The sequence below is a fragment of the Candidatus Nitrosotenuis chungbukensis genome (assembly GCF_000685395.1).
Lineage (GTDB): Archaea > Thermoproteota > Nitrososphaeria > Nitrososphaerales > Nitrosopumilaceae > Nitrosotenuis > Nitrosotenuis chungbukensis.
On sequence record NZ_AVSQ01000003.1, the window covers coordinates 56,856 to 114,526 of the forward strand.

The 57,671-nt window shown below is 38.9% G+C and carries 57 protein-coding genes, 2 tRNA genes, 1 other RNA gene and 1 pseudogene (2 of these 61 cut by a window edge); 31 read left to right on the forward strand and 30 right to left on the reverse strand.

The window, feature by feature from the left end; translation table 11 throughout:
- From NKMY2_RS01290 to NKMY2_RS10145, 4 genes are all read left to right on the forward strand, one after another.
- A protein-coding gene (locus tag NKMY2_RS01290; RefSeq protein WP_052347441.1) for a DegT/DnrJ/EryC1/StrS family aminotransferase crosses the window boundary here: on the forward strand, positions 1 to 155 show its end. Its footprint begins 1,012 nt before the window's first position; only the last 155 of its 1,167 coding nucleotides appear in the window; its start codon lies off the left edge, out of view; its stop codon occupies positions 153 to 155.
- 97 nt (positions 156 to 252) lie between these two features.
- The gene (locus NKMY2_RS01295; protein WP_042683780.1) at positions 253 to 1,137 is read left to right on the forward strand and encodes a glycosyltransferase family 2 protein; all 885 of its coding nucleotides are present in this window, start codon (positions 253 to 255) and stop codon (positions 1,135 to 1,137) included.
- Positions 1,138 to 1,203: 66 nt separating this feature from the next.
- Positions 1,204 to 2,328, forward strand: a complete 1,125-nt coding sequence (locus NKMY2_RS01300; RefSeq protein ID WP_052347442.1) for an oligosaccharide flippase family protein — start codon at positions 1,204 to 1,206, stop codon at positions 2,326 to 2,328.
- 318 nt (positions 2,329 to 2,646) lie between these two features.
- Complete coding sequence (locus tag NKMY2_RS10145; protein ID WP_157832409.1) at positions 2,647 to 3,903, forward strand: ArnT family glycosyltransferase; 1,257 nt, start codon at positions 2,647 to 2,649, stop codon at positions 3,901 to 3,903.
- Between the two features lie 143 nt (positions 3,904 to 4,046).
- On the opposite strand, the gene NKMY2_RS01310 is transcribed toward NKMY2_RS10145, so the two are convergent.
- From NKMY2_RS01310 to NKMY2_RS01340, 7 genes are all read right to left on the reverse strand, one after another.
- Positions 4,047 to 4,814: a hypothetical protein gene (locus NKMY2_RS01310; protein ID WP_238549731.1), complete on the reverse strand. Its 768-nt coding sequence runs from the start codon at positions 4,812 to 4,814 to the stop codon at positions 4,047 to 4,049.
- A gap of 340 nt (positions 4,815 to 5,154) precedes the next feature.
- The gene (locus NKMY2_RS01315) at positions 5,155 to 6,285 is read right to left on the reverse strand and encodes a hypothetical protein (RefSeq protein ID WP_042683783.1); all 1,131 of its coding nucleotides are present in this window, start codon (positions 6,283 to 6,285) and stop codon (positions 5,155 to 5,157) included.
- Positions 6,286 to 6,318: 33 nt separating this feature from the next.
- Positions 6,319 to 6,744: a GNAT family N-acetyltransferase gene (locus NKMY2_RS01320; protein ID WP_042683784.1), complete on the reverse strand. Its 426-nt coding sequence runs from the start codon at positions 6,742 to 6,744 to the stop codon at positions 6,319 to 6,321.
- A gap of 48 nt (positions 6,745 to 6,792) precedes the next feature.
- Positions 6,793 to 7,692, reverse strand: a complete 900-nt coding sequence (locus NKMY2_RS01325; RefSeq protein ID WP_157832411.1) for a hypothetical protein — start codon at positions 7,690 to 7,692, stop codon at positions 6,793 to 6,795.
- A gap of 121 nt (positions 7,693 to 7,813) precedes the next feature.
- Positions 7,814 to 8,272: a hypothetical protein gene (locus tag NKMY2_RS01330; protein ID WP_042683787.1), complete on the reverse strand. Its 459-nt coding sequence runs from the start codon at positions 8,270 to 8,272 to the stop codon at positions 7,814 to 7,816.
- Between the two features lie 74 nt (positions 8,273 to 8,346).
- Positions 8,347 to 9,333 (reverse strand): dTDP-glucose 4,6-dehydratase, encoded by a 987-nt coding sequence (rfbB, locus tag NKMY2_RS01335; RefSeq protein ID WP_042683788.1) that lies wholly within the window; start codon positions 9,331 to 9,333, stop codon positions 8,347 to 8,349.
- 82 nt (positions 9,334 to 9,415) lie between these two features.
- The gene (locus NKMY2_RS01340) at positions 9,416 to 10,072 is read right to left on the reverse strand and encodes a class I SAM-dependent methyltransferase (RefSeq protein WP_157832412.1); all 657 of its coding nucleotides are present in this window, start codon (positions 10,070 to 10,072) and stop codon (positions 9,416 to 9,418) included.
- 164 nt (positions 10,073 to 10,236) lie between these two features.
- On the opposite strand from NKMY2_RS01340, the gene NKMY2_RS01345 reads away from it, so the two are divergent.
- Positions 10,237 to 11,100, forward strand: a complete 864-nt coding sequence (locus NKMY2_RS01345) for a sugar phosphate nucleotidyltransferase (protein WP_042683790.1) — start codon at positions 10,237 to 10,239, stop codon at positions 11,098 to 11,100.
- A gap of 57 nt (positions 11,101 to 11,157) precedes the next feature.
- Here NKMY2_RS01345 and NKMY2_RS01350 read toward each other — a convergent pair whose 3' ends face one another.
- Positions 11,158 to 12,198 (reverse strand): class I SAM-dependent methyltransferase, encoded by a 1,041-nt coding sequence (locus NKMY2_RS01350; protein WP_042683791.1) that lies wholly within the window; start codon positions 12,196 to 12,198, stop codon positions 11,158 to 11,160.
- 79 nt (positions 12,199 to 12,277) lie between these two features.
- Positions 12,278 to 13,048, reverse strand: a complete 771-nt coding sequence (locus tag NKMY2_RS10150; protein WP_177316492.1) for an FkbM family methyltransferase — start codon at positions 13,046 to 13,048, stop codon at positions 12,278 to 12,280.
- 343 nt (positions 13,049 to 13,391) lie between these two features.
- Between NKMY2_RS10150 and NKMY2_RS10155 the strand changes: the two genes are divergently transcribed.
- A complete protein-coding gene (locus NKMY2_RS10155; protein ID WP_052347446.1) occupies positions 13,392 to 15,029 on the forward strand; it encodes a glucosamine inositolphosphorylceramide transferase family protein in 1,638 nt (545 codons plus the stop codon).
- Positions 15,030 to 15,064: 35 nt separating this feature from the next.
- Here NKMY2_RS10155 and NKMY2_RS01365 read toward each other — a convergent pair whose 3' ends face one another.
- Positions 15,065 to 15,796, reverse strand: a complete 732-nt coding sequence (locus tag NKMY2_RS01365; RefSeq protein WP_157832413.1) for a class I SAM-dependent methyltransferase — start codon at positions 15,794 to 15,796, stop codon at positions 15,065 to 15,067.
- Between the two features lie 268 nt (positions 15,797 to 16,064).
- On the opposite strand from NKMY2_RS01365, the gene NKMY2_RS01370 reads away from it, so the two are divergent.
- On the forward strand, positions 16,065 to 17,126 hold the full coding sequence (locus NKMY2_RS01370) for a glycosyltransferase family 4 protein (protein ID WP_042683793.1): 1,062 nt from the start codon (positions 16,065 to 16,067) through the stop codon (positions 17,124 to 17,126).
- A gap of 10 nt (positions 17,127 to 17,136) precedes the next feature.
- Here the strand turns inward: NKMY2_RS01370 and NKMY2_RS01375 are convergent, their stop codons facing one another.
- Positions 17,137 to 18,351, reverse strand: coding sequence for an asparagine synthase-related protein (locus tag NKMY2_RS01375; protein WP_042683885.1), 1,215 nt, complete (start codon positions 18,349 to 18,351; stop codon positions 17,137 to 17,139).
- Positions 18,338 to 19,729 (reverse strand): nucleotide sugar dehydrogenase, encoded by a 1,392-nt coding sequence (locus NKMY2_RS01380; RefSeq protein WP_238549732.1) that lies wholly within the window; start codon positions 19,727 to 19,729, stop codon positions 18,338 to 18,340. Before NKMY2_RS01380 ends, NKMY2_RS01375 begins: the two co-directional genes overlap by 14 nt.
- A 108-nt stretch (positions 19,730 to 19,837) precedes the next feature.
- Here NKMY2_RS01380 and NKMY2_RS01385 point away from each other — a divergent pair, with 108 nt between their 5' ends.
- Positions 19,838 to 20,740, forward strand: coding sequence for an NAD-dependent epimerase/dehydratase family protein (locus tag NKMY2_RS01385; RefSeq protein WP_042683794.1), 903 nt, complete (start codon positions 19,838 to 19,840; stop codon positions 20,738 to 20,740).
- On the opposite strand, the gene NKMY2_RS01390 is transcribed toward NKMY2_RS01385, so the two are convergent.
- Together NKMY2_RS01390 and tes are read right to left on the reverse strand one after the other, a co-directional pair.
- The gene (locus NKMY2_RS01390) at positions 20,741 to 21,685 is read right to left on the reverse strand and encodes a glycosyltransferase family 4 protein (protein WP_042683796.1); all 945 of its coding nucleotides are present in this window, start codon (positions 21,683 to 21,685) and stop codon (positions 20,741 to 20,743) included. It abuts the gene before it with no gap.
- A 47-nt stretch (positions 21,686 to 21,732) separates the two neighbouring features.
- Complete coding sequence (gene tes / locus NKMY2_RS01395) at positions 21,733 to 23,397, reverse strand: tetraether lipid synthase Tes (protein WP_177316493.1); 1,665 nt, start codon at positions 23,395 to 23,397, stop codon at positions 21,733 to 21,735.
- Between the two features lie 112 nt (positions 23,398 to 23,509).
- Here tes and NKMY2_RS01400 point away from each other — a divergent pair, with 112 nt between their 5' ends.
- The 4 genes from NKMY2_RS01400 to NKMY2_RS01415 all read left to right on the forward strand — a co-directional run bounded on the left by NKMY2_RS01400 (position 23,510) and on the right by NKMY2_RS01415 (position 25,485).
- The gene (locus tag NKMY2_RS01400) at positions 23,510 to 24,280 is read left to right on the forward strand and encodes a TrmB family transcriptional regulator (RefSeq protein ID WP_042683797.1); all 771 of its coding nucleotides are present in this window, start codon (positions 23,510 to 23,512) and stop codon (positions 24,278 to 24,280) included.
- Positions 24,280 to 24,726 carry a metal-dependent transcriptional regulator gene (locus NKMY2_RS01405; protein ID WP_042683798.1) on the forward strand — a complete coding sequence of 149 codons (447 nt, stop codon included), beginning with the start codon at positions 24,280 to 24,282 and terminating at the stop codon, positions 24,724 to 24,726. The genes NKMY2_RS01400 and NKMY2_RS01405 overlap by 1 nt, the downstream gene beginning before the upstream one ends.
- Positions 24,727 to 24,805: 79 nt before the next feature.
- Complete coding sequence (locus tag NKMY2_RS01410; RefSeq protein WP_052347447.1) at positions 24,806 to 25,042, forward strand: AbrB/MazE/SpoVT family DNA-binding domain-containing protein; 237 nt, start codon at positions 24,806 to 24,808, stop codon at positions 25,040 to 25,042.
- Complete coding sequence (locus tag NKMY2_RS01415; RefSeq protein ID WP_042683800.1) at positions 25,033 to 25,485, forward strand: type II toxin-antitoxin system VapC family toxin; 453 nt, start codon at positions 25,033 to 25,035, stop codon at positions 25,483 to 25,485. Before NKMY2_RS01410 ends, NKMY2_RS01415 begins: the two co-directional genes overlap by 10 nt.
- Before the next feature lie 115 nt (positions 25,486 to 25,600).
- On the opposite strand, the gene NKMY2_RS01420 is transcribed toward NKMY2_RS01415, so the two are convergent.
- On the reverse strand, positions 25,601 to 25,870 hold the full coding sequence (locus tag NKMY2_RS01420) for an AbrB/MazE/SpoVT family DNA-binding domain-containing protein (RefSeq protein WP_042683801.1): 270 nt from the start codon (positions 25,868 to 25,870) through the stop codon (positions 25,601 to 25,603).
- Positions 25,871 to 26,237: 367 nt separating this feature from the next.
- Positions 26,238 to 26,657 carry a secondary thiamine-phosphate synthase enzyme YjbQ gene (locus tag NKMY2_RS01425; RefSeq protein WP_042683802.1) on the reverse strand — a complete coding sequence of 140 codons (420 nt, stop codon included), beginning with the start codon at positions 26,655 to 26,657 and terminating at the stop codon, positions 26,238 to 26,240.
- Positions 26,658 to 26,854: 197 nt separating this feature from the next.
- Between NKMY2_RS01425 and NKMY2_RS01430 the strand changes: the two genes are divergently transcribed.
- Together NKMY2_RS01430 and NKMY2_RS01435 are read left to right on the forward strand one after the other, a co-directional pair.
- A complete protein-coding gene (locus NKMY2_RS01430) occupies positions 26,855 to 27,259 on the forward strand; it encodes a hypothetical protein (protein ID WP_042683803.1) in 405 nt (134 codons plus the stop codon).
- A gap of 23 nt (positions 27,260 to 27,282) precedes the next feature.
- Entirely contained in the window at positions 27,283 to 28,335 is a 1,053-nt protein-coding gene (locus tag NKMY2_RS01435; RefSeq protein ID WP_042683804.1) for a pelota family protein, read from the forward strand.
- On the opposite strand, the gene cutA is transcribed toward NKMY2_RS01435, so the two are convergent.
- A complete protein-coding gene (cutA, locus tag NKMY2_RS01440) occupies positions 28,332 to 28,646 on the reverse strand; it encodes a divalent-cation tolerance protein CutA (RefSeq protein ID WP_042683805.1) in 315 nt (104 codons plus the stop codon). The two genes, NKMY2_RS01435 and cutA, sit on opposite strands and share 4 nt — an antisense overlap.
- A gap of 88 nt (positions 28,647 to 28,734) precedes the next feature.
- On the opposite strand from cutA, the gene NKMY2_RS01445 reads away from it, so the two are divergent.
- The 4 genes from NKMY2_RS01445 to NKMY2_RS01455 all read left to right on the forward strand — a co-directional run bounded on the left by NKMY2_RS01445 (position 28,735) and on the right by NKMY2_RS01455 (position 31,560).
- Complete coding sequence (locus NKMY2_RS01445; RefSeq protein WP_042683889.1) at positions 28,735 to 29,892, forward strand: site-2 protease family protein; 1,158 nt, start codon at positions 28,735 to 28,737, stop codon at positions 29,890 to 29,892.
- Between the two features lie 41 nt (positions 29,893 to 29,933).
- Positions 29,934 to 30,839: a TIGR00269 family protein gene (locus NKMY2_RS01450; protein WP_042683807.1), complete on the forward strand. Its 906-nt coding sequence runs from the start codon at positions 29,934 to 29,936 to the stop codon at positions 30,837 to 30,839.
- A gap of 38 nt (positions 30,840 to 30,877) precedes the next feature.
- Positions 30,878 to 31,189: signal recognition particle sRNA (gene ffs / locus NKMY2_RS10450), an RNA gene on the forward strand.
- Between the two features lie 41 nt (positions 31,190 to 31,230).
- On the forward strand, positions 31,231 to 31,560 hold the full coding sequence (locus NKMY2_RS01455) for a hypothetical protein (RefSeq protein WP_042683808.1): 330 nt from the start codon (positions 31,231 to 31,233) through the stop codon (positions 31,558 to 31,560).
- Here the strand turns inward: NKMY2_RS01455 and NKMY2_RS01460 are convergent.
- The gene (locus NKMY2_RS01460; protein ID WP_042683809.1) at positions 31,557 to 31,835 is read right to left on the reverse strand and encodes an acylphosphatase; all 279 of its coding nucleotides are present in this window, start codon (positions 31,833 to 31,835) and stop codon (positions 31,557 to 31,559) included. The two genes, NKMY2_RS01455 and NKMY2_RS01460, sit on opposite strands and share 4 nt — an antisense overlap.
- Positions 31,836 to 31,894: 59 nt before the next feature.
- On the reverse strand, positions 31,895 to 32,644 hold the full coding sequence (locus NKMY2_RS01465) for a 50S ribosomal protein L2 (RefSeq protein WP_042683810.1): 750 nt from the start codon (positions 32,642 to 32,644) through the stop codon (positions 31,895 to 31,897).
- Positions 32,645 to 32,737: 93 nt separating this feature from the next.
- Between NKMY2_RS01465 and NKMY2_RS01470 the strand changes: the two genes are divergently transcribed.
- The 3 genes from NKMY2_RS01470 (at position 32,738) to gatE (ending at position 38,480) form a co-directional block, all read left to right on the forward strand.
- Positions 32,738 to 34,942 carry a CDC48 family AAA ATPase gene (locus NKMY2_RS01470; RefSeq protein WP_042683811.1) on the forward strand — a complete coding sequence of 735 codons (2,205 nt, stop codon included), beginning with the start codon at positions 32,738 to 32,740 and terminating at the stop codon, positions 34,940 to 34,942.
- Between the two features lie 322 nt (positions 34,943 to 35,264).
- Positions 35,265 to 36,554 (forward strand): Glu-tRNA(Gln) amidotransferase subunit GatD, encoded by a 1,290-nt coding sequence (gatD, locus tag NKMY2_RS01480; protein WP_042683814.1) that lies wholly within the window; start codon positions 35,265 to 35,267, stop codon positions 36,552 to 36,554.
- A gap of 30 nt (positions 36,555 to 36,584) precedes the next feature.
- Positions 36,585 to 38,480 (forward strand): Glu-tRNA(Gln) amidotransferase subunit GatE, encoded by a 1,896-nt coding sequence (gene gatE, locus NKMY2_RS01485; RefSeq protein WP_042683815.1) that lies wholly within the window; start codon positions 36,585 to 36,587, stop codon positions 38,478 to 38,480.
- A gap of 17 nt (positions 38,481 to 38,497) precedes the next feature.
- On the opposite strand, the gene NKMY2_RS01490 is transcribed toward gatE, so the two are convergent.
- The gene (locus NKMY2_RS01490; RefSeq protein ID WP_042683816.1) at positions 38,498 to 38,752 is read right to left on the reverse strand and encodes a hypothetical protein; all 255 of its coding nucleotides are present in this window, start codon (positions 38,750 to 38,752) and stop codon (positions 38,498 to 38,500) included.
- Positions 38,753 to 39,120: 368 nt separating this feature from the next.
- A tRNA-Leu gene (locus NKMY2_RS01500) sits at positions 39,121 to 39,205 on the reverse strand.
- A 38-nt stretch (positions 39,206 to 39,243) separates the two neighbouring features.
- Between NKMY2_RS01500 and NKMY2_RS01505 the strand changes: the two genes are divergently transcribed.
- Positions 39,244 to 39,450 carry a hypothetical protein gene (locus tag NKMY2_RS01505; protein ID WP_042683820.1) on the forward strand — a complete coding sequence of 69 codons (207 nt, stop codon included), beginning with the start codon at positions 39,244 to 39,246 and terminating at the stop codon, positions 39,448 to 39,450.
- Position 39,451: 1 nt separating this feature from the next.
- Here NKMY2_RS01505 and dnaJ read toward each other — a convergent pair whose 3' ends face one another.
- Genes dnaJ through NKMY2_RS01525 form a run of 4 tightly spaced genes read right to left on the reverse strand, consistent with a single transcriptional unit; the run spans position 39,452 to position 44,138 of the window.
- Positions 39,452 to 40,540, reverse strand: coding sequence for a molecular chaperone DnaJ (gene dnaJ / locus NKMY2_RS01510; protein ID WP_042683821.1), 1,089 nt, complete (start codon positions 40,538 to 40,540; stop codon positions 39,452 to 39,454).
- A gap of 31 nt (positions 40,541 to 40,571) precedes the next feature.
- Positions 40,572 to 42,404 carry a molecular chaperone DnaK gene (gene dnaK / locus NKMY2_RS01515; RefSeq protein WP_076613360.1) on the reverse strand — a complete coding sequence of 611 codons (1,833 nt, stop codon included), beginning with the start codon at positions 42,402 to 42,404 and terminating at the stop codon, positions 40,572 to 40,574.
- A 16-nt stretch (positions 42,405 to 42,420) separates the two neighbouring features.
- Positions 42,421 to 42,969, reverse strand: a complete 549-nt coding sequence (locus NKMY2_RS01520) for a nucleotide exchange factor GrpE (protein WP_042683822.1) — start codon at positions 42,967 to 42,969, stop codon at positions 42,421 to 42,423.
- A 26-nt stretch (positions 42,970 to 42,995) separates the two neighbouring features.
- A complete protein-coding gene (locus NKMY2_RS01525) occupies positions 42,996 to 44,138 on the reverse strand; it encodes a hypothetical protein (RefSeq protein ID WP_042683824.1) in 1,143 nt (380 codons plus the stop codon).
- A 64-nt stretch (positions 44,139 to 44,202) separates the two neighbouring features.
- On the opposite strand from NKMY2_RS01525, the gene NKMY2_RS01530 reads away from it, so the two are divergent.
- Together NKMY2_RS01530 and NKMY2_RS01535 are read left to right on the forward strand one after the other, a co-directional pair.
- Positions 44,203 to 45,228 (forward strand): DUF354 domain-containing protein, encoded by a 1,026-nt coding sequence (locus tag NKMY2_RS01530; protein ID WP_042683825.1) that lies wholly within the window; start codon positions 44,203 to 44,205, stop codon positions 45,226 to 45,228.
- Positions 45,229 to 45,295: 67 nt separating this feature from the next.
- Positions 45,296 to 45,368 (forward strand) — tRNA-Gln (locus NKMY2_RS01535).
- A gap of 7 nt (positions 45,369 to 45,375) precedes the next feature.
- Here NKMY2_RS01535 and NKMY2_RS01540 read toward each other — a convergent pair.
- Both NKMY2_RS01540 and NKMY2_RS01545 read right to left on the reverse strand, forming a co-directional pair.
- A complete protein-coding gene (locus tag NKMY2_RS01540) occupies positions 45,376 to 46,137 on the reverse strand; it encodes an ABC transporter permease (RefSeq protein ID WP_042683826.1) in 762 nt (253 codons plus the stop codon).
- On the reverse strand, positions 46,121 to 47,062 hold the full coding sequence (locus tag NKMY2_RS01545; RefSeq protein ID WP_042683827.1) for an ABC transporter ATP-binding protein: 942 nt from the start codon (positions 47,060 to 47,062) through the stop codon (positions 46,121 to 46,123). Before NKMY2_RS01545 ends, NKMY2_RS01540 begins: the two co-directional genes overlap by 17 nt.
- Before the next feature lie 74 nt (positions 47,063 to 47,136).
- Between NKMY2_RS01545 and NKMY2_RS01550 the strand changes: the two genes are divergently transcribed.
- Positions 47,137 to 48,531 carry a single-stranded DNA-binding protein gene (locus NKMY2_RS01550; protein ID WP_042683829.1) on the forward strand — a complete coding sequence of 465 codons (1,395 nt, stop codon included), beginning with the start codon at positions 47,137 to 47,139 and terminating at the stop codon, positions 48,529 to 48,531.
- On the opposite strand, the gene NKMY2_RS01555 is transcribed toward NKMY2_RS01550, so the two are convergent.
- A complete protein-coding gene (locus tag NKMY2_RS01555) occupies positions 48,528 to 51,275 on the reverse strand; it encodes a DEAD/DEAH box helicase (RefSeq protein WP_042683830.1) in 2,748 nt (915 codons plus the stop codon). The genes NKMY2_RS01550 and NKMY2_RS01555 overlap by 4 nt on opposite strands.
- Positions 51,276 to 51,383: 108 nt before the next feature.
- The gene (locus NKMY2_RS01560) at positions 51,384 to 52,034 is read right to left on the reverse strand and encodes a RecA family protein (RefSeq protein ID WP_042683831.1); all 651 of its coding nucleotides are present in this window, start codon (positions 52,032 to 52,034) and stop codon (positions 51,384 to 51,386) included.
- Positions 52,035 to 52,143: 109 nt separating this feature from the next.
- On the opposite strand from NKMY2_RS01560, the gene NKMY2_RS01565 reads away from it, so the two are divergent.
- Positions 52,144 to 52,386 (forward strand): U6 snRNA-associated Sm-like protein LSm6, encoded by a 243-nt coding sequence (locus NKMY2_RS01565; RefSeq protein WP_042683832.1) that lies wholly within the window; start codon positions 52,144 to 52,146, stop codon positions 52,384 to 52,386.
- A 12-nt stretch (positions 52,387 to 52,398) separates the two neighbouring features.
- Complete coding sequence (gene metK, locus NKMY2_RS01570; RefSeq protein WP_042683834.1) at positions 52,399 to 53,556, forward strand: methionine adenosyltransferase; 1,158 nt, start codon at positions 52,399 to 52,401, stop codon at positions 53,554 to 53,556.
- Here metK and NKMY2_RS01575 read toward each other — a convergent pair.
- A complete protein-coding gene (locus tag NKMY2_RS01575; protein WP_042683836.1) occupies positions 53,551 to 54,405 on the reverse strand; it encodes an SDR family oxidoreductase in 855 nt (284 codons plus the stop codon). The genes metK and NKMY2_RS01575 overlap by 6 nt on opposite strands.
- 51 nt (positions 54,406 to 54,456) lie before the next feature.
- Between NKMY2_RS01575 and NKMY2_RS11060 the strand changes: the two are divergent.
- The 4 genes and pseudogenes from NKMY2_RS11060 to NKMY2_RS01595 form a co-directional block, all read left to right on the forward strand.
- A pseudogene (locus tag NKMY2_RS11060) lies at positions 54,457 to 54,648 on the forward strand (DnaJ domain-containing protein); the annotation flags it as partial.
- A gap of 291 nt (positions 54,649 to 54,939) precedes the next feature.
- Positions 54,940 to 56,037: a cobalt-precorrin-5B (C(1))-methyltransferase gene (locus NKMY2_RS01585; protein ID WP_042683838.1), complete on the forward strand. Its 1,098-nt coding sequence runs from the start codon at positions 54,940 to 54,942 to the stop codon at positions 56,035 to 56,037.
- Positions 56,038 to 56,069: 32 nt separating this feature from the next.
- Entirely contained in the window at positions 56,070 to 57,122 is a 1,053-nt protein-coding gene (locus NKMY2_RS01590) for a cobalt-precorrin 5A hydrolase (RefSeq protein WP_042683839.1), read from the forward strand.
- Positions 57,119 to 57,671, forward strand: partial view of a sirohydrochlorin chelatase gene (locus tag NKMY2_RS01595; RefSeq protein WP_042683841.1) — the 5' portion only. It continues 200 nt past the right edge of the window; 553 of the gene's 753 nt are visible here — the first part of the coding sequence; it begins with the start codon at positions 57,119 to 57,121; the stop codon falls past the right edge of the window. Before NKMY2_RS01590 ends, NKMY2_RS01595 begins: the two co-directional genes overlap by 4 nt.

Genomic DNA, 57,671 nt, shown 5'->3' on the forward strand with positions numbered 1-57,671 from the left:
TTACTGCCTTCAATAAATTTAAGAGCAGTAAAGATGAAATGAAAAATTCAAAACAGTTGTACGAGGAGATAATCTCTCTGCCATTCTATCCAAACATGCCAAAAAAGCAGCAGGATTTTGTCATTGATTGCATAATAAAAATAATGAATTCTTGACAGATTGCAATATAATGCATAAAAATTACAAATTTGACATGTAAATTAGTCTATAACTTTAATATTCGTTGTTTTTTGAAAACAGTGCAGAAAAAATTTGAAGATAGTAATAGGCTTACCGGCATATAATGAAGAAAAAAACATAGCTTCGATCATCACTCAGTTAAAGGAAGTAAGCACACAGATTATTGTTTGTAATGATGGCTCCTCTGATCAGACTGGAGCTATTGCTGAGGCCATGGGAGTAATAGTTGTAAATCATGCAAAAAACATTGGCTATGGTGCTGCCATCAAGAGTTTATTTACAAAATTTATGGATCTTGATGCAGATATTCTAGTAACTTTTGATGCAGATGGTCAGCATAGAATTGAAGATATCAAAATAGTAACTGAGCCGCTAATAAAAGACGAAGCAGATGTGGTTATTGGTTCAAGATTTCTTGATGCAGATGATCAAGACATGCCAGCATATAGGAAAATAGGCATAAAGACGATAACAAATCTCACAAATGTTTCTACAGACATCAAGCTAACTGATTCTCAAAGTGGATTCAGAGCATATGCAAGAAAGGTGTTATCGGATATAATGCCATCAGAACACGGCATGGGAGTATCTACAGAGATTCTAATTAAAGCAAGCAAAAAGGGATTTAGAATAAAGGAAGTTCCAATCAAAATTTTGTATCAGGGAGACACATCCACTCATCACCCAGTTTCTCATGGAGTATCAGTGATCCTAAGTACAATGAAGTTTGTATCAATAGAACATCCCTTAAAGTTCTATGGTGTACCTGGATTGTGTTTTCTGGTAATTGGACTTTTTTTCGTGGTGTGGACCATACAATACTTTACAGAGTTTGGCGTATTTCCACCTGTCTTAGCACTAATCGCAATAGGCTCAACGCTGTTTGGCTTGATGTTTCTAATGACTGCAGTAATGCTTTATTCGCTAGTCAACGTTGTAAGAGAGAAAAATAGCTAGTTATCTCACATGGAACAATATCTGTAAATTATGAATTCTTGGGATAATATTAGAAATTTTTCAGGATTGAGGGGTTTAACAATAATTGGTACCACGGATGTCATAGGCAACGCCATTTCAGCAGTTTTTTGGCTTTACTTGGCTTCATTATTGGGGACAGAAAACTATGGACAGTTAAGCTATTTTTTGGCAATTGCCGGAATAGCATCAACACTGTCGCTCACCGGGGCTGGAAACACCCTGATAGTGTACACCGCAAAAAATGTAAGATTGGAATCCTCCGTTTATTTTATTTCGTTAGTTTTGGCAGCCGTGGCAATGCTGATTCTTTTTGCCATTTTTTCTAATTATGGAATTAGTGCATATGTGTTAGGTGCGATTGTTTTTGGATTGGCGGGTGCTGAGATATTAGGGAAAAAACTCTACAAAAGCTACTCAAAGTATCTCATCGCCCAGCGCATACTGATGATAGGTCTATCAGTTGGATTTTACCATTTGATTGGTTTGAACGGAATAATTCTTGGTCTTGGGCTCGCATTTCTTGTTTATCTTCCTCGAATTTACGTGGGATTTAAAGAAACAAAGATTGATTTCTCATTGCTAAAAGAACGAGCCGGATTCATCACTCACAATTACATACTGAATTTGTCAGGCGCCTTTAGTGGCCAGCTTGACAAGTTGATTATAGCTCCACTACTAGGTTTTGCAATACTTGGAAACTATCAGTTGGGAATACAGCTGCTTTCCATTCTGGAGATGCTGCCGGGCATAATTTTCAAATTTATCCTACCACAAGATGCAGCAGGCAATTCCAACAAAAAGCTCAAAAAAATTACAATTTTACTATCGGTAGGAATGGCAGTACTCGGAATAACCCTATCGCCAATAGTAATCCCAACGTTCTTTCCTAAATTTATAGACGCCATACAGGTATTTCAAATAGTTAGCCTATCCATAATCCCCTCTACCATAAACATGACTTTTGTTTCAAAGTTTCTAGGGATGGAAAAAAGTAAGTTTGTGCTAATATCCTCAGGAACGTATCTTGTTACACAAGTCACACTAATTCTGATTTTAGGAGACATTTATGGAATAAATGGAATAGCCACAGCGTTTGTTATTTCAGTTTGTATTCAAACCATTTCATTTTTCATCATTGATAGAATCACTCAAAGAAAAAATTCGCCGTAGACAATAATAAGCAGATTTAATGTTCGGAAAGTGGATGGAACTAAATTGAGCACGGTAAAAATGGAAAGATTGGAGGACTCGCGTAAGAGCATCATACTATACCTCACCATAATAGGTGCAGCCGGGCTATCTCTAAGGTTAGTTTATTTTCCATACGATGTACCCATCACACTTGACGCAGTATCATACTTCTGGTATGCAATAGATACGAATGTTCTAGGCCACTTTCCAGACAACTACAATTTTCCCAATACCGGTTGGCCTACTCTTTTGTCGTTTTTCTTTACGGTTTTTCATTCTGATAATTTTATGGACTACATGACATTACAGAGACTGATTAGCGTTTCAGTATCAGTATCAACCATAATACCCGTCTATTTGATTTGTAGAAAATTTTTTAATAAACAAATTGCATTACTGGGAGCCGCAGTTTTTGTGTTAGAGCCACACACGGTACAAAATTCTCTAATTGGCATATCTGATCCGCTATACATTTTCTTAATTGCCCTCTCTTTTGCATTTCTACATAGTAATAATCAGAAAATCGTTTATCTTTCATTTGCCATGGGTGCGCTAGCCAGTCTTACAAGATACGAGGGGTTGTTGTTCTTTGGTGTACTGACAGTTGTTTTTTTTACAAGATACAGAAAAGAGAGAAGAGTTCTTGCCAAATACGCAATTGCATGTAGTATTTTTATCGTTGTTCTATTGCCTTCTTTGTATCTAAGAATACAAAGTACTGGAGATGACGGACTGACTAGTCATGTTGTCAGCGGAGTCTTAGTTGCCAATAGCATCGCAATAAATGAGGAGAACGGATTATCGCAGTTTATCATTTCTGGATCTGAGAGCTTTATTAAATATCTAGGATGGATAATGATCCCATATTTTGTAGTTCTTGTTCCATATGGTGTTTTTTTGATTGTCAAACATCGTCATCATAGAAAGATGTCATTATTTCTTTCTATGATTGTTTTATCGCTGCCCGCATTTTATGCATACGCACGTCAGATACAAGAACCAAGATATCTGCTAGTTCTTATTCCGTTTTTTTCGGTTTTATCATTATTTTTGCTAGAAAAGATCTGGAAAAGAGACCGCAGTTACAAAGTTATCTTAATCGTTATTTTAGCAGGAATCCTTATCTCATCCACAATATTTTTGGAATTAAAGAAAATCGATATTGAGCACGAAAAGGAAGCGTATGCTGTTGCACAAGAGGTTGTTAAAAGTGCCAACGTTGTCAACAGCTATTATCCAGAATCAAAGTTTCTCAAAGCAGCTAGCATCACAAACAAGGAATTTCCATCATTAAGCAGTTCTGTTGTACCGCCATTAACGGTTTCTACAGACGGTTTTAGTTATTTAGAAGAGTTTATTGAAAGTAACAAAAAATCAGGATTAACAGGGTTGATTATCGACAATAATGAGCAAAGACCAGATTTCTTAAAAGATGTTTACCTACACGAGGAAAAATACCCTTATCTGATCAAAACATACGACTCTGCTCATTATGGATATGGATATCATGTAAAAATATTCAAAATTGACTATGAACAATTTAGCTACAAGTAATCAGATTGCATTTTTGTGCATCAGCATATCACAACATTTTAAAATTAAAAATAAAATGTGTGGTACATATTGATTAAATATCTTAGAAACAACTGTAAAAAAAAATATTCAGTATTATTCAATTAAGAAAATAATTAAAGTATCTATTTTTTATTGTTCAAAGTTTTTTTATAGTTATCATTAATTTGTTTAATTAAATCCAGTGTTTTGTCATGCATTAAATCCAGATTTGGGAGAACGCAGTGTCCTCCTATGAACCCAGGAAACATCTTGGGCCGGTTGCCTAGGAATTTATGAATCTCATCAGAAAAAGTCCACATCTCATCATAATTGACTTTGTGTTCTACCGCTATCATGTTAGTTAATTGGGCATAATTAATCAGCCATCCATAGTATGAAGTGTCTATGAGTATTTTTGCAAGCTCAAGTGTCAATGGTGTTGACATTCTTTTTGTTTTAATTCCCGCTTTTTTCATTCTATTTGAATATGTTTTGATTACCCATTTTGCATTAGGAGCCCAATCATAAACTGAATAGAATTTTGTATAACGCTGCAGGTCTTTGATCATTCGTTTGTGAACGCCTCTTGTAGCACTGTAAATAACAGGTATGGTAAGCGCTTTTTGTATGTGTTCTGTTGTGTAAGGTTTGATTGTACTGTGAATAACTATCCCCTGAGGATTCTTTTCTTTTACAGTCTTGATCACTATGCTCTCAAAATTATCAGTGTATGGAATACAAAAGTGGATTAATGATATAGGATTATCTTTGACTGTTTCATAATGTTTCTGATCCATTTTTTGGGGGTCTATATCAAAACCTATTGCCTGGATTGATTTTTTAAGTACTTTAAGTATAGGAATGCCAATTTCTCCCAACCCCATTACAAGATCATAATGTTTTGAAGTCAACATAGATCAGTCTTATGTTGACATATATCAATTTACAATTACAACGACATCAGATCGTAGCTAAGGGGATAATGGATGAAAATTCGTGATTCTAACACAGATGGTTAATAAGTAAATTTTACTTTCTCCGTTTAAGACGTAAGGTAGCGTTATGTATCAGACTCAAAAATCAAAATGTTATTTTTTCACCACGTATAACATGAGAGGGCAAGAGATGTTAATGATGTAAAAAACTTGGATTATCCATAAGGGAGATAATCTCGTTTCCGCCCTATCCAAATATGCCTAAAAAATAGCAAGTGTGTCATTGATCCAATAAAGAATAATTGACAGAAAAAGACTAACTAGCATCCATCATTTGGATTATCTTATCAAGCGAAATCGAAGATATCGAATGGTATTGATTATTTTCATCTATAAATATGGAAAAGTTGCCTTTGCCGAGCTGCGATAAAATGCCTTGTATTTCATCTTCATAAGTTTTGTATTGATCACCAGATAAACAGCAGGGATCATATTTGTTAAAGATTTGTAGTTGTTCTCTTCCATCTCCGTATGAAGCCATTATGTATTGATCCAAATAATTGGCTATCATATAGAATTTCGGTACGGTTTGTTCATAATCACCCATATTTTTTGGATTATTGAATCGCAAAAACATTGGAGCCGTTCCTGCTACCGGAAAGCTTTTTTCTATTCTGGGATCTATAGCCGAATACACTCCTGTCGTCCATCCACCTCCAGATATGCCCATCATGTAATAGTGCTCAAAATCATATTGTTGATCTAAATAGTTAAGCGATGATGATACTGGTTCAATAAAGAATTTGAGGGGTGAAAAATTCTCAGTTTCCAAGAATTGCAAGTCGTTATGATAAACAAGTTTGAATTTACCAAAATGTTCCGACTCGATTACAGGATTAGTATTTTGTCCTGTCAGAGGCATCGAAAATGCTAGAACCGAATATTTGTTCTGCAGTAGTGTCCGAATTGTTTCTTTACCTTTAACAAAGTCGCCATCATGACCTTGATGATAAACGACAAGCTTGTTGTTACCGTCCTTGGCCAAAAATAGATAAGGATAAGAATTTACTCCATACTCCATAAGAATTGAAAATCTATCTATACGTTCTAAATTTTCCATGTCAGAATATCTGTCATCGACTATGTTTGATTCTATACTGTCCGGAATTTTAGTAAGAAATGTTTCGTTATCTTTAAAGACATAATTAATTAATTTAGCACGTTTTTCGAGGATATCTTGTTCGCTTGTAATGTGAATTATTGACGCTATATCAAATTCAACGTATGTATCAAGTATTGGATAGTCATCTTCTTTGCCTTGTAACTTATCGAACAGTACATTTAAAATTTCATAAGGAGGAATTTTGAAAGTGCCAACAATAATTCCGTAAGAAAAAGAGCTGATAACAATTAAGAATAATAATAAAATAATTTTTTTTTGTAACAATATTAAGATGATTTGTGCCTAGGATAAAAAGTATTAGTCCAGTTCTTTTTCAAACCAGTACATTTTTAATTTATAATTATTTTTTTCAAAAAGTTGTTTACTGTTTAGATTATCTGCTCTTACTGAGCCTCTGAGTTTTTTTATATTCAATTTTTTGGCTTCGTTTTCAAGTAGTTGCAACATTTTAGTACCAACCCCCTTATTTTGATATTCTTTTACAACCAAGATATTAATTTCTAAGTCTAGAATTCGTATGTAACCTACCACATTATTATCCATTATCGCCATCCACTGATGAAAATGTGGATTTGTCAGTTGTTTTTCCATGTATTCATAATGCTCTTTCTTTGTAAGAGGCCTATCTTGAAGAATAAACGATCCGAGATAGAATTGATTTCGTAAATCTAGAATAATATCCCAATCATCTCTAGTACAGGATCGAAGATGTATGTTCATCATTGGATAAAAAGATCAGACAGATATATTGATTTTTTATGTCTGAATAAATCACTTAAATTCTTTTATTAATTCAACTAGCGATTCAATGCCCTTATCATTGTTAAAATTTTTCATCGCGTGATCCCTTCCAAGATTGGCCATTTCTTTCCATTTTGGATTATTAATATCAGACAGATATTCTTGGAATTTTTCTTTATAGTTTTTTTCATTGATAAATATTGCATTTTCGCCATCTCTATAACCTAAATTTTTTCCATAATTTTTGTCTGTTATTTCCATGAATGTGAGGCATCCCGCCGCAGGCATTTCAAAGTATTTCATAGTATAGATATCAGTAGTGGCAGCTATTGCTGTAGCGTATTTCTGAAGTAATAATGGGTACTTGTCGCCAACATATTCATGCCCAAGCGTTGTGGTATAATCAACATATGGAAGGCTATTGCACATAGTTCTTAGTTTGTAGTGTTTGATTGGGTCTCCCTCCCCTTTTGTCAGTTTGGCAAATATACGATTGGTAAGTTTGGTGCTTGCAACTGCACCAGAATTCAGAATTTTATCTTTTATTCTCTCTTCAAAAGGAATAACATTTTGATATAATGATGGTTCGACACCATATAAAATGCACTTGTAGTTGAAGTTTTTTGGATAATACTTGTAAAAAAAATCCGAGGCATATGTTCCAAAATATCCATCTATTTTGTATTTTTCTTGGCTTGCTTTTACATCATATTTGGTTGCATCCCACGGATCACCAATTTTGACAATCACCGGTATATTCGAATTTTTTATTCCTAACAACTCGTCTGGAACACAGTTTGCCCAGAAGTTTTGATCTTCATAGAGCAGAATTGCATCTGTTTTATCTCGAATTTTATCAACATCAAAGCCTTTGTCACATAAATAATATTGTACATCAACATCTTTGTTACGCGTAAGTGCTTTTAACAACAAATTTCTGTGCTGAGTAAAAAAATTATGTTCTGATAACCCTAAACAGTCTTTATAGATAAACGCGACTTGAATTTTTCTTTCCAACAGTATTTGTAGATTACGAGCAAACCAAGATAAACTAATCTAATTTCATGGTCTTTTTTGTAGAATGAGTTCTTAGTTCACTTTTTAGCTTTGAAATTCGATTAATTTCTTCATCTGTTAATTTTTCATTTTGTGATATCTTTGTCAATAATTCCAATATCTCTACACATAATGGTATAGTTATTTCTGAATTTTGGAGTATCCGTTTGAAATGAGGATTTGTTTCAATAGTAATATCAGCTTCGGCTTTGAACCCTTCAGTTTTTTTGTAATGAAGATATCCTATAAGAGTCAGCACAGGTAATACAATTAGTGCACCAATAGCCGCATACTGGGTAAATGTGGGGAATAATTCCTTTAGTGAGGGCATTTTTTCTATTGCTAAATAGTACGTAACTGTTAGCGTATTTACTGCTCCAAGTATGAAAGCAAAGTATGTACTCCAGCCAGTTCTAAAATAATACCATGAACGAAAAATAAGTCCTTTTTTCATATGATGATGATTTTAGTTTTCGTATATCAATATTAAGTAGCTAGGCAACTTTTGGCATTGATTGGTTTCATTAATCAGGACTTCCATTGGTAACCGTCAAGAATTTTTAGGTCAAATCCAGACCACCAGTTCTTGTTGTTAAGATACCAGTTAACAGTATCAGTCAAGCCTTGTTCAAAATCTATCTTTGGTTTCCATTGCATAGTGTTTTGAATTTTAGTTGAATCCATACTATATCGGTCATCATGTCCTGGACGGTTCTCGGCAAACTCAAAATTATCAGATGGTTTTCCCATTATCGATAATATTTTTTTTACCACAGTTAATACATCATATTCATTTTGTGCCGCAATATTGTATTTTTCGCCATCAATGCCATCATGAATTAATGTGGAGATAGCACTGCAATGATCATCTACATGAATCCAATCTCGCATTCCTTTTCCATTATTATAAATTGGAATTTTTTTATCATGATATGCTAAGATGATTGTTTTTGGGATTAGTTTTTCAATAAATTGTCTTGGACCGTAATTATTTGTACATCTGGTAATTATTGCTTTTACACCATAAGTAATTATGTATGAATTTACTAATAATTCGGCAGAAGCTTTTGATGAGGAATAAGGACTGGAGGGATTCAGTTTAGAATCCTCTATTGCGCTACCAGATTTTAAATTACCAAATACTTCGTCGGTGGAAATCTGAATGAGTCTTTTTTTATGCTTTTTTAATAATTCTAATATTGTAAAAACACCAATTATGTTGGAATCAATAAACGGTTTCGCGTTAGCAATACTTCTGTCAACGTGGGACTCGGCAGCAAAATTAATTATTTGATCACAGTCTCGAATTAATTTTTCCATTACAACCTGATCCGTTATGTTTCCTTTAACGAATCTATAGTTGTCGGAATTCTCTATTTCTGTCAGATTAAGTCTGTTTGAACCTGGAAGTTCATCATCAACGTTTACTATTTTGTAATTTGGATAATTTTTTAGAATATGCAGAATAAAGTTACTTCCGATAAACCCAAGACCTCCAGTTACCAGTAATTTCATAACAGGCTCAAATTTCCCTTCATTATTTAATCTTGTTTAATGTAAGATGTTTGGTAATTTAATTTAGGTAACACTGCATAATTTATTTTTGTAGAATAAACTGGTTATTTTTTATTTGTATTAATTTAATTAAACCAGCATTAACAAACTCGTCGACTGCTTTTTTAACGCCTCCTTCACACCATCCGCCATCATAATAATCATCTCCAGCTATTATTCCGCCATCTTTTACTTTTTTAATACAGAGAATTAGATCTTTTTTTACAAACTCATAGAGATGATTTCCATCTATGTATACCCAGTCAAAATAATTATCTTCAAACATAGAAAGAATTTTTTCCGAGGGGCCTCTATTGATAATTATTTTGTCTTTCCTAATTTCGTTTTTGAATCTATTTCGAACATTCTCATATTTTTCGTCCATCATTTTTTGACTAGGAACGTTCTCACGCCCGTATGGTGTAGCATCATAGAATTCATCACTTTCAAACTTCCAAGGATCAATTAGATGAAGTTTGTTGGGCATTACAATTTCAAGAATTCTTTCGGAAAAGTCTCCGTCATTAACCCCTATTTCAGCACCGGTGGAAAATTTAGGTAATATCTGTAATAAGAAATCGCGCGATGTGGAAGATTGTGAGTGTAGTCTATCATGCAGTTTGTTGCCCAGTTTTGTATTTAATAAAACTCCATATCCATTACGTCCAACGATACATTTGATTAATTTCTTTAGCAACATGCCCAATAACGAGAACAGTTAATGCCTTTTTAAAAGTCATTTTAATTTCTGTCAAGTTAACAAAATGACAGATTATTTCAAGCACAGATTAGTTTTGAAAAGCCTTGATGCATACACATTATTTTTACTATTCATTTTTATAGTAAATATTAAGAGACATATTCGTGGTTGATACTGCAGTCATACCAGTTGCAGGTCTAGGGACCAGATTGCTTACATTGACAAAAGATAATCCCAAGGAGATGGTACCAGTTTTTACAAAATCATTCAATGAGCTTGTTTTGAGACCTTTAATTGAGCACATATTTTTGCATTTGTTTGATTCTGGGATAAAGAATTTTTTCTTTATAGTTGGGAAAAAAAAGCGTTCAATTGAAGACCATTTCACTCCAGAAAGAAATTATCAGGAATATTTGAAAAAAAAAGATCTTAATTATCGGGATTTATTGGAAGACTTTTACAAGAAAATTGAAAAGTCGAACATTGTTTGGATTAATCAGAATTCTCCAAGAGGATTTGGCGCGGCCATTTTAAATGCTAAAGAGATTGTGGGTTCTAAACCGTTTTTGGTTCATGCTGGAGACGCATATGTCAGAGGCAATTCCAAACACATCTTGAAATTGATTAAAGCATATGAACGAAATCAGTCGGACATAATTTTTTATTTGAAAGCAATTCAAAACCCGCGAGCTTATGGAGTTGCAGAGGTATCAAAGATCAATAGAGAGGTTTTTCAGGTGCATCGAGTTGAAGAAAAACCAAAACGACCAAAAAGCAATCTTGCCATTATGCCGATCTATGTATTTAATTCCAAAATTTTTGATGCACTCTTAAAAATAAAACCCGGTTTTGGTAATGAGCTACAACTTACTGACGCGATCCAAAAAATAATAGACTTGGGCGGAAATGTAAGAGCAATGAAGTTCAACAAGATGGATGATTGTATAGATATTGGAACTCCTGAAAATTATTATCATGCGCTGTCAATTTCCTATGCCGACAGTAAGAAGAACAGACAAACAATTTAACACCTAATCGGTTTACAAGACCAAGAAAATCAAAATTTTGAGAAATACACAGATAGGTTATTTTTTGCCATTAACGCTTATTCCACTTTCAACTTCCTTAAAATGAGTTATTGACACGTTGATATCTTTGAACCATTTACGTACCTCATCTGGCGTATGTCTATAGGCAAATTTTGGATAATACCAATCATAATTTACGCCGATGCTCCGTTGCAAGTCGTCATCTTCTGCCCAAAAACATTTGAGAAAATACCAGTAGATGAATCGTTGAACATCATATGTTCCAGCTTTTATTTGTAGAATTGGAATATCGCGCGGTATTGTTATCTTCTTTTTTAGTTTGGAGAGCGCTTTGCCAAGATAAGCCATATCTTTTGAGAACTCCATGCATTCGTTTTCTGTCATGTTAGTTGTGAATTGTCGTATGTAATCATCAGCAAATTCCCTCATTGGTGCTTTTTTATTGTAGACATATATTGAAATCAGTCCATTTTTTTGTAGAAATTTTGTCAAATATTTGAACGATGTTTCGGTATCTTTTGTGTGATGTAAGACTTGGTCTGAGCAGACAAAATCAAAAAATTGTTTTTTGAAGGGGAGCTTACGCAAGTCTGCTTGGATGAAGTGAATATTGCTTGTTGCTCCATATTTTTTGTAGGCAAATTCTATACTCATGCTTGCGTCAATTGCGAAAACTTGCGCGTCTGGATTTGACGAAAACAGTTTAGCACTGTTGCCTATACCAGTACCAGCATCAAGAATCTTGGTTCGAGTTTTCAGAAATTTATTCAAATTTTGAGTATTTTTCCATCCAAATCTATCTAAAAACCAATTTCTCTGATAGAGAAACCATTTTTTATCATGGTATGATTTGTTGAATTTTTTCCATTTGGACGAGAATGCATCTTCTGTCTTAACAAAGCCGTCAGTTTTATCAACGACAAATCGAGGTATGCCCCTAATAATGTTAAATTTATGACCTTTAGGACACGTGAGTTTTCCATCTATTACTTCATCCTTCTTTGTAGTCTTAGATTTAAGCGTAAGATCTTTACCGCATTCCGGACATATGACGTAATTTACTAAAATGCTTTTCAATTCAAATTAACCCCCTGAGTAACTAAATAAAAATTAATTGCAAGTCAAACGGGATTAGCTTTAAGCTCATCACTGCAACCTAATGTAGGCGTTTCTTCGCAAGAAGATGGCCTTGAAATGTTTTTTGTGGTGTATACATAGAATTTAATATTGAAACCTTGAATCCGTATGATTCAAGCCGTTTTTTAATGTCCAAACAGCCAGAATGGAATTCTATTAGTATTGCATCAAATTTTTTAATAGTTTTATCAGATGACAAGTTTATAACATCATATTCGCATCCCTCACAGTCCATTTTTAAAATCAATCCATTTTCATCATATTTAGACAATATTTCATCCAGAGTAGTTACTGGAATAGATACTCCACCATCATCGAGTGGGATCTGAAATGTTTCACCACTTTGTTCGTAATTAATTTTGATAGTTCCTGATCTACCACCAAGGGCTGAGTTTATGATTTGTATTTTTCCCGCCATGTTATTATATGCTATATTTTTTGAGGCATATTCGAAAAACTTAGGTTGCGGTTCAAGCATAATAGTTTCTTTTGCGCCCAGTGTAGCAAAAAGTAATGAACTGTCACCGATATTTCCGCCCACATCAATTACCACTTTATCTTTTACTGGAAGTTTCGAGTAGATATCCTCTGTAAAGATTTCTACATCCAACGTATCATAATAAAAAAATGATAATTTTTTCCCATGAGAATTAATGATCATAACATCATTATCAAAATCGATTACATTTTCTAGACGTTTAAGAATAATCGAAAGATGCGATTTATGTTTTACAGAAATTTTATTTCCATTTTTTGTCACTATCGTGAAAGGGAATGATTTTTCCTTCATTTTTTTAATGGTGTTCACGGGGTTTTTAAAATTAGAAAAAATATGCATAAGCGCATTAATATAAAATAGATACCGACGAATTTTGTAAAAATAAATTGAATAAAGTTTACTTTTTAGAATTAAAGTTGTGTTCATGTTAGTTTCTTTCAATATCAGAAATCAAGATGTACTCAATTTAAGGATTTGAGCGTTCTTGAAGTTGTTGATGAAAATGCTTAGTTCCGGTAAATCCAAATTTATACATGAAATACGTTGTATATCGATAATGTATTTTAGATAATGAATTTGCAGTATTGATAAATTATACTATATTAAATAAGGCGTTCAAGACTTAATCAAAATCATGGTTGAGGTTGAAAAAATCAAAATCGGTTTAATTTTGAATTCATATAATGTACCACTATGGGTCTATCTTCTAATAAAAAAATTAAAAAATTCTGATTTTATCATAATATCAACCGTAATTCAAAGTTCAACATTTTCTTTAGATAAAATAGCCAGAGATGGTTCCTCACAAAGACGTTGTATGAGAAATTGGCTCTTTGACATCTACACGTCATATGAGAAAAAGAGAACAGGTCTGAACATGGATTTGACACAAACAAGAGATTGTCAAGATATTGTAAATGATAAAAAAAGAGATGAACCTAATAATGCAGTACATTCTAGTTCTTCCAGTATTTTTGATATTGATGAGATCAAGAATCACAAATTGGATGTTATCATCAACTTGTCGGAAAACGAGTTGCCAAAAGAGATTCTAGGTACAGCCAAATTCGGAATTTGGTCATACAGATGTATCAATGATTCATCTAAGACTGATCATTCAGGTTTTTGGGAGGTTTATGAAGGAAAGCCCGTATCATGCACGGTCTTAGAGATATTAAACAATGGTAAAAAAATCACAGATTCTTCTTTTTGGGCTACCGATCCCCTATATTTTTTAAAAAATAGGGCAGCCGAACATTGGAAGAGAACGATAATAATTCCCAGAAAATTAAAAGAATTACATGCACATGGCAAAAATTCAATAGAGTTCAATGAAAAAAACGATTTACTGAACTTGCGTAGCAACAGATCGTGCCAGATGCCGGCAAGTAGTCAAATTGTAAAACTGTTCTTGAGAAATATTCTAAGATATGCAAGAATTAAGAAGAAATTTCGCCATAAAATTGAACAGTGGTGTCTTTTATTTTATCTGAGTGTAGAGGATCGAAGATCACAGAAGGGATTCCAGAAGATCATTCCTCCCAACGATAGACTATATGCAGATCCCTTTGTCATAAAAGAGAAGAGTACGTATTTTGTTTTTATTGAGGAATTTCTGTACAGCCAGAAAAAAGGTCATATTTCTTATTTTGAAATTGATGAATGCGGCAACTATACTCAACCTAAAAAAGTATTAGAATGTCCATATCACTTGTCATATCCATTTGTTTTTAAATTTAGGAATGAGTATTACATGATTCCTGAAAGTTCTGGGCACAAAACAATTGATCTATACAAATGCGCCAGATTTCCGGATAAATGGGAGTTTGTTAAAACACTTTTGAATGACATTGTAGGTTTGGATAGTACCATTCTAGAAAGGGATGGAAGATGGTGGTTATTCACATCGATACCCGAAGAAAATGAATCACCTAATGATGTGTTATCCGTTTTTTATTCTGATGATCTTCTAGATGGAGAATGGATGCCACATCCAAAAAATCCCATAGTTTCGGATGTAAGAAAGGCAAGGTCAGCTGGAAGACTGTTCTACATGGATGGCAATCTGTATAGGCCATCCCAAGATTGTTCAGGCGGCTATGGTAGAGGAATTAAGTTTAATTTAATAAAAAAACTAGATGAAAAAAAATATGAGGAAATCACATTTGGCTCCATATATCCAGATCGTGACGAAAACATCGAAGGAATTCACACTTATTCAAAAGATGGCGGTCTTACAATTTTCGATTACAAGGTTTTAAAAGATATTTGATATCTCATTATAACACTGAATTAGAGATTTGATTGTTATGTTTTGTCAGAATTTTTCATTATTTTAAAATAATATTGTATTGGAAAAACTCTACCTAGAATTCTTCTACTTTTAAAATACTTACTCATGAAGACTCCATATGCTGTAAAAAATAATGGTTCATTTTTTATTTCAACAATACTATAACCATGAAGCTTGAACAACGCTATCCAAGAATTTTTTGTAAAATAGAAAATTTCGTGAAGAAAACTTGGATTATCTCCAAGAGGATGTGAAAAAAGTCTTCTAATTTTAGAAGAGGTTCTGGTGTTGTCCTGCACATGTAACGAGTTATGAGTTTCAGGTATAACCGATGTTGTTTTCTTAGGCAGTATTGAACGCATCAAGTATTTGGGAATGAAAACATAATGCCAAAAATTTGTAAAAATACTCCACCAGTGAGACGGAACTACGTGAATAATTATTCCATCATTTTTCAATACACGATCAATTTCATCAAAGAATTGTTTTTTTTCAGAGACTACGGGGAGTACGTTTGCAGAAAGAACGACATCAAAAGCTTTTGAAGTAAATGGCAGTCGGTTTCTTTCAATTTTTAAAACAGGATAAAATTGCTTTTCCCATGGGTTTATGTCCACACATGTCATGTCATATCCAAGGTTATGCAAAAGCATTGACTTGATCCCATCTCCGCCACCTATTTCTAAAATTTTCAGTTTGGAATTAGGTAGTAATGACACGATTGTTTTAATCTCGTTTTCTTGCAAAAACGATCTCCATTCAATCCAGTTAGACATATTCCATCGTATGATGAGTGAAAATCATTATTTTATTAACATTCTTTATTTACGAATAATGAATAGATTCGGTTTATCCTTTCCATCTAATTTGGTGTTCGGCGTTCAGTATTGACATAATAATTGAGTTAGTTTTAACCACAGGATGTTAAATACGAACAACTAGACAAAAAAGGTATTCAATTGAATTGCAGCAATATATTATTGTAGAAAATTATAGGTATTTGGGATAATAGAAATGAAATTACTTATTGCCGGGGCAAAATCAAAATTTTTCCACCTCAAGGAATTTGGAGATGCATTAACCAAGTTTGGAGTGGAATACAAGCTTGTTCATGACCTTGACATCTACACAGGTTTTCCAAGTAAAGATATCAGTAAATGGTTTCAAAGCAAAAAAAAATTCAACGCGCTTGTTAGGGATTTCAAGCCTGACGCTGTGTTTATTGACAGGCAGGCTCATTTCGGATTGGCAACTGTAGACGCAAAAATTCCATTATTCGTTTTGTTAAGAGGTGATTATTGGTCTGAGATGAAATGGGCAAAAGAAACGTTATACAAATCGCCAATAAAACGCGCAGCATTATTCTGGAAGCAGAGAATTGCAGAAAAATGTTTTAATGACGCATCTGCAATTTTGCCAATTTGCAAATACCTCGAGCCCATAGTAAAAGAGCATTATCCAAAAAAATCAGTTGAAGTCTTGTATGGTGGAATCGATGCTTCGAAATGGTATCCAGTTGAAGGAATGGAGCTAAAGCATCCATGTGTAGGACTGTTGCAAGGAGCTTGGATTTGGGGAAAAACAAAGGAAATCCTCACACTAACGAAGGTAATTGAGTCAATGCCTGACGTCACTTTTTATTGGGCAGGCGACGGTCCCTACAGACAAAAGATTACTGAGACTCTTGGTAAATACGATAATTTCAAGTGGCTTGGCGCCTTAGAGTACCCAGATAAAGTAAGGCAGTATCTTGCAGCACTGGACGTATATGCATTAGCAAGTGGGATAGATATGTCGCCTTTGACATTACAGGAGGCTCAGCTCATGAAAAAACCAGTCATAGCTACCAATGCTGGCGGGATTCCGGAATTGATGGTTGATAATGAAACTGGGTTTTTGGTAGAGAGAGGAGATCATGAAGATTGGATTAAGAAATTGACTTTGTTGATAAACGATAAAAAGTTGGCAGAGAAAATGGGAAATTCTGGCAGGAAATTTGTTGAGGACAATTTCAGTTGGGAAAGAATGGCAAAGGGGTTTCTCAAGATAGTTCAAGAATATATCGATAAAAGATAACTCTAGGAAATCAGGCCAGAGTGATAGTTGGTTTCATTTCTTTTGTAATAAACAGCCTGTACCAAACTTCTAGTGCCAGCAGTCCCAAGAATTTGTTGACATATCTGATATCAAGATCATTTTTACGAAAATGCTTGTGAATCCAGTCTTTGCTTATCCATTTATCCTGTATGATTCTTGCATCAGACAGATAATAGCTGCATAGATCATAGCCGTGCGATTTCCATAAATTAATAGTGTTTACCGTGAATCCCTGTTTTTTCTTTATCAGCATCTTTTCAAGCGAGTATTTTTGTAGAATTTGTCTAAGAATTAGTTTACCGATATTTCTTTTTTGGTCGTATTTTAGATTGACTGGAATATGAGTTGCAAACGAAATCATATTCTTAGATAGAATTGGGGTTACTGGTTTTACCTCAAAATGTCTGTGAAATGCAGTGTTTAGTGGAATCCAATTGTATAGTAATTTGCCGTTAAAGTCAGCCAGAAACACCTGTGAGAGTGGATGTAATGAGTTGTCAAAATATGGCAACAACTTGCTGTGAATTTCCTTCCACGAAAAAGATGCTCTAGATCCAAATAGGTCTTTCTGATCAAGTACCCAATCTCTTTCATGACATTGCAGGTATGCTTTGACCTTTACAAGTGGGGAAGAGTTCTTTTTTGTCAGTGAAAGAAATTTCTCGTATCTGAATGTGTATCCTCCAAACAACTCATCACCACCGTCACCGGATACAAGGAATTTGGATAGAGTTTTTGCTTTTTTTACAATATGGTACCAGTGTAGATCCCAAAATGGTTGTTTGATTATATTAATAGCTGCAGGAAGTTCTGCCAAGTAATTTTCAATGTACAACACATGGTGATCCACATCAAACTTTTGCGCAATTTTTGCAGCATGTTTTGATTCATCTATACTTTCTGCAAATTTTACAGATATCGTACTAACTGGGATTGCCGGATATGTTTTCTTTAAGAGTGTTAAAACGAGAGTAGAGTCAACACCACTACTCAGGGCAACTGCTACTTTTGCCTTGGAATTTTTTATTGAATTTTCTATGTTTGACTTTATAGAACGTTCAACAAAATCAACCGGATTTGAAATTGATTTTTCTACAAAGTCTTTCCAAGTTTTTTTTGGAATTAGTGACTTTTTTGTTGGGTTGTATCTGAGTGTAAGTATGTTTTTTATCGTTTGTTGAGGTATGGTTTTAGATCTTACCACGCCCAATTCCTCTAAATATCAGCCCTGCTTTTTTGGCGGAACGCATGTCAATTACACCTCTTGTGTCCACCACCACAGGGGTTTTCATTTTTGATACTAAAAGTGTAGGATCAATGTCTTTGAATTCATTGTGTGCAGTCACTATTATCACCGCGTCAGCACCAGATAACGCATCAAACATATTTTCTTCTGTTTTATGAGAAAATATTTCAACTGACTTGTAGAATGGATCGTAGATCTTGATTTTGGCTTCCAACTGGGTTAACTTTTTAATTATTTCTTCAACTGGCGCAAGTTGTATATCACGCACATTTGGCTTGTAAGACGCTCCAAGTATTGCAACGGTACTGTTTTTGACAGATTTGCCGATTTCGTTTAATGCATCAATTAATAGCTCGACTGTATGGTATGGCATGTGTTCATTGATTTCCCTTGCTGCTTCAATTATTCTCAAAACTCCATCATCCAATCTCCTTGCAGAGTTTAGAAGCTGGTACGAATTGACAGGCAGGCAAGGGCCACCAACTCCTGCACCAGGATAATGAATTTGAAAGTTGTATTTTTTGTCGCATGCTTCAAGGACTTTAAGCGTATCAATACCAATTTTTTCAAACAGCATTGCAAGCTCATTGACAAATGCAATGTTTATGTCACGAAATACATTTGCAGTAAGTTTTGCCGCATTTGCAGTTTTGCAGTCAGGCATATGAAGTATTTCGACACCAAAAACATGCTTGTAAATTTTTGAGACCATATTAGTTGTCCTTTCATCAGTACCTCCTGCAAGCCTAGGCAGCTTTCTAAAATCACTCAGTATTTCACCAGGGTTTGCGGTTTCTGGACAAACAGCAATTCCAAAATCAACGCCAGCCTTGCGGTTTTTTTCGTTTCCCTCTATGATTGAAATCATATCATTTTCAATAAAGCCAGGTTCTATGGTACTTTCTACCACAACAAGTGATCCCGGTGTCAATAATTTGTTAAGACTTTTCCCAACGGATATCAATGCAGAATAATTTGGAACATAATTTTCATCCATTGGAGTAGGTAATGATAATAATATAACATCGCTTTTTGGAACTGCTTCCTCTATATTGGTAGTTGCATAGAATTTTTTGTTAGCAATCACTTTATCAAATATTTTATCAAATTCAGGTTCATCTTTTAATGGATATTCTCCCCTGCTTATCATTTCTACAAGTTTTGTGTTTATGTCAACTCCTATGGTTTGCAGTCCAGCGTTGGCAAACGATAGTGCGGTTGGGAGTCCAATTCTGCCAATTCCTACAACACAAATTGTAACTTGCCCAGATTTTAGATATTTCTCAAGGGAGTCTAGATCCATGTTCATTACTTTCAAAGTTTCTGATTTGCTCATATTTCATCTTCTGTTAGAGTTATTGTTGTGTTGCCTTTTTCATACCATATTTACTTTTGTCTAAACACATGCTCAAAACTTAAAGATACGTCAGCGTCATCATGCGTTATGAATGTCGTAGTCACCGGTGGAGCTGGTTTTATTGGAAGTTATTTAGTAAAACAGCTTGTAAAATTTAATCACAGTGTTGTGGTAGTTGATAGTTTGTACAGAGGTAAGATGGATAACCTTTCACCTGTTCTTGACAAAATAAAATTCCGTCAACTCGACATTCGTAATATTGATGAGTTAAGAGATATTCTAAAAAAATCCGATGGGGTATTCCATGAAGCAGCGCTTACCGATGTTCAAGAGTCATTTACAAAGCAAAAAGAGTATCATGATGTAAATGTGATTGGCACTGAAAATATTTTCAAACTGGCAAGCGAGTTTGGCTTCAAAGTAGTATATGCTAGCAGTTCCAGTGTTTATGGTGATCCAGATATGATTCCAATCAACGAAAATAGTGAACGAAAGCCAATCAATCCTTACGGGCAAACAAAATTGGATGATGAGTTTCTGGCTGAAAAATACTCAAAGATGGGTGTTTCGATTATAGGTTTGCGTTACTTTAACGTGTATGGAAAAGGACAGACTGGATCTTATGCAGGAGTAATTACCAAATTTATCAACAATCTAAGAGAGAGAAAACCTCCAGTAATTTTTGGAGACGGCACACAGATCAGAGACTTTGTGTATGCAGAAGATGTAGCACTAGCTAATATCGCCGCAATGCAGAGTGATGTCAAAAATGGTTTTTTTAATGTTGGAACGGGAATTACAACTTCGGTCAAAAAACTTGCTCAGACTCTCATAGACATATCAGGACTGTCACTCGAACCAGAATATCAAAAACCGCTAGAAGGAGACGTGCGTGTAAGTCAAGCGGACATCACATTAACAAAAAAAATGCTAAACTGGGAATACAAAATGAATCTAGAAGAAGGGCTGAGAAAATTTTTTCCACTGTAACTAGACTAATTTTTCGTAGAACTCCACGTACTTAGGCAACAAAACATCCCATGTCAGATTTTTAATTACAAAATCATATGCAGAATTTGTTAGTTTTTCTATTTTTTCTTGGTTCACTAACAAATTGTTTATCGCATCAAGTAATTTGTCTTGGTCATTTGGAGGAATGAGAATTCCCGTTTCGTCATTTTTTATCACTTCTGGAATATCTCCAACGCTTGTAGCAATGACCGGTATTTTGAGATATGATGCTTCCTTGATTGTCTGCGGCAAGCTTTCCATTCTTGACGGAACAACTAAAACTGTAGATTCCTTGAGGACAGTCATTGCATCCTTCCATGGAATGTTAGTGCAATAGACTACAGTTCCATTAATTTTGGGCTCAATTTTTCTTAGAATGTCGATTCCCTTTTCAAAGCTGTCTCTGCCAATATAGACAATTTGGTTTGTTTTCTTTTTAACGTCAGGAATTTCTTTGAATTTGGCAATATCAAGTGGTGCCGGAAGATAAACAAAGTCGAGTCCTAGTTTTTCCTTGTAAATTCTTTGGACTAGTTTGGAATCCGTTGTAAGAACATCAGCAAACTTGAGCACTTGGGATTCTGCCAGATTCACCATTTCACTGGTTACAGTAGAATGTATTGTCTTGACCTGTTCAGAATATACTCCATGAACGGAAAGAACTTTTTTCTTTGCTTTTACAAATTTCATAACAAAAGCAGAAGGAATGTTCCATGCATGAACGACATCATATTTTTCTGTGTCAAACAATGCTTTCATTGCACCAAAAAGAGCAAAGCTTGGATTTTTGATGTTTTTTATTGGTATGTGTGGAACATGCATCAGTTTAACGTCATAGCCGTGTTCTCTGAGCTTTTCTGCAACCCGAAACGCGTGTCCCCCAATTCCCCCATCATATCGAGGAGAAATGAAAAGAATTTTCAATGATGAAAAATTGTTTTTTAGACCTAATAAGGTCTCGGATTAAATTTTTACTGTACGGCTTGGGATGCTTCGTGCATCATCTGGCTTTTTGCACAGCCTGCTGCAAGCTCGTCGCCTGCTCCTCTTCTCATCAGTCCCCTGTACAGGCCGTCTTCGAGTTTGACTCCTTCTCTTTCTTCCCATTCTTCCACGGTGATAGAGTATTTCTTTTGGATTCTGTCTCTGTACCACTCTGGAATTACATTGAATGCACAGAATGGAACGATTCTAAGGTCTGGTGTCAGATAATGAATATCGCATCTTTGGAGTCTTTCTAGGTCTTCGTTGTATTTGTCTTGGAAGTGCATCATACCGAGGAACAGTCCCTTTACGTGCCATGATCCTACAGAGTCAAAGGATCTTTTCATCAGAATGCTTCCAAACATCTTTGCCAAGTCCAGTCCTGCTGGCTGCTTCTTTTTATCAACAAAGCTTGAGAGTTTTCTTACCACTTCTAGCATGGTAAAGTACTTGTTCTTGCCTGAGCGGATTTCCTCTGCCTTGTCCTCAAATAGTTCCAGCATTCCTTGAATGTCGCAGAATCTTGGGAGTGGGACGAATTTCTTTGTCTCTTCGTCTTCAAAGACATATGTTCCCGCACCGCAGGCAAAGTGAATTGAAAGTTCGTATTTTGGCTTGCTTGAGAATGCCTCAATTACGTTTGTTAGTGGCATGCAACTTGGGACTGGGAACCAGTCATCTACTGTAACCTGACCCTGGGTCTGTTCTTCGATTCGTTGTATGCAGTCTGGAATTGTGATTCTGTATTTCTCGCGCTCAGACTTGCCCATTCTGCCAGTCAATGAAACTGGCTGGAAGTTTACTGCGTGAACTACGTCCATGTTCTTTTGTGCATATCTGATAATTCCGCCTAGTTCATGATCGTTAATTGATTTGATTACTGTTGGGACAAATACTACTGTTGTTCCTGTCTTTCTGCAGCTATCTAGCGCATACGGGATTTCCCAGTGGTTCTTTGGGTTTGTTCTTGCCGTGACACCATCAAAGCTCAGATACAGGTTGTTGCATCCTGCAAGTCTTACCTCACGTGCTGCTTCTGGATCCATTGCATGTCTGATTCCGTTTGTGTTCATCTGGACGTGCTGGACGCCTTCCTCTTTCATGATTTTGATTATATCAGCAATATCGTCTCTTAGCATCGGTTCGCCGCCGGTAATTTGAATAGAGTTTCCTGGAATTGGTCTCTCTGATCTTAGCGTCTTCATCATTCCACGTACTTGGTCGTGTGATGGTTCGTACATGTATGCGCCTTCAAGGCCTTTCTTTACGTAAAAGAAGCAGTACCAGCATGTCAGGTCGCATCTGTTTGTAACTATCATGTTGGCCAGACCGCTGTGTGAAAGGTGGTTTGAGCACAATCCACAGTTGTTTGGACATGAGCATTTGTCAATCATTACGTTTGGGGCATGTGCGCCTTTGCCGTCTGCCCAATAAGTGCTAAATTTCTTGTACATGTCATAAGAGCCAAAATAGAGTTCCTCGCATTCACCGTGTGTAGGACATGTCTTTGTCATGAATACACGTCCGTCTCGCTCAAAGACTTCGGCATCCAGAATCATGTTGCAGTCTGGGCAGATGCTTTGGGTAAACCTAATTGTAGATTTTTTGCCTACTTGCTTGCTTGACTGCCTGGATAGCTGAATTAGCGACATTCAAAATCAAGTCTTCTGATATGGTATTTAACGTATTTCACACTAGCCCCCGTGTGATTTAGTAGATACAGGCGTTAGGTGTTTAAATACTGAAAAAATAGGACTAGATCGGATGAGCATATCTGACAATACAAAAAAGTCACTAGAGAAAATAGGCTTGACAAGTTATGAGATAAGGACGTACTCGTCACTTCTCAAGACAGGCGAGCTAACAGCATCCGATCTGAGTCAAAAGTCAGGCGTGCCTTATTCAAAAATATACGAGGTGCTAGGATCGCTAGAGGAAAAGGGATGGATTGGATCGGATGATTCAAGACCGACAAAATATTTCGCAAAATCCCCAGCAACTGCACTAGAGGTGACAAAACAAAAGGCAGAATCAGAGTTTAAGCAAAATGAAAACATCGTTCTAAGGGAACTGGTCCCAATGTATGAGAAAAGCGGGGTCAGCGAAAGGCCAGACATATGGGTATTATCTGGAATAATGAACATCGCATCAAAGATACTAGAAATGGTAGAAATGTGCAGAAATGAGGTGTTAATAGCGCTGCCAAAGGCAAACGAGGAGCTGGTAAAGCAGGCGCTTCCAAAGCTGAGGCAGCTCCACGACAAGGGCGTGGTTATTACAATTTTGATGTCAAGTGAGATGGACAAGGAGTCATTAAAGGCCCTAAAAAGAGTCGCCAGCATCAAGGTAAAGAAAGGGTTGTTCGGAGGCGGCATAATCTCAGACAAGCGGTATGTCGTGATACTGTTTGGGCAGCTTGCAAACGAGTCTGAAAGTACTGAAGCAGTTGCAATATGGGCAGATCATGCAGGGCTTGCAGGGTTTGCAAGGGAATACTTTGAATATTTGTTAAGAGATGCAAAGGATGTAGAATAATGGACGCAGTAGACGACGAGGTATTGTTTGTTGGAACCGCAGAGGCAGAACATGTGGAGATGTACCTCAAGGCAATATGGCACATCAAGGAAAGAAACGAGCCAGTAAAAATCAGCACGATAGCCAAGATGCTAAACGTGAGGCAGCCAAGCGTAGTTCAGATGCTAAAAAAGCTAAACGGGCAGAATCTTGTCAACTACAACAAGGCAGGAGTCTCACTGACAGAATCAGGAGAGCAGGTTGGCTCTGGCATGATGCGAAACAGCAGGCTTTTGGAGGTATTAATGGACAGTGCACTAAAAGTGGAAATCGACGAAGAAATGGTCTGCGGGATTGAACACCACATGAATCAGCAGTTTACTGACGCGTTATGCACAATGCTAAAGCATCCAAGAAAGTGTCCACACGGTCACGCCATCCCACGCGGTACATGTTGTACTGATTGATTTAGGTAGGATTGTATACATATCAAATCATATTTTGTAATATTTATTAGTAAGGAAATCCTTACTATAGGGTAAGGAAATGTCAGAAATTAGTGTAGGTTCCGTCACCACTAAGGGTCAGATTACGATTCCAAAGGAGATTAGAGAAAAGTTGAATCTAAAAGAGGGCGACAGAGTAATTTTTGTTATTGAAGGCGGACAGGCAACAATAAGAAAGGCTTCAAGTGAAAAGTTCTCTGAAATTCTACGCAGGCAGAAACCATGGCAAGAACACAGTGTCAAGTTCCAAAAGAGAATACGTAGAGAATGGCAATAAGCGCACTGATTGACACTAACATCATATTGAATGCCAAGAATGTCAACGAGTCATATTCTACATATTCTTTACAGGTATTGGATGCAGTTGAGGACGGTCTCATACAAGGAATCATATCTATAATCTCAATTGCAGAATTGTGCACGGGATATTATTCTCAAGGAGATATGAAAGGCAAGGAGGAATTACTTGCTCATTTAATTTCTAACAAGGGCTTTGTAATTGTAGATCTTGACCTAGAGATAGCTGATGCGGCAGCAAAGATCCGTGCAGACACAGGTCTCAGATTGCCTGATTCTATAATAATTGCTGCTGGACTTGCAGAAGGCGCGCAATATTTTGTGACACATGATAAAGAATTAAAGAAAGCCAATCGCTATCTAGAAGTCATATCACCAAAAGAACTATTCAGCAAGATCAGCCATAACAGACAGAAGAGATAGATTCTAAATGACGAGTGAAAAAGCTCTATCTATTACATGTGGACAAAAACACCACAAATCATAGCTATTACAAAAGTTAGGTAAGAAAGCCCACGCTCTCAACTCTAAAGGGGTGTCAGAATTTAGCAAATTCCATAAAGAATTTGGATATCTTGGATTTTCCCCCCTCGCCGCTTTCTATTTCCTTCCAAGCATCATGGATTGATTTTAGTGTCTTAATATCGTCTTGACTCAGTTGTTGGCTTAGTTTTTTTAACACGATCAGACCTTTTTTTTCTATTATCGTAAATACATTCCCATCTTTTATGTCAAGTTTTTTTCTTACCTTGTCTGGTATCACTATTTGTCCTTTGCTTATTATGGTAAACATGACTTCATTTGACATAATATAGGAATGTCTTACCACAAATTAAAGATGTTTAATCATACTAGAAAATATTTGAAACTATCATAACATTCTGCTTTTGTAAAGCTTTGATATCACGTGAGTCAATCTACAAGAATGGTATCAATTATACAATATTTTCCGTCATGATCTTTTTGATAATGCCTCTAGAATTATATCGTAGTATGTAATGAGTACATCATGACATGTTTTTGCGGCTGCCAAACTTTTCAAAAAGATCCTAACGGTTTCAAGGTTGGCTGCGTTAAATGCAATCATGGAGCTCAGAATCATGACGAGGAATTCAGATCGGCTGCAAGAAAAAATGAAAGCCAGAGTCAGAAAAGAGACGTTGATTTCGGTTAGTTTATTCGCCGAGTATTTTTACTAAAACTCTTTTTGGTCGCATTCCGTCAAATTCTCCATAGAAGATCTGCTCCCATGGGCCAAAATCCAATTCACCATTTGTTATGGCAACTACAACCTCTCGCCCCATGATTTGTCTTTTTAGGTGTGCGTCCGCATTGTCCTCACCGGTTTTGTTATGATCGTATTGATCTATAGGTTCGTGCGGGGCTAATTTTTCAAGCCATCGCGCATAGTCTTTGTGCAGACCAGACTCGTTGTCGTTTATGAAAACGCTTGCAGAAATGTGCATTGCATTAACGAGACAGAGACCTTCCTTTATTGCGCTTTTCTTTACTATCTGCCGTACTTGCGGTGTCAGGTTTACAAAGGCAACTCTGGTTTTTGTGTTAAACGTAAGGTACTCTGTTAGCGACTTCATGCTTGTGTGACGGTTTGTGTGGAAATAAATTTTGCAAACGCAGGCTCAGAACTCAAGATCTATATCATCAAGATCAAAGGGATGGTATCATCAACGCCTACGCATACCATTGAAATTTAATGGATTTTTAACATTCCGAACAAGAATCCCTAATAATTCACTAAGCTTGATAAAAGGCAAGGATAAAGTATTAAAAAATGGTCGCAATCGATGTTCCAGCCTCATTGGAAAGCTTTAGGAGATTTATCATCGCAAGCACGTGTAGTTCTTACATTCCTCGCAGCTATATCGAGGACGTGGAGGTTTTTCCTGAGCGCGAGGAATCACTTGGCTCAATATACGTAGAGGCTGCAGACAAGGTCACATTAAAGAAAGTGCGCGACATTACATTTGTCAACGCACGAGACGTTCTTGGAATCATTTACAATTCAAAAAGCGGCAACACCACGCTGAAATGGAGACAGCTCAGAAGAAAGGGCGGCAAAGTAGTCGGAGAAGCATCGCCAAACTCCCTAGTAAATTTGGCCGAGGGCGGAGTCATAACTCCAGAATGGGTCGACAGTTATCTTAAGAAAAAGAATCTAGAAAACAGCACCATGTAATTTTGTAAACACTGACGATTCTGATGATTACAAAAATTATTGATGATTTTTCGATTTCTTTCATAGTTGAAGAGCCAGACGACTTGCTTACTCTTCGGAGAATAATAAGAAAAGGCGACACGATGGTATCAGACACTACTCGCGTAATCAAGCAGGACAAGGATTTCTCCAGGCCAGACAGAGGAGAGCGGATAAAAATACGTATATCGCTTGAGGTTGAAAAAATAGCGCTTGATTCTGTGTTTGACAGACTACGAGTTCATGGTACGATAATGGAATCAAGTAACGAGGCAGTCTCAAAGGGATCACACCATTCAGTTCTGATAAAAATTGGCGACTCGTTTAACGTGACAAAAAAGAAATGGCTCCCCATTGAGTTGAAATTGCTCAAAAGTAAAGAAGACGGTTTTGGTTTTGTCCTAGTCGCAATTGACAAGGGAGATTGCGGCATTGGGAAGCTAAAGGGAACACATCTGGAATTGATGCAGAATTTGTACTCTGGTTCTAGTGGAAAGCAATACAAATCAAGTTTCAACATCGAGGGATTTTTTGAAAATGTCACAAAGATGCTAGAGACCACATTAAGAGATAACGATATCATAGTAATCTTTGGACCAGGTGAAACCAAAAAGCAGTTCAGCAATTACTTGCAAAAAACCCCCCTGAGTAAAAAACACAAGATAGAGATCGTAGAGGGCATTGATTCTGGCGGAGAGGACGGAGTTTACATATTCATAAAATCAAAAGCCATGCAGCAGATCATGGGACAGAGCAAGCTTGCAAAAGTTACCTCGATCCTAGAGGAAATAATGATCAAAGCCCAGCATAAAAGCAAAAAATTCACAATGGGGTTTGAAGAGACGCAAAAGGCAAACCAGTACGGCGCAATAGACTCTCTGGTTTTTTCAGAAAGGATCATCCAAACTCACGACGAGGAAAAAGTAATCGAGTTCCTAAACGAGGCAGAGGCAAAGGGGGTCAAAGTGTATGCCCTGGACTCGAGCACAGATATTGGCATGCAGGTTTCCGGGCTTGGCGGAATAGTTTCCCTGCTCAGGTTTTCAGTGGAATCTTAAAGTGTAGATTCGACCAGCCAAGCAAGGTACGGCTTGTTTATCGAATTGACCTGTATTTCAGCTATTTCAGGCACCTTGTATGGATGCGTGATTTTGATTTGGTTTTTTACTTTGGCCTTGTTTTTTTGCGTTGTCTTGAAGATTGCCAAGAATTCATCTGCGTTTTCGATTTTTCCCTGCCAGCTATAAACTGAAGAGATTTTTGTCATGTTTACGCACGCTACGAGTTTTTCTTTCACCAGATTGTTTGCTATTTTGGATATTGATTTTTTGTTTGGGTACGTGGAGACTATCATTATTGGTTTTTCCATAGCAAACGATAAATGTCCGTGATTAAAAAAAGTAGCAATTAATTTGAACTTTGATTTTCTGTCGCAAAACGCTATAATTTATGTTCTAATAGCATGGGGGGCAATATTTCTTGCAGCTAAAGGACTAAAGCTGGAAAAACATGGCTTTGAGATGAAACCGTACAGTCTGACCTACAAAAACACCCAAGTTCAGGCAGTCCTAACCAGGATGCTAGGCAGGACGAGAAGGGGCATTCGCGTATTTGCAGACGTAAGCGTTGTCGCTGGATTCATCATGATGGGATTTGCCTTTTGGTTCCTTCTGGACAATATTGTAAAATACTTTAACACGCCTGCTGAATTTTCCCAGCTTACCGTTCTGATACCAGGGGTAACTCTTACATCAGGTCCATCAATACTGTATTTTCTTCTTTCAATACCAATCGTACTTGTAATCCACGAAGGCGCACACGGAATCGTAGCTACGCTAGAAAAAATTAGAATCAAGACTGGCGGTTTTGCTATCTTTATTGCAATGTTTGCCGGATTTGTCGAACCAGACGACGAGGAGTTTAACAAGGCAAAAAAGATATCAAAGTTGAGAGTCATAGGCGCAGGCGCAACAGCAAACGTAATTTTTGCCTTGATATTGGGAGCAGTCTTGCTTACGAATCCGTTTTTTGCAATCATAGTGCCAGAGCCGATCAGGGGGGCATTTTACGAATCGCCTCAAGGCGTCACAGTGCTGTCCATAATGCCAGGAACTGGTGCAGAAAGCGCAGGACTGATGGCAAACGATGTCATCACCAAGATTAATGATGTTCCCATAGTTACGCCATTTGACTTTACAAAAGTTGCATTAGAACCGGGCGATACTGCCACAGTCACCGCAACCAGGGACGGCAAACAGATGCAGTTCCAGATAGTGATATCGCCGTCACCGGACGATCCAAAGAAGGGACTAATTGGAATAATACGTGACAACACGTTTGCCTACAAGCCAGTATACGATTTCATCGAGTGGAAGAGCCCAGAGGTTTCCATGTTTTTGTTGTGGTTGTGGATGATTTCGTTTTTCATCGGAATCATAAACATGTTGCCGCTTCCAATACTTGATGGAGGAAAATTCATCCACAGCATAATAGACAAAAAGATGTCTGATTTGATGGTAAACAGGACTATGTGGGCAATCTATGCGTTCACGTTTGCATTGTTTGGCCTCAACATTGCCTTGTCGTATATAAAATCAGGCTGGTTTACCATCTAGCCGTTGATTATCGTTAAATTTAGGTTACCAAAACTAAAACTGTGAAATGCGACAGATGTGAAAACGCAGCAGTATACTCCAGAAAATATTCCGGGGAGAATCTTTGCTCGGAGTGTTTTTCAAATTCCATTCTGAGAAAGGCTGCAAAGACAATCTCAAAATACAACATGATACAAAACGGCGAACTTGTCTGCGTTGCCGTATCTGGAGGAAAAGACTCCCTTGCATTATTACACGTGTTATCAAAAATGGCAAAAAATCACAATTTTAGAATTCACGCCGTTACAATTGACGAGGGAATACCGGGCTACAGGGAGGAGGCCCTAGAGATTGTAAGAAAGTTCTGCAGAGACCTTGGAGTAGAGCATTCTGTGTATACATACAAGGATCTGTTTGATCTTACGCTTGATGAATCGCTGAAATTGCGCGACGAGGAAAAAATATCATCGTGTACTATTTGCGGCACGTTTAGAAGAAGGTCGATGGATCATGCGACAAAGGACATTGGCGCAGATGCAATAGCAACTGGCCACAATCTGGACGATACGTTACAGACATTTGTGATAAACACCCTTTCTGGAGACACTAACAAAATTGGGTGGATGGATCCCGATACTTCAGATAATTCAATTCGAAAAATAAAGCCGTTTTGCGAAATTTACGAATCCGAAATTGTGTTTTATGCGTTTACAAACAACCTCCCTTTCCAGACAGAGCCGTGCCCCCACATGAACGAGGGGATACGAACAGAAATCAGGGAGTTTCTCAACAAGCTGGAAAACTCTCACAGCGGCATAAAAAATAACATGTACAAATCGGTTCTGAAACTCTCGCAAATAGTGGGCGATTCTAACTACAAGCAAAAGGTATCGTGCCTCAACTGCGGAAACGAATGCACTGGCAGGATTTGCTCCGTGTGCAAGATGATTGTCAGTCTGAAGGATTAGCTTAACGCAAATATAACATTGTGTTCTAGTGATTGTGGTAGTAGGTAGGATCGGGGCGCTAGCCGTGCCCTATTCTGAAACCGGCTCTATGCAGAGGTCAGTAACTGCTGGATAAATCTCTAGGTGGATAAATCCTGCTTGATGTACTGAAATGAAATCACGCCGAAGCGGGTGGATGCAGGCCTGGGACTGTCCGAAGGGATAGTTCCCAAGATCGAATTGCCGAAATGGATGAGGTCCGGGAGGGAGCAATCCTAAGGCAAAGTACCCACGCTACTTCGTCAACGTGGCGGATCTTGTGCGTCTTGAGATGGGACTATCTGTCTAGACTGGAACCAGCGGGTCTACTACCACTTTTCAAATTATATAGCATCGTCACGCATGACGGTTTATGGACATGTTTTTTCAGGGGCAGAAAAGAACGTATGAAAGTTTCAAGACTCAAATCAAGCCATCCATACTGCCTACCTTTGATTCCCTCAGAGAGTACTGCGTTGCTTTGGGGAATAATGTGGTAGAAGACGTGCGCGCCCACAGGGTAGTTTTTGGCAAGTCGCTATCCTTTAGATGGTTTGCAGACTTGGAGCCTGGACTGGAAGACGTCACCATAAAGATTCAACGCGACAGAAAGGAGCCACAGAAAATCATCACACTGAGAACTGGCGATAGTTTGGACGAAATCAAAAAACTGATACAGGATGCGTACAATACAATCCGCTAGTAGAGAACATCGAATTTTGTAAACTCGTTTTTGTATTTTTCATTTCTTATTTCAACGTCATCCACGCGTGCATTTGCAGGTCCTGCATGACACCACTCCACAACATTGCCAACATTGACGTCATCGCCCTCCAGCACGGCCTCTACTCTTGCGTCCTTTAGATTCTTGACCCAGCCAAAAACATGATTCTTCTTTGCTGCTACCTTCATTGCTTGGCGAAAAAATACACCTTGTACCTTACCGCTAATGAAAAGGTGTAGCCTCTGCTTTGTCATGTGAAAAGAATCTTGTCTTGGTATTAATCAATTTTAGGGTTTGAGAAAAAACAGAATTTTTATGTTCTGCCCTGTATTTTGATCTTCTTTGCTACCTTAGATCTTCCAGTCTTTCGTGCAGCAATGCTACCCACTTTAGCTCCAGGCGGCGTGTCCCTTGCAACAGTCGAGCTTTGTCCCACGTGCTGGTGTCTTCCACCACCGTGCGGATGGACGTATGCTGCTTGTGCAACACCTCTGACTATTGGGTATTTGCGTCCTTTTGATCTATATCTGCGCCACTTGTTGCCTGCGTTTAAGAATGGCCTTTCTGATGTACCGCCGCCGGCAAGCACGCCAATCATGGCCCTGTTTTTTGGATTTAAGATGACAAAATTACCTGAAGGAAGTTTTAGCATGACTCCATCTGTGGTGTGAGAAAACACTGTGGCCGAGTTTCCTGCTGTTTTTGCAATGGCGCCCCCATCTCCATAGTGCTTTTCTACATTGCATACGGTTGTGCCGTCAGGAATGTTTTGTATGCTAATTACATTACCGTTTACAATTTCCGCATTAAGAGAAAATCTCATAGTAGAACCTATTTTGGTTCCCAAAACCGCTGGAATCATAGAAACAGAACCGTTTTCAAATCTGACCTTTGCCAAAGGTGCATCTCTGCCTCTTTCATGGACAAGATCAATTACCTCTCCTTTGCGATCTTCGGCCAGATCGAAGCTTGGGTATTTTGCTGGTGCAAGCTTACCAGTAACGGCTGCCCTAAACTGCATGCCTCCCCGTCCACGTCTCCTAACTAGTGGTCGCTTACCCATTTCGTTGGTTCCTAGGCATTATGATTTTAAGCTTTGTTTTGATGGACCCGTCATGCGACAAAGATATAAAAAATACGCTTCGGTTTTAATGCTATGAGCCAAAGCGCCCTTTCTCTCAAGGTATTAGAGGCATACACAAGAGACGTTGGTCGCGGCGTGGCCAGAATCGATTATGATTCCATGGATACACTAAACGCATCCACAGGCGACGTAATTGAGATCAAGGGCAAGCGAAGAACTGTTGCAAAATGCCTTCCGCTATACCCATCAGACGAGGGAAAGGGAATCATCAGAATAGATGGTCTTGGCAGAAACAATGCAGGAATCGCAATTGGCGATACCATAACTGTAAGAAAAATCAAAGCAGTTGCAGCAGAAAAAGTAGTAGTTGCTCCACTAGAGGCAATTCCTCCAATAGACGAACGCTACCTTGCAGATGCCTTGGAAAGCGTTCCACTGATCAAAGGAGACAACGTAATGGTTCCGTATTTTGGAGGTCGTTTAACATTTCAGGTAATCGGTGTAACCCCAGCAGCTGATGCGGTACTTGTTACACAGAAAACTGTTTTCCACATTGCAGAAAAAGGCGAGACGCTACGAGGCGTACCCCAAGTAACCTATGAGGACATTGGCGGCCTTACTGATGAGATTAAAAAAGTAAGAGAGATGATCGAGCTGCCGTTAAGACATCCTGAAATTTTTGAAAAACTTGGAGTTGAGGCACCAAAGGGTGTCCTATTGTATGGTCCTCCAGGTACCGGTAAGACGCTGCTTGCAAAGGCAGTGGCCAACGAGAGCAATGCTCATTTCATCAGCATATCCGGACCGGAGATAATGAGCAAGTTTTACGGTGAAAGCGAGGCAAGACTAAGAGAGATTTTCAAAGAGGCAAGAGAAAAGGCGCCATCAATAATTTTCGTAGATGAAATCGATTCGATTGCTCCAAAAAGAGAAGAGGTCACAGGAGAGGTAGAGCGAAGAGTAGTTTCACAAATGCTTTCACTCATGGATGGTCTTGAGGCAAGGGGCAAGGTAATTGTCATTGCCGCAACAAACAGGCCAAATGCAATTGATCCTGCACTAAGAAGACCAGGAAGATTCGATAGGGAAATCGAGATCAAAGTGCCAGACAAGAAGGGAAGAAAAGACATTCTAAATATTCATACAAGAAACATGCCACTAGTCACAGAAGAAAATGATCTAAATTATGTTGACGTGGACAAGATTGCTGCAGTAAGCCACGGCTATGTTGGAGCTGATTTGGAATACTTGTGCAAAGAAGCGGCAATGAAATGTCTTAGAAGACTACTTCCTGAGCTAAATTTGGAGGATGAAAAAGTTCCGCCAGAGACACTTGACAAGCTTATAGTAAACAATGAGGATTTCCAAAAGGCGCTGATCGAAGTCACGCCATCAGGCATGCGTGAGGTATTCATAGAAAATCCAGATGTCAAGTGGGACGACATCGGAGGACTAAAAGAAGTAAAGCAGCAGCTCCAAGAGGCAGTAGAGTGGCCAATGAAGTATCCTGGATTATACGAGAGACTAGGCCATAAAATGCCACGCGGAATTTTGCTCCACGGAGCAAGCGGCGTTGGCAAGACTTTGCTGGCAAAGGCAGTGGCTACCGAAAGCGAGGCAAATTTTGTTTCTGTAAGAGGCCCTGAATTGTTATCAAAATGGGTTGGAGAGTCAGAGCGAGGAATAAGAGAGATCTTCCGACGAGCAAGGCAGGCATCACCATGTGTAATATTTTTCGACGAGGTAGACTCCATTGCACCAATCAGAGGCGCAGGTGGGGAGACTGCAGTAACTGAGAGAGTAGTAAGCCAGTTACTGACAGAATTGGACGGAATGGAGAACTTGCACGGGGTAATAGTTTTGGCTGCAACCAACAGAGCAGACATGATCGATCCTGCCCTACTAAGGCCGGGAAGATTTGACAAAATAATCCAGATACCGCTCCCAGACAAGGAAAGCAGAAGGCAAATTCTTGAGATCAATTCAAAGGAAATTCCAGCAGTCAGAGACAAAAACGATCTTGACTATGTCAATTTGGACAAGATTGCAGATCTTACGGACGGCATGAGCGGCGCAGATGTTGCGGCAATAGCAAACACGGCCGTTTCCATAGTCATACACGAGTATCTTGACAAACACCCAACCAAGGAAGAACTGGAAAAGAGCGTAAGCACTGCAAGAGTGACCATGAAGCACTTTGAAGAGGCAGTAAAGAAGGTAAGAACTCAAAAGGACCTAAAGATAGGCCAAAAGATAGCGGTTCCCTACTACAGGTGAACGACTATCGGACAAGTCCGATAGCATTTTCCTGTTTCCTTGACCGAGCTTTTGATCTCCACAGGCGTGAATTCCCGTTCCTGCGGTACTATGTCTGAACCTAATCCAGTTTCGGCTTTACGTGGTGACTGGTAGAGGTTCATATTTTTAGCACGACCTTCTTCCATTTTACCTAGCTCAAACATGGGAGTTTGTATATTTATCATATTTAGCAAGTTGGTTATTATGTAATTAACAGCATTTTCATCCATCTTACAAGTATGGTGATTTTCTTGCCTCCAGATCGGTAATCTTAAAACAACAACAAAACTAATTTCTGTAAATGTCAGACTATAGAGGATACGAGGGAAAATCCCTAGAATTTCTAAAGCAGAACAGGATCAAGGTAGGCGACACTGTAAAAATCACGACAAATTCCGACAATATTGCAACAATAATGCCGCGGTACGAGCACAGCGATGATCAGCACATAGTTGTAAAATTCAAAAGCGGATACAATGTCGGACTTGAAATAAGCAATATTAAAAAAATCGAATACGTCTCAAGCATTGATACGAATCTGCCAAGGGAGCCAACCGCAACAAAATCCAAGCCCCAGCTGCCAAAGATTTTACTTCTCTCAACTGGCGGAACAATTGCAAGCAAGGTTGACTATAGAACGGGAAGTGTTACCCCCGCACTAAGCGCGCATGATCTTTATGCAATAGTTCCCGAGCTTGATGATATAGCAAATGTAGATGCAGAGGTATTGTTTTCTGAATATTCCGAGAATCTAACTCCCGAACACTGGAAAAAGACTGCGGAAAAACTAGACTCCTATTCTAAATCTGACTACAAGGGAGTAATAGTCGCTCATGGCACAGACACGATGCAGTACACTGCTGCATTTCTGTCATTTGCCTTGGCGGGGTTTCCAATTCCAATAGTCCTAGTTGGATCCCAGCGATCGTCAGACAGGCCGTCTTCTGATGCCGCATCGAATTTGATTGCAGCTGCAAAATTTATTGTAAAGTCAAACACGAACGGAGTTTTTGTTTCCATGCACAATAGTGAGAACGACGACGATATTGCGTGCCACTTTGGGACCCGTGTCAGAAAAAATCACACAAGCAAAAGAAACGCATTTGAAACAATAGGCGCAATTCCCGCATTCATAGTTAAACAAGACGAGATAATTCAAAATGCCAAAAGCCAGTATTTTAAACAGAAACAATACGCGCCGAAAATAAACGTCGATACTGGTGCGGCGCTGGTAAAATACTATCCAGGCTATGATCCTAGCCTAGTCCGTGATTTGATCAATCATGGATACAAGGCAATAATTTTTGAGGGAACCGGCCTTGGCCATGTAGGAAAAAACATGTACGATGTTATCAAAGAGGCAAAAGAGAGGCAAATTTTTCTCGGCATGACATCACAGTGTCATGACGGCAGGATCAACATGGCAATATATGAAAGCGGAAGGGACCTTTTGCACCTTGGAATAACTCCGCTATCAGACATGATTTCCGAAACGGCGCTGGTAAAAGCAATGTGGGCACTTGGAAACGCCAAGGATGGAAAAATAGACAGACTGATGACAGAAAACATTGCTTCTGAATACACAGAATAAGATTTAAGGCAACTTTGGGAAGAATAAAACGTGTCAGAGATTCAAATTGACAAAATTGGATTAAAGGTTGGCTTGGAAATACACCAGCAGCTTGCAACAAACAAGAAATTGTTTTGCAGTTGCAGCCCAATTGAATCTGAGGATTATCCAGTTAGGTTTTTACGAAGACTTCGACTCGCAAAAAGCGAGCTTGGGAAATACGATCCCGCAGCAGTCTTTGAATCTTCAAAATCAAAACTCATATCATACAACGCAAATCCGCAAAGCAGTTGCCTTGTGGAATACGATGATGAGCCGCCGCACAATTTGGACAGTGATGCAAAGGCAACCGCTCTAATAATTGCCTCTGCTCTACACTCAGATATTTTTAGCGAGATTCATGTTATGAGAAAAATTGTAATTGACGGCTCCAACACTTCTGGCTTTCAAAGGACAATGCTTGTTGCAAACGGAGGATACCTAGAAGTGGAGCAGAAAAAAATCGGCGTCCAGTCAATTTGCCTAGAGGAGGACGCTGCAAAGCTTCTCAAGGACACAGAAAGTGTGCGGGAGTATTCCCTGGATAGGTTAGGAACGCCTCTTGTTGAAATCGCCCTAGATCCAGTCGAAGGCACCCCCTCAGATGTAAAAAAAATAGCACTCACGTTGGGCAGGCTGTTGCGTGTTACGCGTCGAGTTACACGTGGAATAGGATCAATCAGACAGGATGTAAATGTGTCAGTCAGTGGGGGAGGCATTGTAGAAGTCAAGGGAGTTCAACAGCTAGACCAGCTTGAAGCAGTCATCATGTATGAGGCAAGGAGGCAGCATGGCTTGCAGTTGATAGCAGAAAAGTTAAAGAAAATCCAGTTTGATAATTTGTCAAAGGAGGGTACGCTTGATGTGACATCCTTTTTTAGCAACTCTAAATCCAAAGTAATCCAAAAATCACTAAAGGATGGAGCCATAATCAAGGCATTAAAAATCAAAAATTTTGCCGGAATGTTCGGCTATGAGCCATATCAGGGAATAAGACTCGGCAAAGAGCTCGGGCAACAGGTGAGGTTTTTTGGAATCGGCGGAATCTTCCATTCTGACGAGTTGCCAAATTACGGAATTGAGAAAGAAGAGGTGGAGCAGTTAAGAAAAATGTTAGAGACAGGCGAATCTGATGGATTTCTGATAATTGCCGGCTCTAAAGACAAGATAGAGTTTGCCATTGACGCAGTAATAAACAGAATAAAGGGTGCAAAGAACGGGGTTCCTGCAGAGACCCGTGCCGCCACACCTGCAGGCGAGACTGTGTTCCTAAGGCCAAGGCCTGGTGCGTCCAGAATGTACCCAGAAACCGACATACCGCCAATTACGATTAGTGATAGCGAGTTAGAGTTTGCAAAGAACAACATTCCAAAGCCTTGGGATTCCGCAATATCAGAAATCCAAACAAAATGGAATCTCAACAAACAGTTGTCAGAGCAGCTTTTTGATTCGGATTATTTGGATTTGTTTGAATCCATTTGTACTAACAAGGCAAACAATCCAAATTTTGTAGCGTCGATTTTGTGCTCAACGATAACAAATCTGGAACGACGTGGCCTTGATGCAACACTGTTAAAACCTGAGCACATTGCCAGATCTTTTGAATTATTATCAGAGGGCAAGATCACAAAAGAGTCACTTGAAATGATTTACGAGTCCATAATGTCCGATAAGACAAAGTCAGTTGAAGAGTTTATTGAGAAACATTCCAGTTCCATGAACGAAGATGAACTGGGACGATTCCTTGATGATCTGATAAAAAGCAATCTAAGTATAATCAAAAAACAAGGCAGTCATTCAAGCAGTATGCTAATGGGAATGGCAATGAAATCCCTCCGCGGAAAAGTATCGGGTGAAAAAATAAATAAATTATTAGAAATTAAAATTTCAAAAATATTAGAAGAATAAGTATACGCTAGAACTGTTTAGTCTAGTTTTCTTCTTCCTGTTCCTCTTCCCATGGACACGTAGTGGCCTTTTGTGGATGTTTTTGTTGTTTCAGGCGTATCTTTGAGCTTTCTTTTACCGGTTCCGCGACCAGATGATACGTATTCGTCTCCTGCCTTTTCCTTCACTTTCTTTTGATATTCCTTGAATTTTTCTCCAGACCAATTTGCTTCCTCAGAATCAACTTGTCTTTTTGAGGTCCCTCGTCCACCGACTTTGGTAATTTTTCCCATTAGCGAGTACTATGAAACACTATGGTTTAAAGTTGTTCATGAGAGTGATTTCAAAATACGATACATTTGGAATTTGAATTATGCAGGCGAACTTGACAGAATTTAATGACAGATAATATTCTAAAATAGATCTTGCCCAAATCATTTGAATAACATCCTTTTTGACCATACGGCTAAACGATTGGCAAATTATAGTGCAGTATGCGTGGTCCTTTTTTGAAATTCTTAGAAAGACGTTTTCTAGTTTTTCCAAGTTTATGCTTTTTATTTTCAATTAATTCCAACATTTGTCCCAAAAGTTTGAATGACATATCGTCAGATAAGCAAGAGCCGAATAGAGCGGATCTGAGCGTAGAGATAGTAAAAGATGCGGGAAGTGGGATTTGAACCCACGAACTCCTTGGAGATAAGGATCTGAACCTTACGCCTTTGACCGGGCTGGGCGACTCCCGCAACATGGTTCTTTGGTGCCAAAATAAGTTCTTTATTGCTTGGAAAAAAGAGAAATAGTGATTACTGTCATTTTAGTAGTGGAATTTAAGGAAATTTACTGCAACAACTGTAAGAAGGCACTTGGAAGGTATAACACAAAGTATTTCTCAGATTCCAAGATTGCGGAGCTGATAAAGTCAAACCACACGTCGCATTACAGGGAGGGCCATCAGTTGTCCATACGTAAAATATCTAAAAACAGGTAAACTAGTCAAATGTTTCTCTGAGTTTTTCAAGCAGTTCCTTTTGCTGTTTATTGAGTTTGGAAGGAATATCCACTACTAGTCTCACATATTGATCCCCGCGACTTTTTGAGCCCATATGCGGTAAGCCTTTTCCTTTTAGTTTGACTATGGTGTTTGGTTGTGTTCCTTCTTCTACTTTGACTTTTTCATTTTTCTCTAATGTCGGTACTTCAATTGTCTTGCCAATACATGCGTCAACTATGGAGATTTTTGCATCATAGAAAATGTCTGCGCCGTCTCTTTTGAAGAATTTATGCGGGTTTACTCGTACTCTGATTATCAGATCCCCGCTTTGTCCATGCGGTATGGATTCACCTTCACCGTTTATGACGTAATCCCCATTGTCAATGCCGGACGGAATATCAAACGATATGTGTTTTGTACCCTTGGTCTTTCCAGTTCCTTTGCATGATGAGCATGGCTTTGATATGATTTGCCCTTCACCATGACACTTGGTACAAGGCTGCACTGTGACAAATGTTGAAAATCCCATGTTTCGTGTCATCCTTACCTGTCCTTGCCCTCTACATGCAGAGCACGTTTCTGGGCTGGTTCCAGGTGCACAGCCAGATCCTTTGCAGGTATCACAGTCAATGTTTTTTCTAATGTCAATATCAATTCGCTTTCCACGAAAAACATCGTCAAGGGATATGTTTGTCTCATGCAGAATGTCTTGGCCTTTTTGTCTTGCAAATCCGCCAAATCCCCCTGAGCGTCCAAAAAGATTTTCAAATATAGAATCAAAACCGCCAGAGCCAAAATTAGAGAAAACGTCGTCAAAATTAGTTCGTGCGCCCTGGAAGATGTCTTCCCTAGAGTACCTGCCATCAACCCCCTCATGCCCGTACTGATCGTAGATTTTCCGTTTTTCAGGGTCCGACAGAACAGCATATGCCTCTGAAATTTCTTTAAAGTGTTCTCCAGCCTCTGGCGACTTGTTTCTATCAGGATGAAATTTCAGGGCTAGTTTTCTGTATTGGGATTTTACGACGTCTTGTGAATCGGTTTTTGAAACGCCCAATACTTCATAATAATCTCTTTTTGCAGACATGTTGCTATTTTGTTAAATGATGCATTAATTGTTAATTTTTTGTGTCTGTGTTCTGCGTACTTTGCTCTGAATCGCCAGGATTCTGAGAGGCTTGTTCCTGAGTAGGCTGGGAGACATTCTTGTAGAGTTCCGTCGTTACCTGGTTCACGATTGCCTTTAGTGCGTCAAGTTTTGGTCTTATTTGATCTGCGTCTTTGTCCAGGACTTCCTTTAGTTCCTTGACTGCGTCAGATATCTTGATGCCCTGCTCCTGTGTGATTTTGTCCTTTAGATCTTGGCTTATCAGTTTCTCAGTTGTATAGACGAAGCTCTCCGCTTCATTTTTTATGTCTATTGCTTCTTTTTTCTTTTTATCTTCCTCTGCAAACTTTTCTGCATCTTGCTTTAGCTTGTCAATTTCGTCCTTTGATAGTTTAGAGCCGGCCTGGATTGTTATTTTTGCCTCTTTTTTGGTTCCAAGATCTTTTGCAGTGACATTTAGGATTCCGTTTGCGTCAATGTCAAACTTGACCTCGATTTGTGGAATACCGCGAGGCGCCGGGGGAAGTCCGGTAAGGTTAAAGCTTCCAAGCGAAACATTGTCAGCAGCCATTGGTCTTTCACCCTGCACTACATGAATTGTAACGGCAGTTTGATTGTCTGCTGCAGTGGTAAAGACTTTGGTTTTTGACGTTGGGATTGTGGTGTTTCTTTCAATTAGGGGTTCTCGCAGGCCTCCAAGTGTTTCAACTCCAAGAGTAAGCGGGGTAACGTCTAGCAACACTATGTCACTGGTCACGTCTCCTGCGATGATTCCTGCTTGGATTGCCGCACCTACTGCTACTGCCTCCATTGGATCTACTCCGGATTCTGGGTCTTTACCTATCACATCGCCAACAAATTTCTTTACAAGCGGAATTCTTGTCGGTCCGCCAACTAGGACGATTTTTGCTACATCGGATGTTGAGAGCTTGGCATCTCTTAATGCATTGTCAATTGATGTGCGACATCTTTCAACTATTGGTCTGATTAGCTCTTCGAATTTAGCTCGAGTCAGTTTAATTTCCAAGTTTTTTGATCCAGATGCAGGATCATGAAATATGAAGGGAATGTTGATGTCAGTTTCCATTACGGTGGAAAGTTCTATCTTTGCCTTTTCTGATGCCTCTCGAACTCTTGTCATTGCCGTGCTATCACCGGTAAGATCTACTCCGGTTGTTTTTCTGAATTCGTTTGTTACATAGTCAATTAGGATTTTGTCCATGTCGGTGCCACCAAGCTGGGTATCACCAGACGTGCTTAGTACTTCAAAAACCCCGCCGCCCATTTCCATTATGGTGACATCCAGAGTTCCGCCGCCAAGATCAAAGACTAGAATCTTCATGTCTTGCCCTGCCTTGTCAAGGCCAAAGGCAAGCGATGCCGCTGTCGGCTCGTTGATTATTCTTACAACCTCCAATCCCGCAATTGTTCCTGCATCCTTTGTTGCCTGTCTTTGATTGTCATCAAAGTAGGCAGGAACTGTTATGACTGCCTTTTCTACCTTTTCGCCCAGAAATGCCTCTGCGTCTTTTTTGATTTTTTGTAGAATAAATGAAGAGATTTGCTGCGGTTTGTACTCTTTTCCTTGTATTTTGAATATGTAGTCGCCTCCCATTTTTCGTTTTGCCGCTACAATAGTACTGTCTGGATTAGTTACGGCCTGTCTCCTTGCTGGCTCGCCAACTAGGAGCTGGCCATCTTTTGTAAATGCGACAACGGATGGGAAGGCCTTGCCTCCGATTGAAGTACCCTCTGCTGCCGGAATAAGGGCGGGTTTTCCTCCCATCATTACAGCCGCAGCAGAATTACTTGTTCCCAAATCTATACCGATTATTTTTGCCATGTTTTCACCATTTTGATTATTGTTTTTTTGATATTTCGACTAGTGTCGGTCTAATTGTCCTTTTATGAGAAATATATCCTTTCCTGATTTCTTTGGTGATTGTGTTTTCATCCAAGCTTTCATCCACTACAACTGAGATGGCCTCATGAAGATTTGGATCGAATATTTCACCCAAGGCGTTAATTGGAGACACGTTGTATTCAGCTAACAGACTATCAATATTTTTTAGTATAGAATCGAGTCCTTGTGCGTTCACATTTTCTTTTATGAGAATGTCCTTTGCGCGCGTCAGATCATCGTAAATCGTTAAAAATTTCAGCAGGAATTTGTCAAGTTTGTCGTTGACGCCATTTTCTATGTCGTTTTTAATTTTCTTTTCCAGATTCAGAAAATCTGCAAGCGATCGTTTTAGCTTGTCTTCAGACATGGCAAGAAGTTTTTGCGTTTCTTCCAATTTGTGAGTTAATTCTTCAGTCGTCGGTCTTGATTCCAGATCTGCAGACTCTCCATCTGATTCATCCGCATCTACTGAAATATTTTGCTCGTTATCGTCTGAACTGTACAATCAAGATATTTTTTTGCAAACTAGTTTTATTCTTTGTGTGTTATTTCACAGAGGGGGTTTCCCTTTATTACGATAAGATCGTTGTCTTGTTTTTTGTGAAGATTTTCATAGTCAGATTTAGAGCAAATGACCAAAATTGTTGTCTTGTCGTTGTGAAATAAATCCAGATTAGGATCAGAGTATGCTTCGACATCTCCGATATAGTCCCGGAGTCTCGTGATGAGGCTTTGCAGCATTTCGATTTTGTCACCACGCATTTCATGTTGGTCTAACGACCAAGAGAGCGCAATTTTTGTGCGGCTTGCCTTCAGATCGTTTTTCTTTAAAGTAGATCTGATTTCGTCAATCAGTCTTTTAATGTAGCCATCGACGCCCTTGAGACTTCCATTGATTAAATACATCAGCGTATTTGCCCCCTCAAAAGACGTGCCGAGTGAACGCAAATCGTACAAGCCACTAACCATGTCATCTAGGAATATGTTTTGGAGATCATTTGATTTAAGATCGGCCTTTGTGTTATCATCTTGGGCAAACTTGCAGACTTCAAGGATGCTACACAAGCCTGAGAACCTAGTAAGTACGTTTATTGCGTGAAAGTGTTCTGCCGATGAAATTCCGACCATCATTATTTCTTTTTTGTTGCTTGCCAGTAACGCGGCAAGGTTTTGATCCTGCTTATTGTTGTATGACCCAATAACTTTTGGCGGCTGGTTGCCACCGCCTAATGGATAATAATAATAAAAGATCGACTTTCCGGTTTCAAGTCCTGTAACATGCTCCAGTAAGGATACGTTTTCGCCGTTGCCGCCAATTCCTGTTGGCAGATTGTATATCACCGAGCTGCCCTTTTTGAGTGAGGAGGTTGCATCCTTGAATTTTGAGTGAACTTCGGTTTTTGTCTCTTGGCCGGTTTTTCTAATTCGCGGGGCAAAGAAGAGATACTGGGCCTTTGATATTGCCACGTCGATAGGCTCCATTGCCAAGAGCGGTTCGTCTTCCTTTAGGGAGGAAACATTTGGATATGTTTTTGCAATTTCTGGTTTTAGTGATATTGCAGACTGGGTCGATTCATCGATAATTGATACATTAGCTCCGTGTATTGCCATCTGACAAGCCAAAGAGTACCCTTCAGTACTTAACCCATAAACAACGACCCTTTCTGCTCCCAATTCATTGATGCTAGCATAAGGACTAAGAAAAACTTATTGCATCATAGATCACATTGGACGTATCTTGAAGATTTGGTTTGACATTCTGACACCAAAACAAGTCTTGTTTTTTGAGCCGATGGTAAGACATCTGCAAAAAAGTAACGAGATTTTTTGCACGGCACGAAACTACAGAGAGGTGACAGAGCTTGCAAAGATCAGAAAAATGAAGATTATGATGATCGGAAAACACGGTGGTTCTCTCAAGGCAGACAAGCTAAACGCAAGCCTGAAGCGAACTTTACTTCTCACAGACAAGGTTCGGCGATTCAAGCCAGATTTGACAATTAGTTTTTGCTCACCTGAGGCAGCGCGAGTTTCGTTCGGATTGGGGATAAGGCACATCGCCTTTTGTGATTCTCCGCATGCAGAGGCAGTGATGCGCCTGTCGATACCACTTATTCAAAAACTGTTGATCCCTTGGATAATACCAAAAAACGAATTTACCAAATACGGGATAAGTGCAAAAAACATCATCCAATACAAAGCAATAGACGCATCAGTCATCATCAGATACAATGACTACAACATTAGTTCCAATCCCAAACAGAAAAAAAACATTCTCATTAGATTGGAGGAGGAGCAGGCTGCATATGTACAGAAAAACAGGACTAATGCCCTAACAATTGTACGTGAGATTGTTAAAAAAATCGGTGATCATAATGTTATGATACTGCCCAGGTATGATAGTCAAATTGCAACGCTAAAACACGTTTTAGGAAACAGGGCAAAAGTTTTGGATAAAGTAGTTGACAGCAAAATCTTGTTGCGGGACACAGATATTTTTGTTGGCTCTGGCGGAACCATGACTGCAGAGTCTGCGCTCTTAGGTATTCCTACGATCTCTTATAATGCTGTGCCCAATCTGGTAGAGAAATACTTGGTTAGAAAAAAACTTGCCATACGAGAAACTAAACCAAAAAGAATTATTTCAGCTATTGAAAAGATATTGCGTTCAGACAATGCACATTTTAAGAACAGAGCAAAGTCAGTAATGGACTCGATGGAGGATCCTGTAAAGAGACTCGGTCAAATCATAAAAAAAGACTGACACAATAAGACAGTTGCAGAAAAATAGAAAATATCAATAAGAGGTCGTTTTGAGAGTTATTAACAGAAGCCCGGTAGTGTAGCGGTCAAGCATAGGGGCCTTTGGAGCCCTTGACCCCAGTTCGAGTCTGGGCCGGGCTACTATATTTTACAGATCAAGTTTTGTAAGAAGCCTAATTGCAACAATAAACAGCGTGACTGCAACGCTTACTAGCACAATCATTTCAATCATGACAAACTCGGTAAACGTGCCAAAGATTCCGGCCCTGATGATATCAACAAGATATGTGAGAGGATTAAGATAAAATGCAGTGGCCAGAGGCTGCGGTGCGCCGGATGCCGGATAAAATGCAGTGCTTACAAATGCAAAGAACAGGAAAACAGTATTAATGATTACGTTGAATCCCTCGCTGGACCGTAGGCGTGTTGAGATTATGGACGCAATAGAGCCAAACAAAATTGAGCCAGTTATTGAGGCAAAAATCAGAAACGGTATTGTAAGTGCATTAAACTGAACCGATGTGAAAAACAGAGGAAAGCCGATTGCGGTGATCAGGGCTGCGCTAATTATGCCAACTATGCCAATGGTGTAGACATTACTTAGAATGTAGTTAGTTCGCGTGAATGGTCCGACTAGAATTTGCTCAAACATTCCATGTCGTCTGTCATTCCAAATTATTATGCCAGAAACAAGAGTGCTGTTCATGATGTTAAATCCAATCATCCCAGATGCAATGAATGCGGGATAGTCAAGCGTGATATTTCCAAACGGGACTGATTTTATCAGTGCGGTATACGCAAAACCTGCAACAAATATGTAAATCACCGGAAAGATTACCTGCCAGACAAGAAATCCAGGATTTATGGAAATCGTCAGGTTTCTGACTATAAGCCTAATTGTGGGGTGCATTTGAGTCCTTTACCATCTTGAGAAATATGTCTTCGAGTGTTGTAGGAATGGCCGACAGGTCCTCTACGGAAATATTGTTTTCAATTAGAATTTGAAGAATTTGTGACAGGACGACTTCAGATTTGCTTGATTGGATGGTTATGTTTGTGCCGGTGGTAAAATCAATTACGCAATCAGCGATGCCTGACAAGAGTTCTGATAGCCTATCATGTCTTTCTGAGAGGTGAATTGTGATGGTTTTTTCTTGCCCAAATGTATTTTTGAGGTTATTTGGCGAATCTACTGCTAGGATTTTTCCCTTGTTTATTACTGCTATTTTGTCGCAGAGATATTCTGCCTCAGTCAAAACATGGGTCGTATAAAAAATAGTAAGGCCGGTTTTTACCTTGTTTTTCAGATAATCGAGTAGTTTTCTTCTTGCAGTAGGATCCAGGCCTACTGTGGGTTCGTCAAGAAACAACAGGTCCATTTCATGCATGAATTCACGTGCCACTTGGACTCGGCGCCTTTGGCCAATTGACAGATCCTCGTTCTTTCTTTTTCGGATTTCATTTAGGTCAAAAACACCAATTAGCTCCTCGGTTCTTTCTTTTCTCGTTTTCCGGTCAATGTCCCACATCATTCCGTATTTTTCAAGCGATTTTTCTACGGAAAGATTTGGCTCGTAGCTTGGCTGTTGTAGGACAACTCCAATTCTCTTTCTGATCTCTAGCGGCTGCTTTATTGCGTTAATGCCCAATACTTCGATGGTTCCAGATGTCGGGGGGATTAACGTAGTAAGCATCTTGATTGTAGTAGATTTGCCTGCCCCGTTTGGGCCAAGAAAGCCAAAAATGTGACCTGATCGCACATCCAGATCTATCCCATCCACCGCAGGTATGGTCCCGTATGACTTGTGAAGCGATCTTGCAGTTATGGCTGACACTGATTTTTTTTAGATCGCTCTCTAATTTAGATTAATGAAATTTTTATTAAGAGATTTTCCTATCAGAAATTGACTTGACTGAATTTGATTTATTGCTGACTAAGCTTCTTGAGCAAAAACCAGAATTATCAAAATCTGACGTTGAGAGCATGATCGCGCAGAAAAAGGAAAAGATCGGTGCAGGCTATCTTACGGATCAGGGTGCGTTGTTTTTGGTTGCCTCCGACCTCGGCGTGGCAATATCTGAACCGGTAAAAAGCGAAATCAGCATAAAGGACTTGTATGCAGGGGCAAAAGAGGTAACCCTCCAGACCAGAGTGCTAAACGTATCACCTGCAAAACAGTTTTCAAGAAAGGACGGCTCGCAATTCATGCTCAGAAACATGACTGTCTACGATAATGACTCTGCAGTCACAGTAAAGATGTGGGATGAAAAGGCCAATCTGCCTGACATTGTCAACCTAAAGCCTGGAAATCTTATAAAAATAATCAAAGCCTATGTGAAATCTGACCTAAATGGCGAGCCAACTATCAATATTGGCTCAGGCTCCACCATAGAAATCGCAGATACTGAAAGCAGCATTCCATCACTGGATTCTATGACAAAAGACGTTAGTGACGTAAAGGAAGGGGAAAAAAACATCATAGTTTCCGGAATAATCGATGGCAGCATTAATTACTCTGAATTTACAAATGTCCGCGGTCAACAAGGCAATTCTCTACGATTCAGACTGCAGGGAAAGGACGGCCGCTCAATTAGAGTTGTAATGTGGAACAAAAATGAATCAGAAATTCCAAAGGTCATACCGCCCCAGACAAAAGCTCGACTCTTAGGTGTAAAGGCAAAGCTAAACCAACAGGAGTTAGAAATTCATGGAAACGAGTCAACCATACTTGAGATAGCAGACATAAAGGTGCAACCCATTTCTTTTAGAATACTCTCAACTTCAAAAAGCGAGAACGGAAATACCATGATTCTTGGAGTCAGCAAAGAAAAGCAACTTTTCCACATAGTCGATACTGCAAACGTCACGAGCTCATTTAGTCAGGGCGACATACTTGAGTGCATGCCTTCTAAAGTGTATGGCAACAACATTACAATTGATTCAGATTCTTTTGTACGAAAAATTGAGGGAGAAGACATTCCCCAAGTATCAGAACTCAGAACAAAGATTGCAGATGTAAAGCCTGACAACAACTATTACTGTATTGAGGCAATCATACTCAAGGCCCCAGAAAGGCGCAATGTGCAAACAAAAGCAGGCGAATCAATTTCACTTTCTGAAATGTTCATAGAAGACGACACGGGCCAAATTTGGATAAAGGGGTGGAGGAACCAGGCAAGACTCCTAGACGAGTGCTCCATAGGCGAGATAATTTCAGTCACAGGGGTTACCGCAAAGCCAGGGCTGGAGGGAAGAACAGAGCTGTTTGTGACCCCGTTTTCGTCAATTAGAAAGAAAAACTAGTCCCAAAAGCCCCTAGTCATCACGTATTGCCTTTCGGCTTCGTATATCTGCCGGTATAGGTTTTCCTCATCTACCATGTTTCTCAGTATTCTGGATGCAGTGTCTGCGCCGACACCGTATCCTGACAAGACAATCAGTGCAGTTTTGCCAAAATTTGCAAGTAGTGATGCCGCCTTCCAGGCTCGCTCAAACCGGTGATTTTCCTCAGACGATATCTTTTTTCCTGTGAACTTTTTTTGTATAATTTTTCCAAGATCATAGTCAGAATAAAACGTGGTTGTGATTTGTCTTCCCTTGCAGTATGGGCAAGATGGTATTTTTTCAATGTCTGTTGTTTCTATCACCTTTTCCCATTTCCCGCATCGTGCGCAGATCAGTCTATGTCTTGTCTTGAGCAGGCGGTTCTTTACTAAATCAAGCAGTCCTTTGTCAATGCTTGCAGGTGACGAATAGTATTTTGTCGTATGGTCAAGTATGGGAGTCGCAAGCTTGGAGAAACTGTTTGCGTCAAACCATTCTATGGTAATTGCTCCGTTTTGGATTTTTTCTAAAATTTTTTTGGATCCCTCCAAGTCGTATTTGTCATGGAAAAGCTCCCGCAGTGCTTCTTTGACTAGCGCAGTTTTTGAATATCTGTCAAATAGAAATCGAGCCGATTTTTTGTCATATATGGCACCGCGTCCCACAATACCGAATTTTTTTGCAACATTCCACGTTCTCCAATTGACATTGTGTGTTCCATTCAAAGACGCGGTAACAATTTCATGCAGATCGTAATTGTCGCCTAATGTTTCGCGTATTTGGTTTTCTTGTATCCTTCCCTTTGAGGACAGGACAATCCTGTATGCATCAGAGCGCGACTCTACCTGAAATCCAGTCTTTGACGACAGCATTGAAGAAAGGAGGGTGGACAGGGTTGCGTTGATTTTTGTGCCAAAACAAGAATGCATGACTATTGAGCCTTGGCTTTTCACTGACTCTACTACTATGGTTTTCTCGTCTGGAATTATTGGTAGATCAAGGTTTGTAATCACGTTGTCTGGAAGCTTAACTAGGCCGGATTTGATCCTTGTACGGAATTGCCCTACCTTAGATGCAGTCCTATAGTCTACGGGTATGTTTTCTCCTTCCCAATATGGTACAGTTATGCCGCCAGAACGGACAGGTTCAACATTTACCTTGAGTCCAGATTCATCAACATTGATAATTCTCCACTGTGTACCGCGTAGAACAAAGATGTTTCCAGCTTCACCAAAATCTCCAACAAACCTTTGATCCAGACTTCCAATCAGTTTTTTAGAAATTGTGTCCAATACTTTGAATTTTAATATGTCAGGAATGGTAGAAAGATTTTCAAAATAATACCTGAAGCATCGGCCGGTTTTTCTGAAGATCATTTTTTCCTTATCAAACGTCACCAAATAATTGGAATCAAGTAATTCCAGCACGCTAATTAGGTCATCAATTGTCAGGTTTCGAAAAAGATAGGATTGTGTAAATGTGTTAAACGCGTTTTCGACGGTGATTGAGCCTAGTTGCATCGAGAGACCTACCAGATGATGTGCCAGCACGTCAAGTGAACCATCATGGATCAGTTGATCCTCAATTGAGCCTTCCTGAATTCTCTCCAAGATTGCCTTTGTCTCTAATTCATCGTCCACATTGTTGGTTATGATGATTCCTTTGGCAGAGGATTCCCTGTTGTGCTTGCTTCTTCCTATTCTTTGCATAAATTTTGAGACCTGCCTCGGGGAACCGTAATGCATGACTAGTTCCACTGAGCCTATGTCCAGTCCAAGCTCAAGTGATGATGTGCATACGACAAGTCGGGATCTGCCTCCTTTGAGATTTTCTTCTGTTTCCTCACGCACCTGTTGTGACAGTGATCCATGGTGTAGTTCTACATTTATCGGGGACTTTTCCCTAAGTATTGACGCCAGAAACTCTGATTCGCCCCTAGTATTGGTAAAAAGAAGCACCGGCGAGTCAAGATTCAGTTTGACTAGGTAATCAACTATAAAGTCCGCCACATCGCTAATTGTGCCGTCTACATGCTTGATTTCAACATCATATTTTCTTATTGTTTCGTCTTTGATTATTTCGTATTTTCTTTTTGTCCCAACTAGGAATTTTGCAGCATCTACAGTATTGCCTACGGTTGCAGAAAGGCCTATTCTTGTAATGTGGTGTTTTGAGTTAATCTGCAGTCTTTCAAGGCTAAGCGACAGTTGTGAGCCACGCTCATTTGACAGCAAATCATGGATCTCATCTATTATGATCCAGTCAAGTTCGGATAACGCATCTAGCATTTTTTGCTGGGTTAGTAGAATTACAAGTGTCTCAGGCGTTGTGATTAAGACGTCGGGAGGCGCAACAGATATTTTTTTTCTGACTGCTTGTGATGTATCGCCGTGTCGGATTTCTATTGTAAGATTTTCAGATTCTGCATATCTGATTATTCTCTTAAAGACGTCTCGGTTTAGTGCACGTAGTGGAGTTACGTACAATGCTTTAATTTTTCCAGCTGATTTCGAGGTTCCAATAAATGAAAAGATGGGAATTACCGAACACTCTGTCTTTCCTGAGCCGGTCGGTGCGATTATGAGCGAATCTTTTTTTTGAATTATTAGTGGAATTGCTTTTTTTTGAATTTCGGTGAGTTGCGCAAATCCTAAGGAACTAAATTTGGCTAGTACAGAATCAAGCTGTTTGTTCGGTGTCTTTTCTTGATTTAGCTCGTTCATATACAATTATTCCAATAACTCCAATTGCAAACAAAACCACAGTTATAATTGGAATAGAATCGAAGATTCCTGCCATAGTGAATCAGATAATTCTCACAGTTAAATAGGTTAAGTTGAGCTCATCAATCCGTTTTTTTCGATTTTATAATAAAATTGATTTTCCCCAGAATGTGGAAACACTTCACCCACGTAGTTGGTTGATTTTTTTGAGAGCTTGATTTTGATGTGTGTAAAAAGACTCATGACAGAATCGAGATTTTCTTGTTCGATATCGTTAATTTTTCTAATCATATTTACTACGACGATTGGAATTTTTTTCTCAAACGATACGGTGGCTAACTGTTTCATGTATTTTGTGAATTGTTTATTTTTTTCTAAGATTTGGTCTTCCTTGGAATACTCGAATGAAAACAGATCAGTTATGTTGTCAATTATGACTAGCGAAAAATCGGATTGCCCTATTTTTGATATGGCATTGAACTGTTCTTGAGCGTTTGTGATTCTTCCAACTGTTATTTTGTCAAGAAGTGCCGTATCGAGTTCTTTTGGTTTTAGCATGTCCAGTAGTCGTTCGGGTCTAAAATTTCCCGTTGTGTCCTGGTATAATATGGTGCCACCCTGTGAAAGACAGTTAACTGCTATTTGCAATACCAGCTGGGTTTTTCCAGTACTGCTTGCGCCAAAGATATCCGTAATTATTCCATTTTTTATTCCACCCCCGAGCAGATCATCTAGTCTTTTTAGTCCAGTCGATATCATATGATAAATTCTCAAAAAGTAGAAAAATAAACAAATCTAATATTGATATAATAAAATAGGCAAGGCTTTTATTCCGGTTATCAAGCTAGCATCAACAAGAGAGCAACCATTGTCACAAACAAGCGTGAAGAAACCACTAACAACTCTTCAAAAAAATACAAAAAAGAAAGTCACAGTTAGACTAAAGAACGAAGTAGAGTACAAGGGTAAAATGGATAACGTTGATTCCTACATGAATTTGATTATGACAGATGCAGAGGAGCTTCACGATGGAAAAATATCTGCAAATTACGGCCGAGTCATCGTTAGAGGAAATAACGTATTATTTATCAGACTAGAAAACGAACTATAGGTCAGATTCCCGATGTCAAGAAGTTTTCTTTTTACTTCAGAATCAGTAACAGAAGGACATCCTGACAAAATTTGCGACAAAATTTCAGACGCATTATTAGACGAGTTTCTTAGGCAGGATCCAGATTCCCGTGTTGCTATAGAGACTATGACAACCACAGGTGTTGTGATTGTTGCCGGCGAGGTTACCTCAAAGGCAAGATTTGACATTCAAGACGTAGTGAGAAAGACCATAAGAGAGATAGGATATGACAAACCAGAATTTGGTTTTGATGCAGACTCTTGCAGCGTGCTAGTTTCATTACATGCACAGAGCCCCGACATATCCCAAGGTGTTACTGCCACGGATAACAAGGATCAGGGAGCAGGTGACCAAGGACTGATGTTTGGTTATGCCGTAAATGAGACTGACGAGTTGATGCCACTACCAATTCTTCTTGCACATAAACTAACAAGAAGGCTGGCAGAACTACGCAAAAGCAAAGAACTTGCATGGGTAAGACCCGACGGCAAATCGCAGGTGACCATAGAATACGAGAACGGCAAACCAAAAGGAATCGAGGCGATAGTCATATCAACTCAGCATTCTCCAGATATTACAAATTCTGACATTCGAAACCAAATAATTGAAAAAGTGATAAAACCAGTATGCGGCAAATGGTGGAATGACAAGATAAAGATTCACGTCAATCCGACTGGACGCTTTGTGATAGGCGGTCCTCCAGGTGATGCAGGTCTTACTGGAAGAAAGATCATCGTAGACACATATGGTGGAATGGGAAGGCATGGGGGAGGTGCATTTTCCGGAAAGGATCCATCAAAAGTAGACAGATCGGCATGCTACATGTGCAGATACATTGCAAAAAACATTGTTGCATCTGGCCTTGCCGACAAATGTGAAGTTCAAGTGGCATACGCAATTGGGGTTGCAGAGCCAGTTTCGTTGATGGTAAACACTTTTGGCACTGGCAAGATATCAGAAGAAGACATCGAGAATCTAGTCAGAAAGAATTTTGACATGAGGCCAAGAGCTATCATATCACATCTTGATCTCAAAAAACCAATTTACAGGGACACTGCGGCGTATGGACACTTTGGAAGAACTGATATTTTGTTTCCCTGGGAAAAAACTGACAAGGCAGAATTGCTAAAAAAGGCAGCCGGATTATAAAATCTCTTTTAGCGGCGTCAGTTTAAAGCCGCATAATCGCTCTAGCTTTTTGTGACTACCAACAAAGTCGCCGACAAGTATGTTCAAGTCGTCTAATCCATAAATGGCATTTTTTGGTTGATTTAATGCAGTATGATACGCTTCTTCCAGATCAATTTTTTTAATTTTAGTTTGTTTCTTGGTAAATCTCCTTACAAAATTTTCAAAGGTCACGGTTTGTGGGCCGACAAGATCCACAATTTTATTTGAAAATTGCTTACTAGTTGTGGAAGCGAGAATCACTTTTGCCACGTTATCGACAGATATTGGTTGCAGTCTATACGATCCAGAGCCAGGAATTATTACTGAACCGTTTTTGATTTGCTTATTCAGGTTTTTTGTAAGCGGATCGTTATTTCCAACTATATAGGATGCTCTTAGAATTGTGTAATCAAGCCCGGATCGAATTATTTCTTGCTCTGCTTTGAATTTTGAGATAAAATACCCAAACGTTGTTGATTTACTGACACCAAAACCGCTTATGTAAACAATTTTCCTAATCTTTGCATTCTTGCACAGTTTCACAATTTTTTTTGTTAGCCCAACGTTAATGTCGCTATAAGTAGCATCAACACTCTGTGCTCCTTGCCCAATTAGGTGCACTAAGGCGTTACAGTTTTTCAGTTTGGAAATAAGACTTTTCTGATCAAGATCAGAATAACGTACGTTTGTTTCGTATTTGAGAGGCAGATGCTTGCTTCTTGTCAGACTGATTACTGATACCTTGTTGCGATTGAGAAATTTTGTGAGATTTCTTCCAACAAACCCATTTGCTCCAGTAATGGCTACCTGTGAACTTTTTTCTTTCATAAATATCACATCACCAGTATAATTTTAAATGTGTATTATCAAAATCATCTATTGGATGCATTACAATGCTACCAAGCTCTTGGCTTGAACGAAAGTGCCTCACTTAAGGAGATTAAACACGCATACAGGCAATTGTCATTAAAATACCATCCAGACAGGAACAAAGAAAAAGAATCCGATAAAAAATTCAAGGAAATCACCGAGGCATATCAGTTTCTAAAACAAGAACAAAAAAGGAGTAATGCAACTCACAGAGATGCAGAAACTGCGCATGCTGATTTTTGGAATTATTACGACAAGAAAGCAAGTGATAATTTCAGATTTAACCGTCAGGCTAATTTTGAGGAATTTACTCGCAATTTTGGCGCAAATTTTAATGAGCCACGAACTCACAATATGGAAAAGCCAGTTTCCCACAAAATGACGCATGTTCTACTTTACGGCGGTCTTGTGGCAATGGCGCTGTGGATAATTCTTTCAGAAATTTTAAAGTAATCTAAGAAGAGTTATTACATAAAAATAACATCACAGTTTGTGAGCGATGTAGAAAAACCAAGAGATAAACTGCGAACGGGTTTTACAACTGGTGCATCTGCGGCAGCAGCTGCAAAATCAGCGTTGCTTGCAATGATAAATCAAAAAAAAATTGAATCAGTCGAAGTTTTATTACCAAAAGAAAAAAAAATTATAATTAAAATATCAAGTTGCCAGTATGCATCTGACTCTGCCAGATGCTCAGTCATAAAAGACGGTGGCGACGATCCTGACGTAACACATGGTGCAGAAATTATCGCGAATCTTAGCCTTACAGACAAAGTAGGACAAATTGAGATAGACGGTGGCGAGGGAGTGGGCAGGGTAACAAAGCCAGGACTTGGTTTGGAAATAGGCAGTGCTGCAATTAACCCAACGCCTAAAAAAATCATAATTGAAAATTTGGTACTAGCTGGAAAAAAGGTTCTTACAGAAAATGGAATCAATGTAATTATTTCTGTTCCCATGGGAAAGGAAATTGCAACAAAAACAGACAATCCAAGGCTTGGTATTTTGGGTGGAATATCGATTCTTGGAACGACTGGAATTGTAATCCCTTATTCCACAGCATCGTTCGCTGCTTCAATTAGGCAAAGCCTTGATGTTACAATCGCAATGAAAAATGATACTGTAGTACTAACTACGGGGGGACGAAGTGAAGAATTTTCTAAAAAGGAGTTTGACTTGCCTGATCATTGTTTTGTCCAAATGGGTGATTTTTCAGGCTATACAATCCAGCAATGTGCTAAAAAGGGAATACAAAAGGCGCATGTTGCAGGTTTTATCGGTAAGCTGGCAAAAATGGCAGCGGGTGTCAAACAGACTCATGTTAAAGGATCCAAGGTAGACATGGAGTTTCTTGCTAAAATAGCTGGTACTTTGACTACAAATCATACAATATTGGAGCAAATAAGAAAAGCAAACACTGCAAGACACGTACAAGAGATAATTATTGAAAATAATGTTAAGGGGTTTTTTACTGCAGTTTGCGCTGAAGTGCATAAACAGATGCGCCAGCATTCTGAAGGCAAGGTAGAATTAGACGTGATTCTTTTCGATTTTGACGGCAAGATACTTGGAAGGTATAATTCGTCCTAAGAAATTTTATTGAGTAAGAAAAGGGACTATTTATGGAAAAAACTGCAATTCTTGCAATTACAAAAAACGGAGTCAAGATTGCATCTGCAATAAAAGAGATGTTCCCCGCATGGGAGATATTTGCGCCGGCAAAATTTGCTGACACCACAAATGCAAATTGGTATGATGACTCTACAACTTCCAAAATTGCAGATCTTTACAAAAGCAGTGATGCAGTAATTTGCATATTTTCGTTGGGCGCAGTGATCAGACTAATTGCTCCCCACTTGGGAGATAAAAAAACGGATCCTGCCGTGATTGTAATAGACGACAAGGCAAACTTTGTCATAAGCACACTATCTGGTCATCTTGGAGGGGCAAATGAGCTTGCAAATGAGCTTGCAAAAAAACTTGGTTCAACTGCAGTAATTACTACAGCTGCAGATGTAAACAAGACAATCCCAGTTGATTTGGTAGGAAGAAAGTTTGGATGGAGTATTGACGATGATTCCACTGTGACAAAAATAAGCGCGTTTATGGTAAATGAGGAGAAAGTTGGAGTGTACCAGGATGCTGGTGAACGAAATTGGTGGGAAGGAGACCTACCAAAAAATGTGACAGTCTACGATACGTTTGAAAAACTGGAAAAATCAGATTCTAAGGGGTTTTTGATAATAACGGACAGAAAAATTACTGGTGAGATTTTGAAAAACGCAGTGGTTTACAGGCCAAAAACGTTGGTCGTTGGAGTCGGGTTGCACGGAGACACCACAAAAGAAAAGATATTGGAAGGTCTGAATGTGTGTCTAGAAAAATTCAATCTCAGTCCTAAAGCAGTCGCAAGATTTGCATCAATAAAAAAACCTCAAGACATCAACAGTCTAATCGAAACTGCAAAAGAATTCGGAGTTTCTGTTGAATATTTTGAAAGGGATGATTTGGCAAAGGTTAGAATTCCAAACCCCTCAGTCATGGTAGAGGCGTTCGAGGGTACGGCAAGTGTGTCTGAGGCAGCATCGATATTAAGCTCCAAGGGAAGCCTTGTTGTTGAAAAGCAAAAATTTCCGCCAGATCTCACCATTGCCATAGCGAGGATTGAAAAATGAAACGCGGTTTATTGTTAATCGACAGAGGTAGCAAAGAAAGAGAGGCCGAAGAAGAGCTTGAAAAAATATGCCTAAAAGTAAAGGAAAAAGGTAAGTATGTTTTTTCCGAATATTGTTTTCTGGAGGTGGTACCGCCCTACATAGAGGACGGAATTGCAAAATGTCTAAACCGAGAAATAGATTCGCTGACCATAGTTCCCTATTTTCTATATCCAGGCAAAAAGGTCAAAGCAGCTGTAACTGAGGCAGTGAAATTTCAAACTAAAACTAAGGTAAAGTTTCTGGTAACAAAACCTATGAGCATGCACAAGACACTGCTTGAACTGGTAGATAATAGAATATCTGCAGCTTTGAAGAAGAACAATGTAGATCTTCCAAAAAAAGACGTAGACGTATTGATTATCGGTCATGGAAGTATGGATCCAAATGCCCAGATCTCGATAAACTACATAGTAGATGGTATGAGAAAAATTTACAGAAACGCGGATCGTTGCTTCCTAGAAATTGAGCAGCCAGACATAGCATCGGGAGTTGAGAGCGCTCAAAAGA

What these genes read in the sequence shown, in the direction of transcription:
- NKMY2_RS10145 (WP_157832409.1), top strand. Translation starts at nt 2,647, where the DNA reads ATGACATTACAGAGACTGATTAGCGTTTCAGTATCAGTATCAACCATA.
- NKMY2_RS01320 (WP_042683784.1), bottom strand. Translation starts at nt 6,744, where the DNA reads ATGATGAACATACATCTTCGATCCTGTACTAGAGATGATTGGGATATT.
- NKMY2_RS01330 (WP_042683787.1), bottom strand. Translation starts at nt 8,272, where the DNA reads ATGAAAAAAGGACTTATTTTTCGTTCATGGTATTATTTTAGAACTGGC.
- rfbB (WP_042683788.1), bottom strand. Translation starts at nt 9,333, where the DNA reads ATGAAATTACTGGTAACTGGAGGTCTTGGGTTTATCGGAAGTAACTTT.
- NKMY2_RS01340 (WP_157832412.1), bottom strand. Translation starts at nt 10,072, where the DNA reads ATGTTGCTAAAGAAATTAATCAAATGTATCGTTGGACGTAATGGATAT.
- NKMY2_RS10150 (WP_177316492.1), bottom strand. Translation starts at nt 13,048, where the DNA reads ATGAAGGAAAAATCATTCCCTTTCACGATAGTGACAAAAAATGGAAAT.
- NKMY2_RS10155 (WP_052347446.1), top strand. Translation starts at nt 13,392, where the DNA reads ATGGTTGAGGTTGAAAAAATCAAAATCGGTTTAATTTTGAATTCATAT.
- NKMY2_RS01370 (WP_042683793.1), top strand. Translation starts at nt 16,065, where the DNA reads ATGAAATTACTTATTGCCGGGGCAAAATCAAAATTTTTCCACCTCAAG.
- NKMY2_RS01380 (WP_238549732.1), bottom strand. Translation starts at nt 19,729, where the DNA reads ATGAGCAAATCAGAAACTTTGAAAGTAATGAACATGGATCTAGACTCC.
- NKMY2_RS01385 (WP_042683794.1), top strand. Translation starts at nt 19,838, where the DNA reads ATGAATGTCGTAGTCACCGGTGGAGCTGGTTTTATTGGAAGTTATTTA.
- tes (WP_177316493.1), bottom strand. Translation starts at nt 23,397, where the DNA reads ATGTCGCTAATTCAGCTATCCAGGCAGTCAAGCAAGCAAGTAGGCAAA.
- NKMY2_RS01400 (WP_042683797.1), top strand. Translation starts at nt 23,510, where the DNA reads ATGAGCATATCTGACAATACAAAAAAGTCACTAGAGAAAATAGGCTTG.
- NKMY2_RS01405 (WP_042683798.1), top strand. Translation starts at nt 24,280, where the DNA reads ATGGACGCAGTAGACGACGAGGTATTGTTTGTTGGAACCGCAGAGGCA.
- NKMY2_RS01410 (WP_052347447.1), top strand. Translation starts at nt 24,806, where the DNA reads ATGTCAGAAATTAGTGTAGGTTCCGTCACCACTAAGGGTCAGATTACG.
- NKMY2_RS01415 (WP_042683800.1), top strand. Translation starts at nt 25,033, where the DNA reads ATGGCAATAAGCGCACTGATTGACACTAACATCATATTGAATGCCAAG.
- NKMY2_RS01420 (WP_042683801.1), bottom strand. Translation starts at nt 25,870, where the DNA reads ATGTCAAATGAAGTCATGTTTACCATAATAAGCAAAGGACAAATAGTG.
- NKMY2_RS01425 (WP_042683802.1), bottom strand. Translation starts at nt 26,657, where the DNA reads ATGAAGTCGCTAACAGAGTACCTTACGTTTAACACAAAAACCAGAGTT.
- NKMY2_RS01430 (WP_042683803.1), top strand. Translation starts at nt 26,855, where the DNA reads ATGGTCGCAATCGATGTTCCAGCCTCATTGGAAAGCTTTAGGAGATTT.
- NKMY2_RS01435 (WP_042683804.1), top strand. Translation starts at nt 27,283, where the DNA reads ATGATTACAAAAATTATTGATGATTTTTCGATTTCTTTCATAGTTGAA.
- cutA (WP_042683805.1), bottom strand. Translation starts at nt 28,646, where the DNA reads ATGGAAAAACCAATAATGATAGTCTCCACGTACCCAAACAAAAAATCA.
- NKMY2_RS01455 (WP_042683808.1), top strand. Translation starts at nt 31,231, where the DNA reads ATGGACATGTTTTTTCAGGGGCAGAAAAGAACGTATGAAAGTTTCAAG.
- NKMY2_RS01460 (WP_042683809.1), bottom strand. Translation starts at nt 31,835, where the DNA reads ATGACAAAGCAGAGGCTACACCTTTTCATTAGCGGTAAGGTACAAGGT.
- NKMY2_RS01465 (WP_042683810.1), bottom strand. Translation starts at nt 32,644, where the DNA reads ATGGGTAAGCGACCACTAGTTAGGAGACGTGGACGGGGAGGCATGCAG.
- NKMY2_RS01470 (WP_042683811.1), top strand. Translation starts at nt 32,738, where the DNA reads ATGAGCCAAAGCGCCCTTTCTCTCAAGGTATTAGAGGCATACACAAGA.
- gatD (WP_042683814.1), top strand. Translation starts at nt 35,265, where the DNA reads ATGTCAGACTATAGAGGATACGAGGGAAAATCCCTAGAATTTCTAAAG.
- NKMY2_RS01490 (WP_042683816.1), bottom strand. Translation starts at nt 38,752, where the DNA reads ATGGGAAAAATTACCAAAGTCGGTGGACGAGGGACCTCAAAAAGACAA.
- dnaJ (WP_042683821.1), bottom strand. Translation starts at nt 40,540, where the DNA reads ATGTCTGCAAAAAGAGATTATTATGAAGTATTGGGCGTTTCAAAAACC.
- dnaK (WP_076613360.1), bottom strand. Translation starts at nt 42,404, where the DNA reads ATGGCAAAAATAATCGGTATAGATTTGGGAACAAGTAATTCTGCTGCG.
- NKMY2_RS01540 (WP_042683826.1), bottom strand. Translation starts at nt 46,137, where the DNA reads ATGCACCCCACAATTAGGCTTATAGTCAGAAACCTGACGATTTCCATA.
- NKMY2_RS01555 (WP_042683830.1), bottom strand. Translation starts at nt 51,275, where the DNA reads ATGAACGAGCTAAATCAAGAAAAGACACCGAACAAACAGCTTGATTCT.
- NKMY2_RS01560 (WP_042683831.1), bottom strand. Translation starts at nt 52,034, where the DNA reads ATGATATCGACTGGACTAAAAAGACTAGATGATCTGCTCGGGGGTGGA.
- metK (WP_042683834.1), top strand. Translation starts at nt 52,399, where the DNA reads ATGTCAAGAAGTTTTCTTTTTACTTCAGAATCAGTAACAGAAGGACAT.
- NKMY2_RS01575 (WP_042683836.1), bottom strand. Translation starts at nt 54,405, where the DNA reads ATGAAAGAAAAAAGTTCACAGGTAGCCATTACTGGAGCAAATGGGTTT.
- NKMY2_RS01590 (WP_042683839.1), top strand. Translation starts at nt 56,070, where the DNA reads ATGGAAAAAACTGCAATTCTTGCAATTACAAAAAACGGAGTCAAGATT.